We start from the raw sequence: 55,215 nt of genomic DNA, 5'->3' as shown, positions 1-55,215 counted from the left end.
GCCTGCGCACCCTCGCCCGCGGCGAGCACGCGCCCCATCTGATCCTGGACGCGTTCCTGCTGCGCTCGCTCGCGGTGAACGGGTACGCGCCGAGCTTCGAGGACTGCGCCAAGTGCGGGATGCCGGGCCCCAACCGGTTCTTCTCCGTCGCGGCGGGGGGCGTCATATGCGGTGACTGCCGGGTCCCCGGGAGCGTCGTACCCTCGGCACAGGCACTCGAACTGCTGAGCGCGCTGCTCAGCGGCGACTGGGCGACGGCGGACGCGTGCGAGGCGCGTCATGTCAGGGAAGGGAGCGGGCTGGTGTCCGCCTACCTGCACTGGCATCTGGAGCGCGGCCTGCGCTCGCTGCGGTACGTCGAGAAGTGACGCGGGCCCCAAGAGAGTGACGCGGGCCCTAGAGAGCGACGCGTTGTGTGAAGAAGTGACACAGGGAGACTGAGAACCTCATGGCAGTACGCGGGATCCTCGGCGGCCGTAACCGGCGCACGTACAAGACCCCCGAGCCGCACCCCTCGGGCGCGACGCCTCCGAAGATCCCCGGCGAGCTGGTGCCCCAGCACGTCGCCGTCGTGATGGACGGCAACGGCCGCTGGGCCAAGGAGCGGGGGCTGCCCCGCACCGAGGGCCACAAGGTCGGTGAGGGCGTCGTCATGGACGTCCTCAAGGGGTGCATCGAGATGGGCGTCAAGAACCTCTCGCTCTACGCCTTCTCCACGGAGAACTGGAAGCGCTCACCGGACGAGGTGAAGTTCCTGATGAACTTCAACCGCGACGTGATCCGCCGCCGCCGCGACGAGATGGACGAGCTCGGCATCCGGATCCGGTGGGTGGGCCGCATGCCCAAGCTGTGGAAGTCCGTCGTCCAGGAGCTCCAGGTCGCCCAGGAGCAGACGAAGGACAACGACAGGATGACGCTGTACTTCTGCGTCAACTACGGCGGCCGTGCCGAGATCGCGGACGCCGCGCAGCGCATCGCCCAGGACGTGGCGGCCGGGAAGCTCGACCCGTCGAAGGTCAACGAGAAGACGTTCCAGAAGTACATCTACTACCCGGACATGCCGGACGTGGACCTCTTCGTGCGCCCCAGCGGCGAGCAGCGCACCTCGAACTACCTGATCTGGCAGAGCGCGTACGCGGAGATGGTCTTCCAGGACGTTCTCTGGCCGGATTTCGACCGTCGGGACCTGTGGCGGGCCTGCCTGGAGTACGCGCAGCGCGACCGCCGCTTCGGCGGGGCGCAGGAGGCGGCGGAGGCCGCGAAGGCCGCGGAGGCCGCCAAGAAGTGACGTAGGACGTGAGAAGGGCCCCTGTACGCGTACAGGGGCCCTTCTCACGTTCGCGCGCCTACTTCTTGCTCGCGGCGCACTCCGCACACGTGCCGAAGATCTCGACGGTGTGCGCGACGTTCACATAGCCGTGCTGGGCGGCGATCATCTCGGCCCACTGTTCGACGGCGGGCCCTTCGACCTCGACCGCCTTGCCGCAGAGCCGGCAGACCAGGTGGTGGTGATGGTCACCGGTCGAGCACCGCCGGTAGACGGCCTCGCCCTCGGTGGTGCGCAGGACGTCGACCTCGCCCGCGTCGGCGAGGGACTGAAGGGTCCGGTAGACCGTGGTCAGGCCCACGGAGTCGCCGCGGTGCTTGAGGACGTCGTGCAGCTCCTGGGCGCTGCGGAACTCGTCGACCTCGTCGAGGGCCGCCGCCACCGCAGCCCGCTGCCGGGTGGACCGGCCGCGTACCGGCGCTGCGTTCGTGCCACTGATCGGCGCCGTGGCCACAGGTGCCTCCTCGTGTCGCCCGTACATGTGTCGGGCCATTGTGCCAGCCCGACCGGACGCCGCACTCAAACGCGCAGGTCGTCCGTCCCCCGGCGGGCCGCCGGTACCTCCAGGGTGCACTCCGCACCCTTCGCCTCGCTCGCCCGGGCCCGTCGTTTCGCGAGCGGAGCCGCGAGCGCGGTCAGCGCGACGAACACAGCGATGGCCAGCAGCACGATCGTCGCCCCCGGCGGAACGTCCTGGTAGTACGAGGTCACGGTGCCGGCCAGGGTCACCCCCGTGCCGATCACCACGGAGAGCACGAACGTCACCTTGAAGGACTTGGTGATCTGCTGCGCGGCCGCCACCGGCACCACCATCAGCGCGCTGACCAGCAGCAGCCCGACGACCCGCATCGCGACGGTCACCGTCACGGCGGCCGTCACCGCGACCAGCAGGTTCAGCACCCGCACCGGCAGCCCGGTCACCCGGGCGAACTCCTCGTCCTGGCTGACGGCGAACAGCTGCCGCCGCAGCCCGACCGTGACCAGCACCACGAAGGCCGCCAGCACGCAGATCGCGATCACGTCGGACTCGGAGACGGTGGAGAGCGAGCCGAAGAGGTACGAGGTCAGGTTGGCGTTGGAGCCCGTGTCGGAGAGATTGATCAGCATGACGCCGCCCGCCATGCCGCCGTAGAAGAGCATCGCCAGGGCGAGGTCGCCGCGTGTGTGCCCGTACCAGCGGATCAGCTCCATGACGACCGCACCGGCCACGGCGACGGCGGTGGCCATCCAGACGGGGCTGGTGGAGAGCAGGAAGCCGAGGCCGACACCGGTCATCGCGATGTGCCCGATGCCGTCGCCCATGAGGGCCTGGCGGCGCTGGACCAGGTAGATGCCGATGGCGGGCGCGGTGATGCCGACCAGGACGGCCGCGATGAGCGCCCGCTGCATGAAGGGCGGGTTGAGGAATTCGAGGAACATCAGGTCAGCAGTCCCGTCCGTACGGGCTCGTCGGCCGCGTGGGGGTGTACGTGGTCGTGGCCGGGCAGCGCGTGCTGGCCGAGCGCCTCCGGCGGCGGCCCGTCGTGCGTCACACAGCCGTCGCGCAGGACCACGGCCCGGTCGATCAGCGGCTCCAGCGGGCCCAGCTCGTGCAGCACGAGGAGCACGGAGGTGGACAGGGCCACCTGCTCACGCAGGGTCGCCGCCAGGATCTCCTGGCTCGCCAGGTCCACCCCGGCCATCGGCTCGTCCATGATCAGCAGCTCCGGCTCGGCGGCCAGGGCGCGGGCGATCAGGACCCGCTGGTGCTGGCCGCCCGACAGGGCGCTCACGGAGTCCTTGGCGCGGTCGGACAGGCCCACCAGCTCGATGGCCCGGTCCACGGCCGCCCGGTCCGCCTTCCCGGGCCACCGCAGCTTCGTACGGGCCAGCCGGCCGGAGGCGACGACCTCGCGGATGGTGGCGGGGACCCCGCCGGCGGCCGTGGTGCGCTGGGGCACGTAACCGATCCGGCCCCACTGCCGGAAGCGCCGCAGCTCGGTGCCGAACAGCTCGACGGCGCCGCCGGTCAGCGGGACCTGGCCGATGGCGGACCGTACGGCGGTGGACTTGCCGGAACCGTTGGCGCCGAGCAGGGCGACGACCTCGCCGCGGTGCACGGTGAGGTCCACCCCGCGCAGCACGGGGCGCGCGCCGAGGGTGGCCGTGGCGCCGCGCAGGCTGACGACGGCCTCGCGGGTGCCGGCCACGGGCTCGCGGGTGCTGGTCTCACGCTCCGGCATGAGCGCCTCCGATCGGGATGTGGTGGGGGTCACTTCGCGCCGAGCGCCTTCTGCAGCGCGGCGAGGTTGGACTCCATGACCTCGATGTAGTCAGCGCCCTGGGACTTCTTCGTGATTCCCTCCAGCGGGTCCAGGACGTCGGTCTTGAGCCCGGTGTCCTTCGCGAGGGTCTTCGCGGTCTTGTCGCTGGCGAGTGTCTCGAAGAAGACGGTCGTGGCCTTCTCCTTCTCCGCGACGGTGTGGAGCTCCTGGATGCGGGCCGGGGTCGGCTCGGCCTCGGGGTCGATGCCCGCGATGCCCTGCTGGGTGAGCCCGTAGCGCTCGGCGAGGTAGCCGAAGGCGGAGTGGGTGGTGATGAAGGTCTTGGTGGCGGTGTTCTTCAGCCCGGTCTCGTACGCCGTGTTCAGCTTGTTCAGCTCGCCGACCAGGGCCTCGGTGTTCTTCTTGTAGTCGGCGGCGTGGTCGGGGTCGGCCTTCTCCAGGGACTTGCCGACGCCCTTGGCGACCTCGGCGTACTTCACCGGGTCCAGCCAGATGTGCGGGTCGGCGCCGCCTTCCTCGCCGTGGTTGTGGCCGTCGCCCTCTTCGTGGGCGTCTTCTTCGTGACCGTGCTCTTCCTCGCCCTCGTGGCCGTGGTCGTGGCCGCTGACCTCGGCTCCGTGGTTCTCCAGCGTGGTGAGGGTCGCGGCGTCGACGGTGTTCTTCACACCGGACTGCTGGATCGCGTCGTCCACGGCGGGCTGGACGCCCTTGAGGTAGAGCACGTAGTCGGACTCGCTGATGGAGCCGATCTGGCGGGGGGTGAGCTCCAGGTCGTGCGGCTCGACGCCCGGCTTGGTGAGGCTCGTGACGGCGACGTGCTCGCCGCCGATCCGCTCGGCCAGGAACTGCATCGGGTAGAACGACGCGGTCACCTTCAGCTGGTCGCCGTTGCCCCCGTCCGCTGCATCGGAGGTGGAGCAGGCCGAGAGAGCGGTCAGACCGAGGACGACTGCTCCGGCGACGGCGGTGGTGGGTATGAGGCGGCGTACGTTCATGACAGTCATTTTCAACAAAAGTGGAAACGATTGTCAACAAGGCGGATGAGATGCCCGGAAGGTCACATAGGGAGGGGCCGAAGATCGTCGAAGGCCCCACCGATTTGATCCGAGGGGTGCGCCCGCCGGTAATCTGAAGCATTCGCCGTTCGTCGCCGTCGTAATGAAGAGAGCACCGTGGCCGCCGACAAGATCGACACCATCGTCAGCCTGAGCAAGCGCCGTGGCTTCGTCTACCCCTCCAGTGAGATCTACGGTGGTCAGCGCGCCGCCTGGGACTACGGGCCGCTGGGCGTCGAGATGAAGGAGAACCTGAAGCGCCAGTGGTGGCGCTACATGGTCACTTCGCGCGAGGACGTGGTCGGTCTCGACTCGTCGGTCATCCTGGCCCCGGACGTCTGGGTCGCCTCGGGTCACGTCGCCACCTTCTCGGACCCGCTGACCGAGTGCACCTCCTGTCACAAGCGCTACCGCGCCGACCACCTGGAGGAGGCGTACGAGGAGAAGCACGGCAAGCCGCCGGTCAACGGCCTCGCCGACCTCAACTGCCCCAACTGCGGCAACAAGGGCACCTTCACGGAGCCCAAGGAGTTCTCGGGCCTGCTCTCCACCCACCTCGGCCCCACCCAGGACTCCGGCTCGGTCGCCTACCTGCGCCCCGAGACCGCCCAGGGCATCTTCACCAACTTCGGCCAGGTGCAGCAGACCTCGCGCAAGAAGCCGCCGTTCGGCATCGCGCAGGTCGGCAAGTCCTTCCGGAACGAGATCACTCCGGGCAACTTCATCTTCCGGACCCGTGAGTTCGAGCAGATGGAGATGGAGTTCTTCGTCAAGCCGGGCGAGGACGAGGAGTGGCAGCAGTACTGGATGGACCAGCGCTGGAACTGGTACACGGACCTCGGCATGCGCGAGGAGAACATGCGCTGGTTCGAGCACCCGAAGGAGAAGCTCTCCCACTACTCCAAGCGCACCGCGGACATCGAGTACCGCTTCCGCTTCGGCGGCAGCGAGTGGGGCGAGCTGGAGGGCGTCGCCAACCGCACCGACTACGACCTCAAGGCCCACTCCAAGGCCTCCGGCACCGACCTCCAGTTCTACGACCAGGAGGCCGGCGAGCGCTGGACGCCGTACGTCATCGAGCCCGCGGCCGGTGTCGGCCGCGCGATGCTGGCGTTCCTGCTCGACGCCTACATCGAGGACGAGGCGCCCAACGCCAAGGGCGTCATGGAGAAGCGCACCGTGATGCGCCTCGACCCGCGCCTGGCGCCGGTCAAGGTCGCGGTCCTGCCGCTCTCCCGCAACCCGCAGCTCTCGCCGAAGGCCAAGGGCCTGGCGACGGACCTGCGCAAGAACTGGAACATCGAGTTCGACGACGCCGGCGCCATCGGCCGCCGCTACCGCCGCCAGGACGAGATCGGCACCCCGTTCTGCGTGACCGTCGACTTCGACACCCTGGACGACAACGCGGTGACCGTGCGCGAGCGCGACACGATGAAGCAGGAGCGCGTCTCCCTGGACCAGATCCAGGCGTACCTCGGCGCGCGCCTGGTCGGCTGCTGACAACTCCCGTACGTGCGCCCGTAGGCGCGTGAGGCCCCCGGTTCCGGGTACGGAACCGGGGGCTTCGCCGTATCGGTCCACTCGGTCCACCGGAGCCCCCGCCGCCGTCCCGGGAGGTACGCGATGCCGTCGATCACCAGCAGCAAGGTCAGCAGATGGGACCAGCACGGCCGTGAACACGTCGTGCAGGTACGGAAGTCGGGCATGTCACGCGAGCTGACGTGCTCCACCTGCGGCTGGCGCCGCTCGGCGCAGTTCCTGCCCTGGCTGAAGGCCCAGGAGCACCTGACCGAGGCCCACCAGGCGACGGTCGACCCGACGGCCTGAAAATCTGGTGCGGGGTGCTCCGGGAGCGGGGTACCGTTCCGGCATGTCTTCGTTCTTCCAGATCTACGAGTGAGAGCGCGGCGGGTTGAGTCCATCCCCGCCGCCACGGGGATCGGCGCGACCGGCCCCTTCGACCTTTCCTGACTCACTTCTCATCACCACGAATGGGAGAACGCCGTGGCCAAGAGCCGCAACAACCTCCTCGGTGTCGGCGGACAGCGCAAGAAGCTGTCCCGCGCCGAACAGCAGGGCGCGGGTTCCGCGCGAGGGGCCGACCGCAAGGTGGCCGAGGACAAGAAGCAGGAGCTCGTCCGCAAGATGCGCGAGCGCGCCGAGGCACAGGCGGCCACGACCGCCGCCGAGCCGGGCGAGCAGCCCGGGCAGTCCGAGCAGGACACGCCGCCCGCGCAGAGCTGACGTACCCACGCACCGGGGCCCGTTCCGTACGGCGTACGTACGGAACGGGCCCCTTCGCGTACGCCGGTGAGCGCCCCGGCACACCGCCACGCGGCTACCGGGTCCTGAAGCGCCGGAAGAGGTTGCGGGCCACGTACACTCCCGGCCCGCCGAAGCCGACGATGTCTACGCGGCCGTCGCCGGTGATGTCGGCCAGGAAGCGAGGGTGGCGGTCCACCCGCCAGGCGCCCGCCTCCTCGCCGTATCCGAAGCCCCGGCACACCAACTGCGCCTGTTCGAAACGGCCTTCGCCCACCGCGTGCGCCACCCAGACCCCCTCGTCGCCGAAGCCGACGATGTCCGGGGTGCCGTCCCCGGTCACGTCCGCGAGGAGGCGGAGATGCTTCCCGCCCGTCCATCCCTGGGCGCGCCCGAAGTCGTTCAGGACGAGCCGCGCGGGCTCGAAGGTGCCGTCGCCGCGCCCGTGGGAGACGACGACGCCCTGCGGGCCGAACCCGACCATGTACGCCGCGCGGCCCTCGGCGGCGCCGACCACGAACCGGGGGTACCCGTCGGCCGAGCGCCACCCCTGCTCGAACCCGAACTCGTCGAGCACGTACAGCGGTTCGGCGTACGTGCCGTCCTCGGCCTGGAGGGAGACCCAGACGCCGTCGTCGTGGCAGCCGACGATGTCGAGCCGGCCGTCCCCGGTGGTGTCGGCCAGGAAGCGCGGGTGGCGGGCGACGAGCCATCCGCCGGCCTCCTCGCCGTGCCCGAAGGCCCGGACAGCCGGTTCGCCGGGGAGCGGCGCGAAGGTTCCGTCCTCGGCCTGGAGGGAGATCCACACGCCGTCGTCGTGGCAGCCGACGATGTCGACCCGGCCGTCGCCCGTGGTGTCGGCCAGGAAACGGGGGTGCTTGTCGGCCAGCCACTCACCGGCCTGCTTGCCGTGCCCGAACGCCTTGACGGCCAGGTCGCCGCCCGCGGGCGCGAACGCCCCGTCCTCGCCCCGGGCGGAGATCCGGACCCCGCCGGTGCACAGGACCACCAGATCGGGCCTGCCGGTGCCCGCCAGGTCCACGAAGGACCACAGGTCCGCCGCGTTCGGGGCGGTCGCCCCCTGGTGCAGCGGCTGCTCGTCGTCGAACGTCCCGTCGCCCCGCCCGACCGACGTCACGGCGCCCTTGGTGGGCCTGACGGCCACGATGTCGGCGTGGGCCGAGCCCGTCGTGTCGGCCAGCAGCCGCGCTCCGGACCCGGCCCAGGTGCCGGGCCCTCCGCCGGGCGAGGGGGTGAGCACGTCGGTCTTCCAGCCGCCCGCCTCCGGAGCACTTCCGTACGCTTCGAGGACCAGCAGCGGGTCGCTGAAGGAGGGGGCCGCGCCGGGTACGGGCCGCAGCGCGGCCGAGCGGCCCAGCCGCCAGGACTGCCGGCTGTTCCAGTGGCTCAGGGGCGCCCAGCGCAGGACGGGGTCGCTGGTGCGCTCGGGCTCGGCCGGGACGAACCGCCACCGCTGGCTCGCCGCGCCGTCGTCGTACGGGTTCAGGGTGATCCGGATCTCGTCCGGGCCTTTCCATCCGTCCTCCGGGTCGTCCGGCTCCGCCACTTCCTCCAGGTCGAGAACGGTGCCGTCGGCCACGCCCTCGATGAAGTAGAGCCCCGCCTCGCCCTCGACGGGGACGACGTGCCACTGCTGGCCCTTCTTCCCGGCGGCCGCGTCCCACTGGCGGACCCCGCGGTCCGCGGCGGCGGGGTTGTCCAGCACCTTCCCGCCGGCCGCGTTACGGATCACGTACGCCGGGTCGTCCTGCGCCGGCGTCACGGGAGTGAGCTGCCACAGGTCCGGGCGCGGGCCGTCGGCCCCGGCTCCGGCGGGGAAGTCGCGGACGACGAGGGTCCCGTCCGCGCTCGGCGCCGCCTTGGCGCCGAGTCTCCTCCCGGTGGCGGCGTTGACGATCTCCAGCTTCAGTTCTTCCGTGGGCACGGGCATCGTGGTGCCTCTTCCAGGCGGTGCGGACGCGGACGTTGACTCGGGAGCGGGCGGCGAGGGCTGCGGTGGCGGTGGTGGCCACGAATCACGTGAAGACGTGGTGGTACGGGACGTTCCACTCGTTGGGCAGGCGCGGGTAGAACGTGTTGATGACCGTCCCGGTGAAGTCCCCTCCCCAGTTGTAGGTGAGGCGTGCCTCGCCGTTGGCCGTCACCGCGTGGTCCTTGAAGCCGAGGATCGCGTCGGGGTGGGTGATCGGCACGAAGGTGATCCCGCCCCAGGGGGTGACCGTGACGACCCAGAGCTGGGTGTCCTCGGGGGTGCCGTTCCTGCCGCGCCACTTCTCGCCGACCTTGCCGGGCAGGCCGACCTGGAGGGTGTCGGCGCCGCTCTGGGGGGCTTCCTGGTGGACGGTGATCCGCCGGCGTTGCGGCTTCGGTACGCCGTCGTCGCCGCGCCCGGCGTCGATCGGGGGCTGGGCCGTGCCCGGGGCGGGGGGCGGGGTCGAGACCTGGCCGGCGGCGCTCTCGATGAAGTACAGCGGCCGCTGCCCGAAGAAGCCGCCGGGGGTGATGTACCAGAGGTGGCCCTTCGCCTCCTTGATGGCCGGATCGAGCGCGGTGGACAGCTGGACGCCCTTGTCGTGGCTCTGCTCCTTCAGCTCGGCAGGCCGCAGATAACCGCCGTTGAAGGCGTGGACCAGCATGACCGGCCGGGTTTCGAGCAGCGCCGCCACGATCGCGTTGTCATAGCTGTTCACCGCCACCGGACCGCCGACCACCAAATTCGACATCGCCGTGCGTTCTTGGGTGTACATCGCGGAAACCTCACCTGTTCTGGAGATGGAGAACAACGTGTCGGGCACTCAGTGCAGTGGTTTATCACGCCCCCTGGTCGAGGCCGCAATGGACTCCGGTGAGAACGGCACGAAAAGCGAATGAATGACCGAGAAAAATGCGCCTAAAGCCGACAACGTTCGAGGTCGGAGTGGGTGGGGGTAAGAATGACGCAAACTGGTCGCTCGGGCGATCGAGGAGGGCTCAGAGTTTTCGTGAACCCTCTTTTCAGGACAGCGGCCGGAACGGAACTCCCTCGATCGGGTGCGATGCGCGGGGATGCATTACGGAGAAATTGGGGCGCGTGCTAGCTTCGAATTCCGGGACATGCGCAGCCGCTTGTTTCCGCTTTCGCCTAGCGCGATCCGGCCAGACAGTCGAGGACGGGGAATGCCTTCCACCGCGTACAACCTGGTACCAGCCAAGCGCCAGCCGCTGACGAAGAAGAACCTGCGCGAACTGAACATCGAACAGACCTGGCAGTCCATCCTGGGCCACCCCAATCTGGTCTACGTCGACAACTACGGCGCCCAGCACAAGCCCGTCGGGTTCTCCCTCAACAAGTCGAGCTTCGGCTCCTTCCCCGGGTCCGCGCACCAACTGGGCTGGCTGGCCTACATGACCCTCGGGGAGCCGCTCATCGAGGAGCGGAGCAACATCGTCCAGCCCCCGCCGGACACGTTCTCCTCGCGCGCCTACGTCAACCGCAGCCAGACGTCGGAGATGACGTTCACCGACTCCGTCGACTTCACCGTGTCGAACGGGGTCACCTGGTCGCTCCACGGGGACGCCAAACTCACCTTCGGCGGCAGCGTCGGGGCCTCGCTCCAACTGCAACTCCAGAACCAGCTCCGGCTGGACCTCCAGTCGCAGCTCCAGGCGCAGTGCCAGAACGAGGTGGCGAACCGCAACACCGACACCGTGACCAACAAGAACAGCAAGGACAGCGTCGGCGTCGACAAGGCCCACGCCACCGAGACGTCCAACCGGAACGCCTCGTCGAACACCTCCACCAACACCGTGACGAACTCGGTGGGGTTCACGACGACCGGCAGCGCCACCGGGAACGCCTCGCTCAACGCCCAGTTGGCGCTGGGCATCGCGGCCACCGTCGGCGGCTCCTTGACCACCAGCTGGGCGTCGAAATCGCAGATCTCCGGCAAGGTCGAGCCCGGCTCCCGGGTGAAGACCCTGGTCACCCAGCGACGCGTCCGCAGGCTGTACACGTACGAGATCCCGGTGACCTTCTCCGGGCTGATCGCGGTGCAGTACGCGGTGCCTGTGACGGTCCTCTCGCCACCGCAGTCCTCCGCCTACCCGGGCCTGGCACCGGTCGTCGCCCGCGACATCGGTGACATCGACCTGGCGGCCGGCGGCTTCCGGATGATGGGCACGGCCGAGGTCGTCTCCGCGCTGGACGTCCATCACGCGATGTTCGACGGCGAGGACCTGAGCGACAGTCAGCAGACGCTGTACAAGAACCCGTGACCGGGCGGTGACACCGCCACACGACAACCAGGGGTGACGACCATGGTGTTCGACAACATCTTCGGCTCGGCGGGCAGGAGCGCGGGCCTCTTCTCCGTGACCACGAACGGCACCAGACCGCAGCCGGGTGCGGGCGTCGACTTCGAGGACGCCGACGACGACACGTACGACGACACGACCGCCAGCCTGTTCACCAACGGGATCCACGGCTCCACCTCACGCGCCAAGGTTGTGCAGGAGCAGTCGCCCGAGGCCCGGATCATCCTGGGCTTCCTCGGCTCCTTCGTCCAGGCCACCCAGGAATCGGCCGGCGCCCAGGCCCAGTACGCCCAGGACCCCGGCTCGGTCTCCTCGGCGGCCGCGGCCGGCATGCAGGAGGCGAGCGGGACGGTGGAGCAGCACAGCGGCCTCCAGAAGGACGAGGACCTGGAAGACAGGCCGAAAAAGAGCGACTTCGCGAAGCCGCCGAAGACCCCGGAGACCCCGAAGGCCGAGAAGCCGGAGGCGGAGGGCTCGTAAGGACTCGGAGGACGAGGGAGCGGAGGGGCGGAGGCGCAAGGCCCCTCCGCCCCTCCGCTCCCGGTCTCACGCGGGAAGCAACTGCCACTGCCGCTCGCGGTGGTCGCCCTCGGCGCTGTGCTGCCTGACCGCCGCGCGGGCGTTGGTGCCGACCCGCAGGAGCAGCCCGCTGTTGCGGTTGGCGATCTCGAAGACCTGCTGCGCGTCGCCGGCGGCGCCCACCGGGATCAGCCGCCACTGCTGGTGATGCGCGTCCACGCCTTCGTACGCGCGCTGCGCCACCACGGCCCCGTCGCATTGGTGGGCCCCGCCGACCTCCAGGACCTTGCCACTGCGCACGTTCTCGAACGTGTACAGGATGTCGCCGTCCTCCTGACCCGCCGGGACCAGCCGCCACCGTTGGTGGTCGCGGGGAGCGGCGAGCGCTTGACGGATCTCGGCCCCGTCGGCGGTGGACTCGCGCAGGACGCCCATCCGCAGCTTGCTCCGGACGTTGGCCCAGGAGGCGACGGTTCCGGAGTCGGGCATGCCGACCATCCTCGGGGAGGCGATCTTCCGGATGCGGTGGTTGACGTGATCCACGATGTAAAGGGCGTCCACGCAGTCGACGGCGAGCCCGTACGGCTGGTTGAGCTGCGCGGCGGAGGCCGGGCCACCGTCACCGCCGTAGCCCGCGCCCTTCGTGCCGGCGACGGTGCTGATCTGCCCGTCCGGCGTGACCTTGCGGACCCGGTGATTCTCGAAGTCGGAGATGTACAGGTTGCCCGTGCTGTCCCGGGCGAGTCCGTAGGGCCGGTTCAGCTTGGCGGAGGTGGCCGGGCCGCCGTCACCGCCGAAGCCCGCCGAGCCGTTGCCCGCCACCGTGGTGATCTGCCCGTCCGGGGTGATCTTCCGGACCCGGTGGTTGCTGGCGTCGGCGATGTAGAGAGCGCCGGCTTCGTCCAGCACCAGCGAGTACGGGGCCCGCAGATGGGCCGAGGTCGCAGGGCCGCCGTCCCCGCCGTACGCCGCCTGCCCGGTCCCCGCAATGGTGCTGATCGTCCCGTCGGGGGTGACCTTCCGGATCCGGTCGTTGCCGTACTCCGCGATGTAGAGGACACCGGAGCCGCCCACCACCACGCCGAAGGGCCTGTTCAGCCGGGCCGAGGTGGCCGGCCCGCCGTCGCCGCTGTGGCCCGCGGCCCCGTTCCCCGCGACCGTGCTGATCTGCCCGTCCGGGGTGACCTTGCGGACCCGGTGGTTCTCGGCGTCGGCGATGTAGAGAGCGCCGGCCCGGTCCACCGCCAGCTCGCGCGGGCAGTTCAGCCGGGCCGAGGTGGCCGGGCCGTTGTCGCCGCCGTAGCCCGCGGCCCCGGTGCCCGCGACGGTCCTGACCTTCCCGTCGGTCGTGATCTTCCGGACCCGGTGGTTGCTGTAGTCGGAGAAGTAGAGGGTGCCGACGCTGTCGATCGCGATGCCGTAAGGATGTTTCAGGTGAGCCGTCACGGCGGGCTCGTTCTCCCCCTTGAACCCGGCGGCCCCGGTCCCCGCGACCGTACTGATCGGAGGGTCGGCGTCCTCGCCGTCGGTGGCTCCCGCGGCTCCCGCGCTGGCAGTGCTCATCGTCATCCCTTCGCCTCACCGCTCACCGGCCGCCTGCTACGGACGGTTGTGGCTCGACTCCAGCAAGTCACAGGGGAGTTGTCGTTGGCAAGATCACTCCCGGGTGGTCCGCGCGGCGTACGTTGACAAGCGTGGCGAGTCGGCCACGTGCGCGGCCGATACGCGTCGACCGGTGCGGACCACCGCCGTTCTGTCTCCCTGTCCCGGGCGTGGCCCGTCGCTACGCGGACACACGCGTACCGGAGGCGTGGTACCGGAAGGAGTCCTCGCGTACGGAGATCCACGTACCGGCCACCGAGGGCTGGGCTTACCGGCACATCACCCGGGGCGGCGCCTTCCGCCAGGACCTGGCCCGGTGCGCCCCGCGCCACGGCGCGTACGAAGAGGATCTGGCGGCGATCGGTGTGGGCTTCCGGCCGGCGGCTCCGGCACGGTGACCCGGGCTCGACCGCGGCCGTCACTCGTACCGGTACTTCAGCGAGTCCGCCTCCACCTGCTCGATGTCGGCGATGGTCAGCTCCGGCATCCGCAGCTGGGCCAGCGTGACCTCGGCCGAGGTCGGCTGGGCGTCCGCCGGCAGCCACTGCTCCGGCTTCCAGGCCCCGCTGCGCAGAAGGGACTTGGGGCAGTGCGGGTAGACCTCCTCGATCCCGACCACCAGTGCACTGGCCGGCGGCTTGCCCACGGCGGTCAGCTGGGACAGCAGCTCGGGGCGGGTGGAGACGCAGGCCCGGCCGTTCATCCGGAGCGTGGTGGTGCGCCCCGGGATGAGGAAGAGCAGACCGGCCCGCCCGGTGGCGATGACGTTCTGGAGGGTGTCCAGCCTCTTGTTGCCGGTCGCGTCCGGTATCGCCACAGTCCGCGCGTCCAGGACGGAGACGAACCCGGCGGGGCCGCCGCGCGGCGAGACGTCACAGTTGCCCTCGGCGTCGGCACTGGAGACCAGGACCAGCGACGAGCAGCCGATCAACCGCTGCGTCTGCTCGGTGAGTTCGGTCATCTGCTTGCGTACGGCGGCGGCGCTGGGGAGTTCGTACGCCTGGCGCAGCGCCTCCTGGTCGCGCATCGCGTCGAGACGGAGCGAGTCGAAGGCACTGCCGGCAAGGGGTGTCGTCATGGATCCGACCCTAACGAGTCCGGCCGGTGACATCCTGTCCCGCGTGAGCCCCACGTATGACGACATCGCGGAGCAGCAGGCGGACCTGGTGCGCCTGCTGCTCCCGTATCCGCGCGTACCGCTCCCCGACGGCCGGATCATCCTGGGCGTTCTGCCGCCCCCGCCGCCTTCCGAAGCGGTGCGCATCGCCGTAGGGCGGGGCCCGGGCGAGGACCACGAGAACACGACCGTGTGGGAGATCCCGTTGCGGGCCGATGCCCGAACCGAGGACCTGCTCGGCGGGGACGACGTCCTCGCGCTGGTGCGGGCCCTGCACACCGGCACCCAGATCTTCTCCAGCAGCCGTATGTCCTCGGTGATGGGTATGCCGCTGGTACGCGTCGATCCCACCCGGGTACGCCCGGCCTCTACCGACGGCGCCGACGGCATGCTGACCATCCTGCGCACGCTCACCAGCTGGTGATCCGGCCTGATCCAAACAAGAGGCCCTTAACCCCCGCCTCCTTCCCTCCGTTCGGGGAACAGGTGGGGGTGCCGCTCCGCGAGGACCCGTGTGATCGCTTCGTCGGTGGGGTCGGTGACCTCCCAGCTGTGCGGGGGCGGGTGCCCGGCGAAGAGCCCGCACGCCTCGTTGCGGGAGTCGAGGGCGGAACACCAGGGGAGCGGGACCAGTTCGGTGCGCTCCGTGTTCCACCGCGCCCAGACGGCGCCCCCGTACCGGCCTCCCTGGTCCCACAGCATCGCCGCGTGATCGCCCCCGCCCTCGTGGTCCTCGCCGAGTTCGCAGAGGACGTGGCCGGGCTCCGGGCGGTGTCCGGGGGCCGCCAGGGCGATCACGTGGTCCGGGGGCGGCAGGAACGCAACGGCCGTGCACTGCTTCATGGTTGAGGCCGCTCTCTCGGGTCTTCGGTGACGTCACCCGAGCCGACCGGTCCGGCGATCAGGTCACCGAGCGGGTCGACCACGCCCCAGGAGTGGGGTGCGGGGTGGCGGTCGAAGAAGGAGCACTGCAACAAGGATTCGGTGGCGAAGGTGCGGAGGACCGCCGGGCACCAGCGCACGGTCGCGACCCGGTGGACGCGTTCGGTGCCGCCACCGGTCCAGAAGAACCACAGAGCGGGTCTGTGGGGGACCTCGGCCGGTGAGACGAGCGCGGCGTGCTCGGTATGGGCGTCGTGCTCACCGAGCTCGCACAGGAGGTGGTGGTTCGAGGCGAGGACACTGGACGGGTCGTCGGGCCCGCCGCCCATGGTGACGAGGGCGGTCAGCACGTCGCTGACGGGTGCCTCGGTCACGGCGGTGCATTGCAGCACGTCGGTCTCTTCTGTGGAGGGCCTACGGATGGTCGGCCAGGCAACCGCGCCACCCGGCGAGGGTCAGGCTGAGCCCGACGGCCGGGTCAACTACGGTGATCAGCAAGGGAAAGCCCGCTTCGAGGGCCTGTATCGCGTCGTCCTGACGCGGCCCGTCGGTGGCCCAGAGCCGCAGCCTTTCCGGCGCGTCGGAGCCGTGGAAGCGGACAGCCCGTACGTCGGCGGGCAACGCGTCTCGTACGGCACTCCCGTGCCCGTTGGCGAGGCGGAGGGCCTGGCGGCGGAGCCACAGGAGGACCAGGCGCCGGTTGCGTACGGTGACCCCGCCGAGCGAGGCGAACCGCTGCCCGGCGGTCACGGTGACCTCGGCGGCGTAACGCGCGCGCATCACGCGGCGCGCCCGTGGTCGCCGTGGCGAATCAGGGCCCGGTAGGCCGGGTCGGATTCGATGCGTACGAGTTCGGCGAAGGGTGCGGTGGGGGCGGCCGGGCGCCGGGCGAGGGGGCGTGGCGTCACAGCACCTCACCCCGACTGCGGGCGTTGGCCCGCGCGGTACGGGCGCGGAGCTGCTCTATGGGGAGCGCGGGGCGTACGTGCCGGGGCTCGACCTGCCACTCGATGCCGCCGCCCATGGGGCGGAGGGACCAGTAGACGCCGGCGACCCCTCGGAACTCGCCCACGCGGTTGTCGCGACTGGTGTCGACCAGGGGGGTGTTCGGGGCGGGTGGGTCAGGAGGTGCTTCCTGGTGGCTCGCACGAGAGTCCACGGCGTACTCCTTCGCTCCGTTCTGTAGCCATTCGGCTACCGGGGCGATTCAGATTGACCTACCGTGAGAAGTCCTTCAACTGAGGGAATCTGAAGGAAGAGTAGGAAGTACGGGCATGGCCAATATCAAGCAACTGAACCCCGCCAGCAGCCCGCAAGCGGCCTTCGGAGCGCGTCTCCGCAGGTTCCGGGAGGAGCGGGGGTGGACGCAGGACGCGCTGGCCCCGAGGATCGGGTACTCCAGTCAGCACATCTCGGCCGTGGAAACTGTTCGCAAACCGCCGTCTCTTCCCTTTTCGCGGAAGTCCGACCAGGCATTTGGTACGACCGGCACAGCCGACTCGTTCGAGCGCGAGTACATGGAGCTGCGCAACGGCTCGCTGAAGGAGGGCTTCCCGGAGTACGTGGGGTACGAGGGCCGCGCGGTGGAGCTCCGGATCTACAACCTCGGTCTCATTCCTGGGCTGTTACAGACGCCGGACTACGCGCGGGCTGTGGCCTACGGTGCCGTGGAACGCGGGTCCATCACCTACGAGCAGGCCGACGAACGCGTCGCGTTCCTGGAACAGCGACAGGCGGCCCTGGTACGTTCGCAGCCGCCCATGATGTTCGTGGTCATGGACGAGAGCTGTCTCCATCAGGCTGTTGGCGGTCCGGAGGTCATGAACGCCCAGCTCCGACACTTGGAGGAGATGTCCGCGCGGCCCAACTGGATCATCCAGGTGGCGCCGTTCAGCATGGGGGAGCGCAGGGCGTTCGATCTGCCCGTCAACCTGCTGACCATGGTCGACCGGTCCATCGTCGCGTATGCCGAATCGCAGGCGCAGGGCTATGTCGAGCGCGAAACATCGGTGGTGGCCCCCATGTTCACGGCCTACCATCAGATGCAGGGCGAGGCGCTGTCGAAGGCGGCGTCTGCGGCCAAGATCAGCAAGCTGCGAAAGGGCACCCTGTGAAGACCGAATCCCCCCGTTGGTTCACGTCCTCGTACAGCTCGAACGGCGGTGACTGCGTCGAGGTGGCCGTCAACCTCGTCGCCTCGCAGGGCATCGTCCCGGTCCGCGACTCCAAGAACGTGGACGGCCCGGTGGTCGACGTGCGTACCGCTGCCTTCTCCGCGTTCGTGACGGGCGTGCAGGCCGGGAAGTTCGACGCCGCCTGACGGGCTGAGTTCCGAGCACCGCCCCACTGTGCCGTGCATGGTGGGGCGTTCTGCTGTCCGGAGGTGGAGGTGCGCGAGGGGTCCTCTGGCGTCGCTCTTCGGGCTCGTGCATGGTGGAACTTCCCGCTACGAAAGGGCCCTTCGCGATGACCGAGCACCCGCAGTGGTTCACGTCCTCGTACAGCGACAACGGCGGTGACTGCGTCGAGGTGGCCGCCAACCTCGTCGCCTCGCGGGGCACCGTCCCGGTCCGTGACTCCAAGTGCGTCGGCGGCCCGGTGGTCGACGTTTCGGCCGCCTCGTTCTCCGCGTTCGTGGCGGGCGTGCGGGCCGGGGGGTTCGACGCCGTCTGACGAGCGGATCCGGGACCCGCCCCACCGTGCCGCGCATGGTGGGGTGTCCTGCTGACCGCGCCCGCCCGGTTCAAGCCGGGTTCCTCCAGGCGGCCATAGCGGGGGAGATCGGGTACGTGTAGGTCAGCAGCTGTCCTATAGGGCCTCTACTCTGCGGTTCATGCAGGAACACGAGGACGGCGTCGAAATCCTTGTCCCCGCGAGCCCGGCCGAGCTTGAGGCCTGGCTCGACACGCATCACGGGGAACGGGCCGCGCTCTGGGTGAAGATCGCCAAGAAGCACACCGGCATCCCCTCGCTCACCTGGGAAGAGATGGTCGACACGGTGCTCTGCTTCGGCTGGATCGACGGTCTGCGCCGCGGCTTTGACGACACGTACTTCCTCCAGCGCACGACACCCCGCAGCCCCCGCTCCGCCTGGTCGCAGGTGAACGTCGCCAAGGCCGAGGCCCTCATCGCGGCGGGCCGGATGCGCCCCCGCGGCCTCGCCGAGATCGAGGCGGCGCGGGCGGACGGCCGCTGGGAGGCGGCGTATGCCTCGCAGAGGAATGCCACCACACCTCCGGATCTGGTCGAGGCGCTCGACGCGGACCCGGCCGCGCGGGCGTTCTACGAGACGCTCAGCAAATCCGACCAGTTCGCCCTGTGCCTCCGCCTGGTCACCGCCCGCAGCAAGAAGACCCGCCTGGCCCGCCTGGAGCGGATGATGGCGGCGATGGCGAGACCTGAGCGGTGATCTCATCACCCCGAAAAGGCAGTAAGGAAACGTCATGCTCAATCCAGCCGATTTTCCCGAGCCCACCATTGTTCCGGTCAACGGGGTGGAACTCGAAGTCTTCGAAGCAGGCCGGGAAAACGAGGGGAAGCCCATCGTGCTCTGCCACGGCTGGCCGGAGCACGCCTTCTCCTGGCGTCACCTGATGCCCACCCTCGCCGCAGCGGGCTACCACGTCATCGCACCGAACCAGCGGGGTTACGGCAACTCATCCCGCCCGGCCGAAGTGACGGACTACGACATCGAGCACCTGTCGGGTGACCTCGTCGCGCTTCTCGACCACTACGGATACGAGGACGCCACCTTCATCGGCCATGACTGGGGTGCGTTCGTCGTTTGGGCGCTGGCCCTGTTGCACCCCGACCGGGTGAACAAGGTGATCAACCTGAGCCTGCCTTACCAGGTGCGCGGAGAGAAGCCGTGGATCGAGGTCATGGAGGAATTCCTCGGCGGCGACTTCTACTTCGTCCACTTCAATCGACAGCCGGGCGTCGCGGACGCCGTGTTCGATGAGAACGCGTCCCAGTTCCTCCGCAACCTCTACCGGAAGAACGTGCCCCCCGCGCCCCCTGAGCCGGGCATGGCCATGATCAATCTCGCCAGAGCGGAGACACCATGCGGTGAGCCCGTCATGGGCGACAGCGAACTGGCCGTCTACGTCTCCGCGTTCGAGGCATCGGGATTTACGGGCGGCATCAACTGGTACCGGAACCTCGACCGCAACTGGCGCTTGCTGGCGGACGTGGACCCGATCGTCCGACAGCCCGCCCTCATGATCTACGGCGACCAGGACCGGGCGATACCGAGGTCCGAAGACCTGACAGCGTTCGTGCCCCATGTGGAAGTGGTCGGCCTGGACTGCGGTCATTGGATCCAGGAGGAAATGCCCGAAGAGACGAACCGGGCGATCTCCGGATGGCTGGAACGGCAGGATGCCGCCGTCCGACCTTGATTCTGTCGGGGATCGTGGAGTTCACCGGTGCGCCGACGTGATCGGTGGGCATGCGCGTGGCGAGCCCTCCCCAGGCCCATGTCCCCAGGGTCGGACCGGCTCCGTCGTCGCGGGTGTGCAGGCCGGGACGGTCGACGCCGTCCGACCACTGCGGTCCGGTGAAGCCCCACCGTTTCGACCGTGGCGGGGCGTATATGCCCCTTGGTGAGAGGGTGGATGATCTCGGCGCAGACTCCGTAACGCCCGGTGTGCGTACTCGACGTGACCCCAACGGCCTTCAGACGACGTCGAATTCGTTGCCCTCCGGGTCCTGCATGGCGGCGGCGTAGAGCCCCATGTCCGGCTCGTCCTTGATGCGCAGCACGGTGGCGCCGGCCTTGACCAGCCGTTCCACCGTGGCCTTCACCCGCTGGGTGCGGGTGTCCAGCGGGACGTCACGGCCCCCGCCGGCCTTCAGGTCGAAGTGCCACCGGTTCTTGGCGAGCTTCGGCTCCGGAACCTGCTGGAACCACACCCTCGGCCCTCGTCCCGAAGGATCGATGATCGACTCCGGTATGTCCCCGGCACCGGGCGGCAACTCTTCCTCGGGCACCCCCATCGACGCCCAGTAGGCACGCCACGTGGCGTGCCCGTCCGGCGGGGGCTCGGGCACGTAGTCCAGGGCCTCGGCCCAGAAGGTCACCATCTTCTGCGGATCGGAGCAGTCGATCGTCAGTTGCAGCGTCATCGCCATGCTCGGAGCATCCCAGGCAGGTCTGACAGGCGGGCGCCCGTGGCGGCCGAAGCCATGCGGATCCCTGTTGATCGATCTTGCGGATCTGCTTGCTCGCCCGGGGCCGCCCCGAGGACTCCTGCGGAACACCTCCCGCGATTGGTCCAGACCAAATAAGGTGTGGCTGAATTCCGCCCCGATCGCCCCCTGCCTCCCCCTTCCGAGGAGATACCGGTGTTCACCCGACGTGCCGCGCTCACCGCCGCCCTCGCAGCCCTCGGCTCCGGCGCACTGCCGACCGCCACCGCCACCGCCTCCGCCGCCACCGCCTCCGCCGCCGCCGCTCTCCCTCGCTCGGCCACGCGCGCCGTCCTGCCGCGTCCCACCGGCAGGCACTCCGTCGCCACCCGGTCCCTGCCGCTCACCGACTTCGGGCGCACGGACCCGTTCGCCTCGCGGCCCGGGCCCCGCAGGCTCATGGTCCAGCTCTGGTACCCGACCAGCTCCCCGGCTCCCGCGCCCCACCCCCGTACCCCCGCCGTCCCCTACACCGACCCGGGCACCGGCGCGGCGCTGGAGGCCGGCTGGGGCATGCGGCCGGGGGTGCTCAAGGGGGTCGGTACGCATGCCCGGGCGGGGGGCCGGCCCATCGCCGGGATCCGTTCGGCCGTGGTGGTGAGCCACGGGCGTGGGGCCTCCCGCATCCTCACCAGCGGTCTGGCCGAGGAGCTCGCCTCGCACGGGCACCTCGTCGCCGCCGTCGACCACACCTACGACGCCGCCGCCGTCCGCTTCCCCGACGGCCGTCTGGTGCTCGGCGCCCTCCCGGCCGAACCGGACGACTGGGACGCGCAGGACCGGCTGGAGGTCGCCGTGCGCGCCGCGGACCTGCGCTGTGTCGCCGATGCATTGTGCCGTCGTGGCCGGCCCCTCGCCGGGGTTCCCGTCCAGCGCGTCGGGCTGCTCGGCCACTCCCTGGGCGGGGCCGCCGCTGCCGAGGCCCTGCGGACCGACCGGCGCTTCGTCGCCGGGCTGGACCTGGACGGCGGCCTGTTCGGCACCACCGTGCCCGAGACCGGGCTCGACCGGCCCTTCCTGCTGCTCACCTCCTCGCCCGACCACGAGACCTGGGCCCGGTGGCGGGCCCGTCACCGCGGTTGGGGCCGCCACCTGCACCTGACCGGCGGCGGCCACCTCTCGGCCACCGACGTACCCGCCCTCGCGGCCGCCGCCGGGCTGCGGGAGCGGTGGCCCGAGCCGCTGTACGACGAGTACCTCGGCACGATCGCACCGCACCGCGCGGCGACGGTCACCCGCGCCTGCGCCACCGCGTTCTTCGACCGGTTCCTGCTGGGGCTCCACCGTCCGCTGCTCGACGCCCCCGGCCCCCGCCACCCCGAGCTCCGGTTCCTCTGGGCGCGGGGGGCGTGAACCGGCCGGGAGCCGATGCGGGGGCCCGGCGCGAGGGGTTTCTTGGCCGTATCCGGCGGGCGGGTCAGACTGTGGGCGGCCCCCGCCCCCGCTTTGCCCGCACCCCTCCCTGTCAGGAAACGCCGTGTCCCACATCTCCGCCGCCCCTCGGGCATGCAGCCCCGCCCCGCGCTCCGGCTCCCACCGGTTCTCCTCGGTGATCAGCCGTATCGCCGAGGAGATGGCCGCGCTGACCGACCACGGCACCCCGGCCGACTACATACCGATGCTCGCCGGTGCCGACCCCCGGCGGTTCGGCATGGCCGTCGCGGAGCCGGACGGGACCGTCTACGGTGTCGGCGACTGGCAGCAGCCGTTCTCGACGCAGTCCATCTCGAAGGTGTTCGCCCTGGCCCTGGCGCTCTCCCTGGACGGCGGGCAGCTCTGGCAGGGCGTGGGGCGCGAGCCGTCGGGCAACCCCTTCAACTCGCTCGTGCAGCTGGAGTACGAGAACGGGATCCCCCGTAATCCGTTCATCAACGCCGGTGCGCTGGTCGTGACCGACCGGTTGCAGGCTCTGACCGGGGATGCCGCCGGCCAGGTGCGGGACCTGCTGCGCGCCGAGAGCGGCAATCCCACCATCGACTTCGTCCCGCAGGTCGCCGCCTCCGAGGCCGCCTTCGGGGACCGTAACGCGGCGCTGGCCCACTTCATGGCCTCCTACGGCAACATCACCCTGCCGGTCCCGGCCCTGCTCGCCGCCTACTTCCGGCAGTGCTCCATCGAGGCCTCGTGCGCGGACCTGGCCCTCGCCGCCGGATTCCTGGCCCGGGGCGGTGTCCGGGCCGATGGTTCGGCGCTGCTGACCCGCAGCCAGGCGAAGCAGGTCAACGCGGTCATGCTCACCTGCGGGACGTACGACGCGGCCGGGGAGTTCGCCTACCGGGTGGGGCTGCCGGGCAAGAGCGGCGTCGGCGGCGGGATCATCGCCATCGTGCCCGGGGTCTGCACCCTGTGCGTCTGGAGCCCGGGGCTCGACAAGCGCGGCAACTCGGTGGCGGGTGTGTCGGCCCTCGACCGCTTCACCACGCTCACCGGGCTGTCCGTCTTCTGACGTGCTGCCGGGGCTGGTTGATACCTCGCCGCCTGGCTTTCCGACGGTCGCGACTTGAGGGCCACCAGTCGGTACTGCGGGTCCGGGCGGGCCACGTCCTGGTCCGGCAGGGCGGCGAGCCGTCGCCGTACGTCGGCCAGCTGGTCCGGCGACGCATGGGTGCACCAGGAGATGAGTTCCGCGCCGATCGCCTCGCACCACCTGCGGGGGCTGCGGCCCTGCCCGGTGCCGGGGAACACCGTCCGGCCGGCCACCCGCAGTCCCCGCTCCGCCGCCCAACGGAGCACCCGGGCGGAGTCGTCGGGCGCCTGGGGTGCGTACTGCTGTCGCAGGTCCGCCGTCACCCGGGCGATGTCGCTGTCCTCGGCGAAGTACCCGCCGTTCTTGTCGACGGTGGTGATCAGCACCCCGCCGGGCCGCAGCACCCTGGCCGCCTCGGCCAGCACCGGTTCGGGGTCCGGCAGCAGATGGAGCAGCCATACGATGACGACGGCGTCCACCGAGGCCGCCGCGAAGGGCAGCCTCGTGGCGTCGCCCCGTACGACACCTCCTGGCATCCGCCGCCCGGCCAGGCCCAGCATCCCGGGCGACCGGTCGACGCCCACCACCGTCCGCCCCGGACCCCGCAGCCGCTCGGTCACGATGCCCGTGCCGCACGCGATGTCCAGGACCACGCCCGGCCCCTGCGGCAGGAGCCGCTCCACCGCGTCCGCAGCCGCGCGGGCTCTCGGTTCACCGCCTCGGGACGCGTCGTAGTGCAGGGCCTCGTCGTCGTAGTCGAGCATCTGTCCATCCTGTTCCGGTGCTTGCCGTTCGGCGTACACCTGCGGAGTTTTGAAACGTCTCCCGGGGGCAACCGGCCGCCATGGAAACCAACGGATCCACCGAAGAATCGACGGTGACCCAGGGGGACGAGCACCATGTCCTCCTCAGCGCGGACACCAACGGCGACGGCAAGCCCGACGTGTGGATGACGGACACGACCGGTGACGGCGTCGCGGACGTCTACCAGTTCGACACCACCGGCGACGGCACGATCGACGTCACGGTGGTCGAAGGGGCGGAGGAGCCCGGCACCGACCGGCTGGTGATCGAGGGCGACGGCGGCCACCCGCAGCAGGTCTAGGGCCTGTCGTCGGACAAGCCGAGCGCCGGCGCGCAACCGAATTGCGGCAGCCCGGTCGTACGCTGCGCTGGTGCACAGCATCGAGCTCCTGCCGGACGAGGCGACCGAGCGGGTCGTACGGCGCGTGTGGCGGGCCATCGCCGACGAGGGCCTCCCCAGCCAGGCCGGCCACCGCCACCCGACCAACCGGCCGCACCTCACGCTCGCCACGGCGGACGTCCTGCCGGCCGCCACCCGTGGAGCGCTGGCGGAGGCGCTCGACGCGCTGCCGCTGCCGCTCCACCTGACCGGGCTGCTGCGCTTCTCCGGCCGGAACAATGTGCTGGCCTGGGCGGTCCGGCCGGACGTCGCGCTGCTCACCCTGCACGAGAGGGTGTGGCGGATCCTGCGGGAGGCCGACGGCGACGGCCGGTCCCATCCGCTGCTCGCTCCTGGCCGATGGGTCCCGCACATCACGCTCGGCCGGGGGCGCGGTGCCATCTGGCCCGGCTCCGACGGCCGTTGGCTTCCGCCGGGAGCGGCGGCGCCGGGGTGGTGGGCCAGGTCCCGGACGTACGACTCGACGAGCCGTACGACGGCGCGCATCGGCCCGGACGTGCGGTGAGCCGGGTGCCCCGGAACGGAAAGGTTCCGGGGCACCCGGCTTCCGAGGGCACAGCCCTTTTCGCCGCCGCCTTACAGGTCCGCCAGCCAGACGTGCCCCGGATGTACGCGGGTGAGCAGCCCGGTCAGGGTCGCGCGCTGGGCCGGGGAGAGGTACGGGACGGTCGCGTCGAAGTCCGCCTGGTCCTTCGGGCGGCGGTGCTTGGCCTTGAACAGCAGGACCAACTCGGGCGTCAGATAAGGGATGCCGTCCGGGGAGCGGCGGATGATGTCGCCGTACGGAAGCCGGATCTCCTCGTCCCGCCGGCAGATCCAGGTGTCGCTGTCGTGCGGCTCGCGGAACACGTCGAGCAGGTAGTCGCCGGTGGCCGGATCGCGGAGCCAGGTCTGATGCACGCCGGCCAGGACCTCCGGTGACGCGTCCCCCCAGATCCGGCCGCTGCCGGCCGCGTCGAAGACGTACCCGGGGAAGCGGTCGCGTACCTCCGGAAAGCGCGCGGCCGGAATCCCGATCTCGATGTCCCCGTGAGGCCGCGTCTGCCGCCCCCGGAACAGATCCAGCGCCCAGCCGGCGGCCACGTACCAGGGCGCACCGATCCCGGCCAGCCGCCGCGCGACCTCGGCCGGGGACCAGGAGGAGGACCACCGCGCGTCGAGGGCTTCGATCTCGTCGGGAGACAACGCATGTCCGCCGCTCGGTAGTTGCTCGTTCATCGCAGGAACCTATCAGCGGACGCGAAGGCTCCGACCGCGGTCGGTGACGTACCCCCGCAGGTCAAGGCCCCCCTCAGCCGCTCACGCCACCGTACGCGGCAGCCGCAGGCTCAGCCCGACCGTCAGCGCCACCGCCGCCAGCTGCACCAGCAGCGTCACGATCAGCGCGTCCCGCATGCCGAGGCCCGGCACCAGCGCCAGGAACAGGGTGCCGAGCGTGGCCACCCCGAGGGCGAGGGCCGCCTGCTGCGTCGTCGTCATCACGCCGCCGCCCACCCCGGCCTTCTCCGGCGGTACGTCGGAGAGCACGATCCGGAAGAGCACGGGGAGTTGGAGGCCCTGCCCGAGGCCCGCGACGGCGACACCCGGCAGCAGGCCCCACAGCCCGAGGCCCTCCCACGCGGAGTGCACGGTCAGCACCAGCACCACCACGCCCACCGCCTGGATCAGCCCGCCCGCCGTCACGACCCGGGTGCCGTAGCGGCGGATCAGTCGGGGACCGGCGAGCGAGGCCCCGAAGAACGCCAACGCCATCGGGGCCAGCGAGAGACCGGCCGCCGCCGGGCCCATCCGCAACCCCTGCTGGAGCGCCACCGCGATCACGAACATGAAGCCGCCGAAGCCGATCGAGAACGGCACCACCAGCGCCAGCCCCCGCCGCAGCGAGTCCAGCCGCAGCAGGCTCGGTGGCACCAGCGGTACGCGGCCCAGCCGGTCGGCCCGCCGCTCCACCCGGTAGAAGGCGTACGCGGCGACCGGGAACAGCCCCAGCGACAGCCAGGTCCACAGCGGCCACCCGGCGGCCCGCCCCTCCGTGAGCGGGGCCAGCAGCGTCACCAGGGACAGCGCCAGGAGCAGCGTTCCCGGTACGTCGACGGGGGCGGGGCGGTCCGAACGGGTCTCCGGCACCACCCGGGCGGCCAGGATCAGACCCACCACGGCCACCGGCACGTTGACCAGGAACACCGACCGCCAGCCCGCGCTCTCGCCGAACACCGACGACATCGGGGCGGCCGCGACCAGCACTCCGCCCAGGATCTGGCCCGCGACCATGGAGAGCCCGGCCGTCGCCCCGTACAGACTCATCGCCCGGGCCCGGCGCGGGCCCCGCGTCGCCGCCTGGGATCGTGGCCAGCACCTGCGGCAGCATCAGGGCGGCGGCGGCGCCCTGCGCGACCCGGGCGCCGACCAGCGTCCAGGCGTCCGGGGCGAGCCCGCAGGCCAGCGAGGTGATCCCGAAGGCGGCCATCCCGATCAGGAACAGCCGGCGGCGGCCCATCATGTCGCCGAGCCGGCCGCCCAGGACGAGGAGGACGGCGTACGCGAGGCCGTACCCCGCGACGACGAGTTCGAGCAGGGCGGGGCCCGCGTCGAGGTCGTGGTCGATCGTGGGCAGGGCCACGTTGACGATGAAGAAGTCGACGAGCGGGAGCGCGGCGCCCAGGAGCACGGTGAACAGGCCCAGCGGGCCGAGCACGGGGGAGGGGTGGTCGTGGTGGTGGACGGGGGGCGTCGCCCGGACCGCCGTACCGAGGGCTGTGCGTCGGGATGCGTGTACGGACGATTCACTCACGCCGTCGACTCTGCCGCCGATCCCAGCCTGGTACCAGAGTCCCTTTATCCTGGTACCAGCACTACCTGGCACCAGGCCGGGACACCCGGCACCCTGGAGGCATGACGACCATGGCAGCCGAGCCCCTGCTCGCGGCGGACAGCACGGAGAGCCCGTCCGAGAGCCCGTCCGAGATGCGGCGGCACGAGCTGGCCGCGTTTCTGCGCAGCCGCCGCGAGCGCATCACGCCCGAGCAGGTCGGCCTCGTACGCGGGCGCCGTCGGCGCACCCCGGGGCTGCGCCGCGAGGAGGTCGCCCAGCTCTCCGCGGTCGGCGTCACCTGGTACACCTGGCTGGAGCAGGCCCGGGACATCCAGGTCTCCGCCCAGGTGCTGGACGCCCTCGCCCGCGCCCTGCTCCTCGACCCCAGCGAACGCGCCCACCTCTTCGCGCTCGCCGCCGCCCCCGACCCGGCGCCCGGCACCGAGTGCCCCACGGTCACGCCCGCGCTGCGGACCATGCTGGAGCAGCTCGACCCCATCCCGGCCTGCGTCCAGAACAGCCGGTACGACGTCCTCGCGTACAACCGCACCTACTCCCGGCTGCTCTGCGACCTCGACGCGCTGCCGCCCGAGGACCGCAACTGCCTGCTGCTGGCCTTCACCCACGACGACTGGCGGGCCTCGATCGTCGACCTGCCCGAGGTCACCCGGATGATGGCCGCCAAGTTCCGCGCCTCGATGGCCGGGCACCTGGCCGAACCCGCCTGGAAGGCGCTGCTGCACCGGCTGGAGACGCGGTCGCCGGAGTTCCGGGAGGTGTGGGAGCGCCACGAGGTGGTCGACCAGAAGGGGAGGACCAAGTACATCCGCAACGCCCGCGTGGGGCTGCTGCACGTGGAGCACACCAACCTCTGGCTCGGCCCGGCGAGCGGGCCGCGCCTGGTCAGCTACCCGCCGGTGGACGAGGAGACCCGCACCCGGCTGGAGCGGCTGCACCGCATCGCTCTGGCCGCCGAGCCCAAGTAGCGGTGTCGGCAAGGAACTTCGGGGCACCCGAGCGATAGGCCGGTCCACATCGGGATCGGATCTCGGAGCGAGACGTCCCGAAGGAGTGGCAGATGACTACGCAGTACGGCAACCAGCCGACCGGGCAGCAGCACCACGGCGCGCCTCAGCGCGGGGCGAGCAGCAACGTGCTCAGCATCATCGCGATCGTCCTGGGCGTGATCGGGTTCATCATCCTGCCGATCGTCTTCGCCCTGGCCGGCCTGGTGATGGCCATCATCGCCAAGGCCGTCCGGCACGAGCGGCTCTCCACGGTCGCCATCGTGGTCAGCGCCATCGGGCTGGTGGGCGGCATGGTCCTGGGCGCGGTCCTCGCCAACATGTGAGTGGCCGGGGCGCGGAGGCTGGGGAGCCCGAGGCGGGATGCGCCTCGGGCTCCTGGTGAGCTCGGCCTTGCGGTGGGCGGGTGGCAGGGTGGTGCTCATGCCCAGTGACCGTCTCATGCGCATCCACAGCCCCGAGTTCCAGGCCATGGCCGACAGGGTGCTCCGGGCCACCGAACTCACCTCCCGGCTGAACGTCCTGCCCTTCGAGGACGAGGAGGGCAAGGCGGCCCTGTTCGCCCAGATCCTCGGCCGGCCGCTGCCGCCCGGGACGACGATCTACCCGCCCTTCTTCACCGACCACGGCCTCCGTCTCGACCTGGCCGAGCGGGTGTTCATCAACCAGAACTGCACGTTCCTGGACTACGCGGGAATCCGGCTCGACGAGCGCGTGATGGTCGGCCCGAAGGCCACGTTCATCACGAGCGGCCATCCGGTCGACCCGGAGGAGCGGCGCCACTACCTCACCGGCGGGCCCATCCACGTACAGGAGAACGTCTGGATCGGTGCCGGCGCCACGATCCTGCCGGGCGTCACCATCGGCAGGGACGCGGTGATCGCTGCCGGGGCGGTGGTGGCCGAGGACGTCCCGGCGGCCAGCCTGGTGACCGGCCCGAAAGCCACGGTGAACCGCCGGTGGTGAGGGACGCTTTCGGACTGGTATGTGGGCCCCACGTGAACGAGTAAGGCCTCAGGGCCTGTTGGTAGAGTGCGCCGATGCCGTCGACCAAGCAGTTCCAAGTCACCTTCGACTGCGCGGAACCTGAGCGCCTCGCCCGCTTCTGGTGCGAGGTGCTGGGGTACGTCGTACCGCCTCCACCGGAGCCGTTCGCGACCTGGGACGATTACCGGCGCTCGCAGCCCCCGGAGCGGCAGGACTCATGGTTCGCCTGTACGGATCCCTCAGGGGTGGGCCCACGGCTCTTCTTTCAGCGTGTTCCGGAGGGGAAGGCCGTCAAGAACCGGGTGCACCTTGATGTACGGGTAGGCACGGGCCTTGTGGGTGAAGAGCGTCTCGCCGCACTGGAGGCCGAACGTGCGCGCCTGGAGCCGCTCGGAGCCGTACACGTGCAGACGCTGTACGACGGCCACGATGCGTGCATCCCGATGCTGGACATCGAGGGCAACGAGTTCTGCATCGACTGACCCTCTCCGCCGTGCGTAGGGCCGATCAGTAGGGTCGTTGACGTGCGTGATGTACGGGTGGTTCTGATCGGCGGGACGTCGAACGTCGGAAAGTCGACCGTTGCCCACGTGGTGGCGGAGAAACTCGGGTTCGAGTGCCTGAGCACCGACGCGTTGGCCCGGCATCCTGGGCGGCCTTGGAGAACCCCGGAGTGGGAGGTGCCGGCGCACGTGGCCGAGCACTACGGATCACTTACGGTCGACGAACTGATCGCGTCCGTTCTCGGCCACTACGATCGACTGTGGCCCCGCATCGAAGAGTTGATCGCGACCCATGCGGCCGCGGGTCGCGGCAGGACGGGCGTGGTTCTGGAGGGTTCGGCACTCTGGCCCGTCCGCGCCGCGACGCTCCAGGTCCCGTGCACGGCCGCCGTGTGGCTCACCGCCGACGACTCCGTAGTACGCGCCCGCGTTCACGCGGCGGGCCGCTACGAAGCGGCAACCGACCAGGAACAGGCCCTGATGGACCGGTTCCTGGCCCGCACCGAGCGCTACCAGACACTCATGATCGAGGCCGTCGACAGGCTGGGCCTGCATCGCATCGACGCGGGTCGCGGACAGTCCGCCGGAGAACTGGCCGACATGGTGATCGCGGCAGCCGACGCGCAGACCACGGCGGGACGGCCATCCACCGGTCAGTGACCACGCGCGACGGTTGACGAGTAGCCGGCCGGGGAAATGGGCCGGGCGAATCGTATCCCCGGCCCGATGCCTCTACTTTCGCTGATGCCGCAGATATTGCATCCGCACTATTTCTTGTTTCGATGACGGATGATCAATGTGGAAATGAGGAAAAAAGTGAGGCAAATGGCCAATCCTGGAAGGGCCCATCCTTCAGGTACCCACGAGCTTTTTCCTTCAGACGCGAAAACCCACATGTGATTCCTCTCGTCCAGGCCTGAGACGCGAAGGCTCCTGCCAGTCCGCAACAAGCCGCGACGATGAGAACGATCGCAAGCCAAGCCGGCCCGGCGATCATCACTAGGACCGCTCCGATCGCCATCAGGAGAGTCCCGTCGCGAGGGTCCACCCGGAAGAACCACTACCCTTTCGGTCCGACCTGTCGAGTAGGTCGGACCGAGAGGGGGAGGGAAGAATGCGCTCTTTCCCGAAACTACTTCCGGTAACGGAACCACGCGATGAGAGGCACCACGAGGACGACGAAGAGAATCACGAAAATCATGCCGGCCTCGGGAGACTCCAGGGGCATCGGAGCGCTGATCTTCATCGCCGGGCTTTCCTTCTGCTCATGAACGCAAGGACCAATGAAAGGCATCCTGACACCAGGAGCAGCAGACCGCAGCCACTTGCGACAGAGGAATGGCTGAACATGGTGATGAGCAGAATTCCGCAGACAATCTGCAGAAGGCCAAGGGGGGCGATGGTTCTTTCGCGTCCTGGCTGGATCATCTCATTGTCTCCTGTCGTGAGGGCCGAGGCGGGCCTCGGCCCTCCTCTCGTCAGCTCAGGTCGTTCTGGTAGGTGGCACCCACGTACGTGGCTGCGGCTGCGCCGATGACCATGCAGTAGGGCGTGGCGGCTGCGGCTCCCACTGCCGTGAAGGCAGCCGCTCCCGCTATGCAGAGCCCCGTGATCCCGATCTCCGCGATCATGGCGGCTGTGGCTGCCTCGGCTGCGTCTTGGCCTTCGGTCAGTCCGGCGTAGACGATGCCGCCGATACCCAGCGCATTACCGATTCCATCGAGACTGAGGAGTCCGGTGGGGTCGATGCGGTTGACGGGGTCGCCTTCGGCGTAGAGGTAGGGGTTCTCTTCCTGGCCGGAGGGGTCGGGGGTGGTGAAGCGGCCGATGTTGGGGTCGTAGTAGCGGGCCGCGAAGTGGTAGAGGCCTGTGGGGTCCTGGTAGCCGCCGGCGAAGCGGTAGGGCTGGGGGACCTGTTCGGTGGTGGTGGCTCGTTGCACGCCGCGCGGGCTGTAGGAGTACGTGTTGACCTTCGTGCCCGCCTCGTCGGCCAGGGCGACCACCGAGCCCAGCGCGTCGGTCAGGTAGTAGTGGTTCTTGCCCCCGCGGGTCATGGAGTTCAGCGTGCCCCCGGGTTCACGGTTGAATCCCGTGTCCACACCGGCCGTTGAGGTGGCGGAGAGGCCCAGCGGGCCGTTGTGGAAGGACGTGTCGCCGAGCTTGATGCGCTCGGACTGGTCGGTGGAGCCGTACTGGCCCGCGTACGTCTTGCCGCCGGTCGTGATCGACGTCATCTGCGAGTGGTCGGACCACTTGATGCCGGTGCGGGTGGTCCCGAGGGTGGAGGCGGCGGCGGTTTCGTTGCCGATCTGGTCGTAGGACCAGTTCGCCGTGGAGCCGTCCTTCGCGGTGATCTGCTGGGCGTCGTTGATGGTGTAGGTGGTGCCGCGCGGGCAGCCCTTGTCGACGCCCTGGGAGGTGAGGTTGCCTGCGAGGTCGTAGCAGTACTGCCAGGAGGAGTTGAGCGTGGTGCCCTTGTTCTCCGCCGCGTAGGAGAAGCGGCCCGCCGTGTCGTACTCGTAGCTCGTCTTCGTCCCGGCGACCGCGTCCGTCGTGGTGCGGATCTTGCCGCCGTCCTTGCCGTCCGTGCGGGCGTAGGTGTAGGCGAGGTCGACCAGGGTGCCCTTGGGGCTGGTCGTCCTGATCTTCTCGGGGCGGCCGGACTTGTCCGGGGTGACCTCCTGGACCGTGTTGCCCGGGTAGGTGGTCGTGGTACGGACGTCGTTCTTGTTGTACGCGTACTTGGTGACCTTGCCCTTGGGGTCCTTGAGTTCGGCGAGCTTGTTGACCTTGTTCCAGGTGTAGTCGGTCAGGCCGGCCGGGTCCTTGTAGGTGTCGACGTTGCCCGCCGGGGTGTAGGCCAGGACTGTCTGCGAGCCGTTCTGCAGGGTCCGGACCGTCTCGCGGGAGAGCGGGTCGAAGTCGTACCTGATGACGCCCGTGCCGTCCGAGCGGAGGGTGAGGTTGCCGTCGCCGTCGTACTCGTAGGTGACGGCCTGGTAGTTGGAGGAGTCGACCTTCTTCACCCGGTCGCGGTGGTCGTACTCGTAGGTGATGGTGATGCCCCGGGCGTCCTTCGCCGTCGACACCCGGCCGAGGTCGTCGTATGTGTAGGTGGTGGTGCCCAGCGGGGCCGGGGCCTTGACCGTCTTGAGGTTGCCCTTGGCGTCGTAGGTGAAGGTCGTGGAGACCGACTTGGAAGCCGTCATCTTCGTGGTGACCTTGCAGATCTGGCCCTCGAAGCCCCCGCAGGTGGGGGTGGCGGGGTTGTAGTCGAAGGACTGGTTGCCGCCGCCGGTGCCCTGGACCGCCACGGACTTGGTGTTGCCCGCCGTGTCGTAGGTGTACTCGGTCTTCTCGTTGTCCGCCGACGTCGACCGGGCGGGCCGGTCCGCGCCCGCGATCGTCTGGTAGCCCTCCACGGTCGCGGACGCTCCGGTCGGAAGCGTGGAGCCGGTGGGGTTGTTACGGGAGTCCCAGCCGTACTTCGTGACGTTGCCGCCGACGCCACCGGTGCCCATGGCGTCGGCGGCCTCCTCCACGTTCCGGTTCGCGTCGTACTTCTTGGAGCGCGACTGCTCCAGTGCGTCGGTGACCTTCGTGACCTGGCCGTCCGCGTCGTGCTCGTACTTCGTCGCGTGGGTCTCGGGGTTCGTGACCGTCGTCGTACCGGCCGCCGACGGACTCGTGGCGGAGTAGGCGTAGCTCCAGGTCGGGCCGGTGTGGCCGGAGCCGTTCAGCTCGGTGGCCCGGAGCATCGAGGTGACCCGGTTCTGGTTGTCGTAGGTGAAGACCGTCACCCGGCCCTTGGGGGTGGTGATCTTCGTCAGGCGGCGCGAGGAGTCGTAGCCGAAGACCGTGGACTTGCCTTCGGTGTCCGTCGTCTTCGCCAGGTCACCGGCCGGGTTGAGGTCGAAGACGGCGGTGCGGCCGGTGTGATCCTTGGCCTGCCACTGGTTCGGGTAGGTCTTGACCAGATCCACCCACCGCCCGGAGCGGGTCTCCGTGATCTTGAAGCCCTTGTGTTCCGAGCCCTCGTCGTGCTGGGTGACGGTGATGGCGCCCTTGTTCCGGTCCGTCACCTTTGTCAGGGTGCCGTTGGTGTCGTAGGTGTCCTTGGAGCCGGACTTGCGGTCGGTCAGCGTGTACGTGCCGTCCGCGTTCTTCTTCAGGTCCTTGGAGTACCCCTTCGGCGTGGTGAAGGTGCCGTCGGCGTTCTTCGTGAAGAACGCCGCGTCCCCGGTGGCGCCGTAGACCACCACCTCGTTCGTGAAGACGTGGAGGTAGCGCTCGTACTCCTGCCACCACCGCTGCGACACCTTGCCCCACGGGGCGTCCAGCGAGTTGTAGGTGCGGGCCAGCCGCAGCTTCTGGCCGACGCCGGCGACGTCGAAGTCGGTGCCGGCGAGCATGAGATTGCCGTTCGACAGGTTGATCCTCGCCACCAGCGAGTCCGTGACCCGGACATCGGAGATCTGGTGCCAGGGCACCGCGCCCTGCCCCTCCGGTACGTACACGCGCACACCTGCCGACGAACGCGCCGGGGGCGACGAGGCGCTGTCACCCGTCTTGGCCCGCTTCTTCTGCGCCTCCTGCCAGGCCGTCTCCGCCGCCGACGGCGCGGACTGCTCCTCGCTGGCCGGCGGCCTGTTGGTGCCGACCTTGACCGGCGGTATGGACTCCGGATCGGCCTTCTTGCCCCAGACCGACCCCACTGCCGGAGCCGGGGCCGGGTCCTCACCCGGAGCTGCCAGTGCCGGGAGTGCGGAAGCGCCCAGCGCGGCCACCACCAAGGCCGCCGTCAGAGCACTTCTGCGAGATGTACGAGATGTGCGAGCACGCCGAAACGGCGTGCCGGAAGCACGCGAAACCATGCGATCCCCCCGCGGGATTCGTGGACGCGGTGACCGCTGCGATCACCGGAGCGGCACACGCTGCCACGAGCCCTTCACGCGACACGAACAAGTTCTCGACCAGAAATCCGTAAACGTGCCAGAACAAGCCGACCTGGGCGCCCGGTACACCCCGGAAAGTTCTCCGCCACGCCGACACTTTCCCTGTGGAAACTATTTGTGCCTCAAGGAAACGGGGCCGAAAATCGCCCCCTGCCGCCCCCTGCCGCCTACGTGGAAGCCCGAGCCCGCCACCCCTCCGGCGTACGCGACAATGGAGCAATGACCACGCTCGCCCCCGCCCTCCCGCAGCTCCGCATCGGCCCGCACACCGTGCAGCCCCCCGTGGTGCTCGCGCCCATGGCCGGCATCACCAACGCCCCGTTCCGGACGCTGTGCCGGGAGTTCTCCGGGGGCAAGGGGCTGTTCGTCAGCGAGATGATCACCACGCGGGCGCTGGTCGAGCGCAACGAGAAGACCATGCAGCTCATCCACTTCGACGCGACCGAGACCCCGCGCTCGATCCAGCTGTACGGAGTGGACCCGGTCACCGTCGGCAAGGCCGTCCGCATGATCGTGGACGAGAACCTCGCCGACCACATCGACCTCAACTTCGGCTGCCCCGTGCCCAAGGTCACCCGCAAGGGCGGCGGCTCCGCGCTGCCGTACAAGCGGCCGCTGCTGCGGGCCATCCTCAAGGAGGCCGTCTCGGGCGCCGGGGACCTCCCCGTCACCATCAAGATGCGCAAGGGCATCGACGACGACCACCTCACGTTCCTGGACGCCGGACGCATCGCCGTCGAGGAGGGGGTCACCGCTGTCGCTCTGCACGGGCGCACCACCGCCCAGCACTACGGCGGCACCGCCGACTGGGACGCCATCGCCCGGCTGAAGGAGCACGTCCCGGAGATTCCCGTCCTCGGCAACGGTGACATCTGGTGCGCCGACGACGCCCTGCGGATGATGCGCGAGACCGGGTGCGACGGTGTCGTGGTCGGGCGCGGGTGCCTCGGGCGGCCCTGGCTCTTCGCCGATCTGGTGAACGCCATGGAGGGCAGCGCGACCCGGCACGCGCCCACCCTGCGCGAGGTCGCGGACGTCATGGTGCGCCACGCGACGCTGCTGGGGGAGTGGATCGGCGACGAGGCCCGTGGCGTGATCGACTTCCGTAAGCACGTGGCCTGGTATCTCAAGGGCTTCGCCGTCGGCTCCGAGATGCGCAAGAAGCTGGCCATCACCTCCTCGCTGGAGGAGCTGGGCGGCCAGCTGCACGAGCTGGACCTCGACCAGCCCTGGCCCGACGGTGCCGACGGGCCGCGCGGGCGGACTTCGGGCAACAATCGGGTCGTCCTGCCGGACGGCTGGCTCAAGGACCCGTACGACTGCTCCGGTGTCAGCGCCGACGCCGAGCTGGACACCTCCGGCGGCTGAGTCCGTACGCGTACGAGGCGGGCTGAATCCCCGAAGCCGGTCAGCCCCGCACGTCCGGGCCCGCCCGGCGCTCCAGCGGGGCCGCGCCCGCCGAGTTCATCACGTTGAAGACCACGCTGCCCGCCCGGTAGCGGTCGTCCGTCCACTCGATGGCCCGGCCCGCCGCCGTGAACGTCAGGTGGCGCTGGCGCAGCAGCGGGCTGGCCCGGCGGACCTGGAGCAGGCGCGCGTCCTCGCTGCCCGCCGCGACCGCGTCGATCAGGTGTTCGCCGTGGTGCGCGACGATGTCCGCCCGCTCCGCGATGCTGTCCATGATCGAGACGCAGTCCTCCGGCAGCTCCAGGACGGCCGGCGCCACCCAGTCCGCGTACACCGTCCGCTCCAGCATCACCGGCTCCCCGTCCAGCCACCGCACCCGCAGCACGTACAGCACCTGGCTGCCCGGCTCCGCGTCCAGGCGCTCGGCCTCCTCGTCGGTCGCGGTCCGCAGCGTGCGGGTCAGGATGCGGCTGGCGACCTCGCACCCCATCGCCTGCGCCCACTGCGCGAAGCTGTTGAGCTGCTGGAAGCTCTGGCGGCGCTCCTGGCGCAGCACCACGCGGCGCGCCCCCTGCCGGGAGCCGATCAGGCCCTCGGAGGCCAGCAGCGCCACCGCCTGGCGGACCGTGCCGCGCGAGACCTCCCAGCGGGCGGAGAGGTCGCTCTCCGACGGCAGCCGGGAGCCGAGCGGATAGGTGCCGGTGCGGATGGCGTGCCGCAGCGACTCGGCGATCTCCCGGTAGCGCGTAGCGCCCACACGTCCCCCTCGGGCTCTCCCTGCGCAGGATGCGCTGTGTACAGGTCCGCTCATCGGTGGCGGTCCTGCCACTCACTCTAGCGTCGTCGCAGCGCGTTTCGATGCGAGGTCGTTATCTACCAGAACCCCTGGATAGTGGGCTTTCCTCTTCCCGCCCTCTTGCGGCAGCAGACATGGGACGTTAACTTCCCGGACACCTGGCCCGGGCGAACTGGTGCCAGCTTGTATGAACAAGTGGCCCTCACGCCTCGCTCCTGGGAGACCTACCGTGCGCAGAGCCCGACCCCGTCCCCGTATCCGCGCCAACAGCCGTGCCGTTGCCGCCCTCGCCCTCTCCACCGCCGCCCTCACCGCTCTCACCGCGTGCGGCGCCGCGCCCGAGGAGGAGGTCACGACCGGTGCGAACGGGGTGAAGTCCACCGAGGCCACCTCGGTCGCCGACTTCGGCGGGCTGGAGAAGCTGGTCGCCGCCGCCGAGAAGGAGGGCGAGCTCAACGTGATCGCCCTGCCGCCGGACTGGGCGAACTACGGCGAGATCATCAAGAGTTTCCAGGCCAAGTACAAGGTCAAGATCAAGAGCGAGAACCCCGACGGTTCCAGCTCCGACGAGATAGCCGCCGTCAAGTCCCGCAAGGGCCAGAAGCGCGCCCCCGACGTCCTCGACCTCGGCATCGCCTTCGCCCGCAGCGGCGCCGCCGAGAACCTCTTCGCCCCGTACAAGGTCGCCACCTGGGACAAGATCCCCGACAGCCAGAAGGACGCCGACGGCCGCTGGTACAACGACTACGGCGGCTACGTCTCCATCGGCTGCGACGCCGCCCGTATCAAGACCTGCCCCGAGACCTTCGCGGACCTGCTGAAGCCCGAGTACAAGGGCAAGGTCGCCCTCAACGGCAACCCGACCAAGTCCGGCTCCGCGTTCGGCGGCGTGTACGCGGCGTCCCTGGCCAACAAGGGGTCGTTCGGGGACATCCAGCCCGGCATCGATTTCTTCGGCAAGCTGAAGAAGAGCGGCAACTTCATCCCCGTCGAGTCCACCCCGGCCACCGTCGAGAAGGGCGAGACGCCGATCAGCATCGACTGGGACTACCTGAACGCCGGGTACGCCGACCAGTTCAAGGGCAAGGGCGTCGACTGGAAGGTCTCCGTACCGAAGGACGGGGTCTACGCCCAGTTCTACTCGCAGGCCATCAACAAGGACGCCCCGCACCCGGCGGCCGCCCGCCTGTGGATGGAGTACCTGTACAGCGCCGAGGGCCAGAACCTCTGGCTCAAGGGGTACGCCCGCCCGGTGCTGCTGCCCGCCATGACCGAGGACGGCACGGCCGACAAGGCCTTCGTGGCCAAGCTTCCCGCCGTCGAGGGCACGCCGACGTTCCCCTCCTCCGAGGAGCTCGACAAGGCCAACGCCACGCTCTCCGAGAACTGGGACAAGGCTGTCTCCTGATGACCCCTTCCCACCCGACCGCCGCCCCGGGACCCGGGGCGGCCCCCGCTGCCGGCCGGCAGACCGAAGGCCGGAGGACCGAAGGCCGGAAGAGCGAAGGCCGGAAGAGCGAAGGCCAGAAGACCGAAGGCCGGAAGGCCGGTGGCCGTACGCGCCGCCGCCGGCCGCCCCGCGCCTGGCTCGGGGCCCTCCCGCTCCTCGTCTTCGCCGGGCTCTGCTTCGGACTGCCCGCCGGCGCCCTGCTGTACGGGGCCGTCACCCGTACCGACCCGGTCGCCGGGACCACCGAGTTCACCGGTGAGCACCTGACGCGCTCGCTCCAGGGGCCCTATCTCACCTCGCTCACCGGCAGCGTCGAACTCTCCGCGCTCACCGCCGCCATCGCCACGATCTTCGGTGTGCTGATCGCCCAGGCCGTCGTCACCTCCCGGCGCGGCGCGCTGCGCGGGGCCGTGCTCACCGCCTCCGGGGTGCTCGCCAACTTCGGCGGCATCCCGCTGGCCTTCGCCTTCGTCGCCACCCTCGGCATCTCCGGCGTGGTCACCCAGCTCGGCCACCTCGACGCGCTCGGCTGGAACCTCTACTCCTTCACCGGCCTCACCGTCATCTACCTCTACTTCCTCATCCCGCTCATGGTGATCGTCGTCGTCCCGGCGCTGGACGGACTGCGCCCCCAGTGGCGCGAGGCCGCCCGCAACAACGGCGCCACCGCCTGGCAGTTCTGGCGGTACGTCGGACTGCCGGTGCTCGCGCCCTCGCTGCTCGGCGGGTTCGTCCTCCTCTTCGGGAGCGCCTTCGCCGCGCACGCCACGGCCGCCGCCCTCGTCGGCGGCTCCGTACCGCTGGTCACCCTGAAGATCGCCGACGCGCTCTCCGGGAACGTCCTGGTCGGCCAGGAGAACGTGGCGCTGGCCCTGAGCCTCGACATGATCGTGATCGCCGGACTGGTGATGGCGGTCTATCTGCCCCTCCAGCGACGGAGCTCCCGATGGCTGCACTGACCACCACGCTCCCTGAGGCCTCCGCCCCGGCGAAGGCGGCCCGCCGCTCCCGCCCGCGCTACTGGCGCGGTGCCGTCCTGGCGATCGCCGGGCTCTACTTCGTCACCCCGCTGCTCTCCTCGTTCGTCTTCACGGTCCACGTGCCGAACCAGGGCCTCACCTTCGAGGCGTACAGCGGCATCCTGTCCGCCGACGGCTTCACCGAAAGCCTGTTCCTCTCACTCTCGCTCGCCGCCGCCACCATCGCGCTGGCCCTGCTGCTCGTCGTCCCCGCGCTCGTCGCGGTGCGGCTCGGGCCGCCCCGGCTGCGGGCCGTCGTCGAGATCGTCTGCATGCTGCCGCTGGTGGTGCCGCCGATCGCGCTGGTCACCGGGATCGCCACCGTGCTGCGCTGGGGGCCCGACCACTTCTCGCGTACCCCCCTCTACCAGACCTTCCTGGCCGTGCAGAACGAGTCGTTCCCGGTGGTGCTGGTCCTCGCCTACACCGTGCTGGCGCTGCCGTTCGTGCACCGCTCGCTGGACGCGGGGCTGCGCGCCGTCGACGTGCCCACGCTGGTGGAGGCGGCCCGCAACTGCGGGGCGAGCCGGCTGCAGGTGATCGTGAGCGTCATCCTGCCCAACCTGCGCTCCTCGCTCGCCGGGGCCTCCTTCCTCACCCTGGCGCTGGTGCTCGGTGAGTACACCGTCGCCTCGCTGCTGGGCTTCCGGCCCTTCGCGGTGTGGATCGTCACCGTCTCCGGTGCCGAGGCCCGGATGTCGGTCGCCGTCTCCCTGCTCTCCCTGCTCATCACCTGGGCCCTGCTGCTCGTCCTCTCGCGCGCCGGAACCGGGTCCTCCGCCCCGGCCGCCGCGATCCCGGCCGCCGGAGCCACCGCCTCCGCCCCGGCCGCCACCACCGTCCCGGCCGCCGCCCCCACTCCCGTACCCGGCAAGGAGTAGCCACCCATGTCAGCCCTGCCCACCGCCGCCCCCCGTCCTGAGCCGGCCGAAGCCGGCGCACGGGAGGGGCGGGCCACCACCGGAGCCCGGGTGGAGTTCCGCTCCCTGCGCCGGGCGTTCGGCCCCACCGTCGCCCTCGACGGCCTCGACCTCACCGCCGAACCCGGCGAGCTCCTCGCCCTCCTGGGCCCCTCCGGCTGCGGCAAGACCACCGCGCTGCGGGTCCTCGCCGGGTTCGAGCAGCCCGACTCCGGCGAGGTCCTCGTCGACGGCGAGGACATCACCCCGGTCCCCGCCAACCGGCGCGACGCCGGGATGGTCTTCCAGTCCTACAGCCTCTTCCCGCACCTCAACGCCCGCGACAACGTCGCCTTCGGCCCCCGCATGAAGGGCGTCGCCACCGCCGAACGGCACGCCACCGCGGGCGAGCTCCTCGAACTCGTCGGGCTCCCCGCCCACGGCGACCGCTACCCGCACCAGATGTCCGGCGGCCAGCAGCAGCGCGTCGCCCTGGCCCGCGCGCTCGCCCTGCGCCCCCGGGTCCTGCTCCTGGACGAGCCGCTCTCGGCACTCGACGCCAAGGTCCGGCTCACCCTGCGCGAGGAGATCCGCCGCCTCCAGCTGGCGCTCGGGATCACCACGATCTTCGTCACCCACGACCAGGAGGAGGCCCTCTCCATGGCCGACCGGGTCGCCGTCCTCAACGCGGGCCGCCTGGAGCAGTGCGCACCCCCGGCCGAGCTGTACGAGCGCCCCGCGACACCGTTCGTCGCCGAGTTCGTCGGCACCATGAACCGGGTGCCCGGACAGCTGACCGGCGACGGTTCGGTGGCCGTCGCCGGTGCCACGCTCCCCGTCGACGGTGACGTTCCCGCGGGCCGGGGGCCGGTCGACGTCCTCATCCGCCCCGAGAGCATCGGTGTCACGGCCGACGCGGACGGGACGGCCACGGTCGTCTCCGCCGCCTTCCTCGGCTCGGTCACCCGGATCCTCCTCGACCTCCCGGACGGCGTCGCGGTCAAGGCCGACCTCCCCTCGCGGGACGCCACGGAGCTCGCTCCCGGGGTACGGGCCCGGGTCGTCCCGGTCCGCCGCCCGGTGCTGGTCGTGCCCGTACGGGAGACGACGGCACCCGGTGCCGCGGCCTCCGGTGGCCAGGTGAAGGCGTGAAGACGACCGCCCCTGCCGCCGTCCCCTCCGCCGTCCTCTTCGACATGGACGGCACCCTCGTCGACACCGAGGTGCTCTGGTGGGAGACGGCCCGTGAGGTCGCGGCCGGACTCGGCCACCGGCTCAGCGACGCGGACGCCCCGGAGGTCGTCGGCCGGGCCGTCGCCGACACCGCCGCTCATCTGATCGGCGTGACCGGAGCCGACCCCGCAGAACTCCCCGCCACCGCCGCCGAGCTGACCGACTCCTTCTTCCGCAAGGTCGACGCGGGCGCCCCGCTGCGCCCCGGAGCCGCCGCGCTGCTGGCCTCGTTGGAAGCCGCCGGCGTGCCGTTCGCCCTGGTCAGCGCCTCGCCCCGGAGCGTGGTCGACGCGGTGGTGGCCGGGTCGCTGGCCGGGGTGGACTTCGCCTTCACGCTGTCCGCCGACGACACCGTACGGACCAAGCCGCATCCCGACCCGTACCGCGCGGCGGCCGAGCGGTTCGCGGCCGACCCCGCCGCCTGTGTGGCGGTGGAGGACTCCCCGGACGGCACCGCGTCCGCCGACGCCGCCGGGTGCGCGGTGCTGGTGGTTCCGTCGCTGCTCCCGGTCGCCCCCGGGCAGGGGCGGACGTTCGCCCGTAGCCTGGAAGAGGTGGACCTCGGGGTACTCGCCGACTGCCTGAGGCGTCCCTGAGATACCTCCGAGCCGTCCGAATCCTGAAATCCAGGGTCCGAAACGAGCGTGATTCACGCCACCCTTGATCGGGGGTGCGCTCAGATGAGCGTTATGGCGGTGGCTGCACTTCTGGAAGGCCTGGCACTCAGTGCCACGTGGCAGCCTTCGGAAAGTGTACTCAGGTGCGGCCTATTCCGCTCACATGAGAGCTGAGGGTCAAGAAACGGCCATGCTGCCTTCAGGAGCTGAACGAAGGGCCGCAGCCCGCCCGCCGGAGAGTTTCTTTAGATCTGCTGGCGGACGGGTGGTTGCGGCCGCATGACGACCAAGTGGACGTACCCATACACCTTCGATCTGGGTATGTTCCTGGCCGTCAGGGCAGCCACCGCGTCCTCGAGGAGTCGAGACCCGTGTCGGAAAACAAAGATCCCCAGAAGTTCGTCTACGACTTCACCGAGGGCAACAAGGATCTGAAGGATCTTCTGGGCGGCAAGGGTGCCAACCTCGCCGAGATGACCAACCTCGGGTTGCCCGTCCCTCCGGGCTTCACCATCACCACCGAGGCGTGCAAGGTCTACCTGGAGAGCGGGCAGGCGCCGAAGGCGCTGCGCGACGAGGTGAGTGCGCACCTCACCGCGCTGGAAGAGCGGATGGCCAAGAAGCTCGGCCAGGCCGACGACCCGCTGCTGGTCTCCGTCCGCTCCGGCGCCAAGTTCTCCATGCCCGGCATGATGGACACGGTCCTCAACATCGGCCTCTCCGACGCCTCGGTGGCCGGCCTCGCCACCCAGTCCGGCGACGAGCGCTTCGCCTGGGACTCCTACCGGCGCCTCATCCAGATGTTCGGCAAGACCGTGCTCGGCGTCGACGGCGACCTCTTCGAGGAGGCCCTGGAGGACGCCAAGGCGGCCAAGAAGGTCACGGTCGACACGGACCTGGCCGCAACCGACCTCAAGAAGCTGGTCAAGCAGTTCAAGAAGATCGTCCAGGACCAGGCCGGACGCGAGTTCCCGCAGAACGCGCGGGAGCAGATGGACCTGGCCATAAACGCGGTCTTCGACTCGTGGAACACCGACCGCGCCAAGCTCTACCGCCGCCAGGAGCGCATCCCCGGCGACCTCGGCACGGCCGTCAACGTCTGTTCGATGGTCTTCGGCAACCTCGGCCCCGACTCCGGTACGGGCGTCGCCTTCACCCGCGACCCCGCCAGCGGCCACCAGGGCGTCTACGGCGACTACCTCCAGAACGCGCAGGGCGAGGACGTCGTCGCCGGTATCCGCAACACGGTGCCGCTCGCCGACCTGGAGTCGATCGACAAGAAGTCGTACGACCAGCTCATGCAGATCATGGAGACGCTGGAGAACCACTACAAGGATCTCTGCGACATCGAGTTCACCATCGAGCGCGGCCAGCTCTGGATGCTCCAGACCCGGGTCGGCAAGCGCACCGCCGGTGCCGCCTTCCGGATCGCCACCCAGCTCGTCGACCAGGGCCTGATCGACGAGGCCGAGGCGCTCCAGCGCGTCAACGGCGCCCAGCTCGCCCAGCTGATGTTCCCGCGCTTCGACGTCGAGGCGAAGACCGAGCTGCTCGGCCGGGGCATCGCCGCCTCGCCGGGCGCGGCCGTCGGCAAGGCGGTCTTCGACTCCTACACCGCGATCAAGTGGTCCCGCTCCGGCGAGAAGGTCATCCTGATCCGCCGCGAGACCAACCCCGACGACCTCGAAGGCATGATCGCCGCCGAGGGCATCCTGACCTCGCGCGGCGGCAAGACCTCGCACGCGGCGGTCGTGGCGCGCGGCATGGGCAAGACCTGTGTCTGCGGCGCCGAGGACCTGGAGGTCGACACCAAGCGCCGCCGGATGACGGTCGGCGGCAAGGTGATCGAGGAGGGCGACCTCGTCTCGATCGACGGCTCCACCGGCAAGGTCTACCTGGGCGAGGTACCCGTCGTACCGTCCCCGGTCGTCGAGTACTTCGAGGGCCGGATGCACGCCGGGGCCGACGACGCCGACGAGCTGGTCGCCGCCGTGCACCGGATCATGGCGTACGCGGACCGGGTCCGCCGGCTGCGGGTGCGGGCCAACGCGGACAACGCCGAGGACGCGCTGCGGGCCCGCCGCTTCGGTGCCCAGGGCATCGGCCTGTGCCGCACCGAGCACATGTTCCTCGGTGAGCGCCGCGAGATGGTCGAGAAGCTGATCCTGGCGGACACCGACGACGAGCGCGAGAGCGCGCTCGCCGCTCTCCTCCCGCTCCAGAAGGCCGACTTCATCGAGCTGTTCGAGTCCATGGACGGGCTGCCCGTCACCGTACGGCTGCTCGACCCGCCGCTGCACGAGTTCCTGCCCGACATCACCGAGCTGTCGGTGCGCGTCGCGCTCGCGGAGTCCCGCAAGGACGCCAACGAGAACGACCTGCGCCTCCTCCAGGCGGTCCACAAGCTGCACGAGCAGAACCCGATGCTGGGTCTGCGCGGGGTGCGCCTCGGGCTCGTCATCCCCGGCCTGTTCGCCATGCAGGTACGGGCGATCGCCGAGGCGGCCGCCCAGCGCAAGAACGCCAAGGGCGACCCGCGCCCCGAGATCATGATTCCGCTCGTCGGCACGGTCCAGGAGCTTGAGATCGTCCGCGAGGAGGCCGACCGGGTCATCGCGGAGGTCCAGGCGGCCACCGGCACCGACCTGAAGCTGACCATCGGCACCATGATCGAGCTGCCGCGCGCCGCGCTGACGGCGGGCCAGATCGCCGAGGCCGCCCAGTTCTTCTCGTTCGGCACCAACGACCTGACCCAGACGGTGTGGGGCTTCTCCCGCGACGACGTGGAGGCCTCGTTCTTCACCGCGTACCTGGAGAAGGGCATCTTCGGGGTCTCCCCGTTCGAGACGATCGACAAGGACGGCGTCGGCGCGCTGGTGCGCAGCGCCGTGGAGGCCGGCCGGGCCACCCGCCCGGACCTCAAGCTCGGCGTCTGCGGTGAGCACGGCGGTGACCCGGAGTCGGTGCACTTCTTCCACGAGGCGGGCCTCGACTACGTCTCCTGCTCGCCGTTCCGCATCCCGGTGGCCCGCCTGGAGGCGGGCCGGGCGGCTGCGCAGTCGCGCGGGAGCGACAGCCGCTGATGTGGTACATGTGACCAACTCCGGGGATTCATAAGGGAATTGGGCCGGGTCCCTCACCGGCCCGCCATCCCGGGACGGATCCCCGGAACACCGAGAAGCGGCGGCACCCTGTGCGGGGGTGCCGCCGCTTCGTCTTGCACGCGGAATATGTGGTGGGCGCCGCCGGAAGGCGGACCATAGCGGAATACTTGCTACCGATGTGTCGTAGCACACATTGCTTCGTTTAATGCGCAAAGAAATGGTGATGGCCGCCCGGTGGAGCGGAGGGGGACCGGGGTGCGGTCCATGGATCCCCACCCATGGACCGCACCCGGCTTTACCCCCGTCGGGTACGGAGCCGCACCGCCGCCCGCCGCCGCCGAACACACAAAGCCCCCCACGGCCTTCACGTGCTCATCCGGCGGGCACCGGATGCGTACCCGACGTCGTACAGCTTTTCGGGTGAAGCGGAACGGGGCGAGACGTTTCACTTCTGGCCGAAACCCCGTGGTGACCTCCTGTGACGGTCCGCATACCCTTCGGTGGGGGCAATTGCGGATGCAACAGGTGGGGGCGGTAGTGCTGCGGATCCATGTGTCCAGGCTGGACCTTTCGCGGGTGCGGATGGCCACGAGACCGGACGCGTTGTGGGAAACGATTCTCAGTTTTCACCGGCTGAGGGACCGGCGGGCTTCGACGGTGTTCGGAAAATGGCGGAGCGAAACGCGAGCTCGGTTGAATGGTGAAGCACAACTGCTGTCGGCGGTCGTCCCACCCCGCGGCTATTTCCCGGATTTCCTGACGCCCTCGCAGGAAGGCGCCGAGCCTTTCGGGCTCGACGTGGGAATGGAGGCCCTGCGGGACACCCCCGCCGACCGCGTCCGCCGCGAGCTGGACCTGATGGTGGCCGGACGGCGGCGCCAGCGGGGCGGACGGGGGCCCGGCTGCCCGGACGCCGGCGCGGGGCGGGTCACGGCCGCGCTGCCCGCCGCGCTCTCCGAGGGCCGCGCCGAACCCCTGGCCCGGCTCATCGGCGCCCTGCGGAGCTACCACGACGCCGCCGTCGAGCCGTACTGGCCGCACATCCGGGCCTCCATCGAGGCCGACCGGGCCGTGCGGGGCCGCGCGCTCCTGGACGGCGGAGCCGACGGGCTGCTGGCGGCCCTGCCGCCGATGATCCGGTGGCGGGCGCCCGTGCTGGAGGCGGACTACCCCGTCGACCGCGACCTGCATCTCGACGGGCGCGGGCTGCTGCTCCAGCCCTCGTTCTTCTGCCGGGGCACCCCCGTCGTCTACCGAGACCCGTCGCTCCCGCCCGTGCTCGTCTACCCGGTCACCCACCCCGGCGCCCCGGAGTTCGCCGAGCCCGGACCCTGGCTCGGCCGGCTCGTCGGCCACACCCGCTCCGCCGTCCTGCAGTCCATAGGCAACGGCTGCACGACGAGCGAACTGGCCCGCCGCGCCGGGGTGTCGCTCGCCTCGGCGAGCCAGCACGCCTCCGTCCTGCGCGAGGCGGGCCTGGTCCTCACCCTGCGCCACGGCAGCTCGGTGCTCCACACGCTGACCCCGCTGGGCGGCTCGCTGCTGCGGGGCGGGGCGCCGCTCGCGCTGTCCTGAGGGGCGCCGCCGGGGGGCGGTGGAAACCCGTCGCGCGTACGGCGATGAGTTCCGGGCGGCCTCGCCGTCTACCCCTTCGAAAGCGCCCACGGGACAGCCCGAAGGACAGAGGAAGAGGCAACGACCATGGCTCAGATGATTTTCGTGAACCTGCCGGTGAAGGACCTGGAGACCTCGAAGGGCTTCTACGAGAAGCTCGGCTACGGCATCAACCCGCAGTTCAGCGACGACAAGACCGCGTGTGTGGTCATCAGCGACACGATCTTCGTGATGCTGCTGACGGAGCCGCGCTTCAAGGACTTCACCAAGAAGGACATCGCGGACGCCTCGAAGACGACCGAGGTCATCCTCGCTCTGAGCGCCGACAGCCGCGCGAAGGTCGACGAACTCGCCGACGCGGCGCTGGCGGCCGGCGGGTCCCCGGCGGGCGAGACGCAGGACATGGGCTTCATGTACGGCCGCTCGTTCCAGGACCCCGACCACCACATCTGGGAGGTCATGTGGATGGACCAGGCCGCCGTCGAGGGCCAGGGCTGAACCACAGGAAGGCCAGGGCTGAACCGCGGGGGTGCGCGCCGGGGCCACGGGGGAGCCCCGGCGCGCACGCGGCGCGTCAGCTGCGGAACGGCCCCGTCACCTCGTACGTGATGCCACCGGACGAACTGCCGCTCGTGCCGCGCTGCGAGGAGAAGTAGAGCCGCTTGCCGTTCGGGGAGAACGCCGGGCCGGTGATCTCCGAGCCGGACTGGCCGGTGATCCGCAGGAACGGCGCCACGGTGTCGTCCGGCGTGATCAGGCAGATCTCCATGTTCCCGCCGTCCTCCGCCACGTACAGGTCGCCGGAGCCGGCCCGGGTGACGTTGTCGACACCGGTCAGCGGGGCGGTTCCGCCCGTCACCAGCGAGTCGTCGTACGCCAGCGAGATCGACGAGGTGTTCGCGTCGTACGCCCACACCCTGTTGTCGCCCTTGGTGGTGAACCAGCAGGTGCCCGCCGCGTAGAAGCAGCCCTCGCCGCCGTTGAAGACCTTGGCGCCGGAGACCTGGTGGCGGGTCTGGGTCGAGGAGGCCGCCGGGTCCGGCACGTTGGCCCAGGTCACCGGCCCCGAGGTGCCCGTACCCGCCACCAGGACCTGGAGCGTGCCGCTGGACAGGTTGCCCCAGGTGGTGGGCCGGAAGCGGTAGAAGCGGCCGTCGGCCTCGTCCTCGGTGAGGTATATGTACCCGTGGTCGGGGTCCGAGGCCGCCGCCTCGTGCTTGAACCGGCCGAGCGCGGGCCGCTGCACGGAGGCGTTCACGCCCCACGGGTCGGTCTCGTAGACGTACCCCCGGGTGACCTCCTCGCAGGAGAGCCAGGTGTTCCACGGGGTCGAGCCGCCCGCGCAGTTGTTGTTCGTCCCCGACAGGATGCGGTACGCGGACGTCACCGTGCCCGAGGAATTGAACCGTACGGCGCTCGCCCCGCCGCCGCTGCCCGAGGAGACCTCGGCGTTGGAGACGTAGATCCAGCCCGAGCCGTCGGCGTAGGTCGCCCCGCCGTCGGGGGCGCTGTGCCAGCGGTAGGAGGTGCCCGCCACGGTCTGCCCCGACCGGGCGATGATGCGGCTGGTGAAGCCGCTCGGCAGCTGGATGCCGTTGCCGTTGGCCGCCTGCAGTGCGCCGTACGGGCCGGGGGCCGGCTGGGCGGGTGCGGCGGAGGCGGCGCCGCGCCACAGGGTGCCGCCGAAGGCCGCCGCCGAGGTGCCGACCACCGCCGTGCGCAAGAAGGTCCGACGTTCCACGATCACTCCACGGATGAGTGAGGGCCCGCCGCTCCGGACGGACCGGCGGGTCGCGCGTCAGGACTGTAGGAGTGCTCAGTTGACGGAATGTCAATTCGTGGTGAACGGGGGGCGGATGGCGGCGGTCCGGGCCGTCACTCCACCCGCACCGCGTACACAGGCACCGCCACCTCCTCGTCGTCCAGGCACACCCCCGTGGCCAGGTCGAAGCGCTGCTTCAGCAGCGGCGAGGCCACGAACGGCCGCCCGCCCGCCGAACCGAGCAGCCCCCGGGAGAGGACGTACGCCCCGGTGAACGGGTCCCGGTTGGAGATCGCCCGCACCACCCCCGCCCGGTCCATGAACAGGGCCGCCTGCCCGCCGTCCGGCAGCAGCACCGCGACCCCGCGCCCCGGGCTCAGCAACTCCAGGTCGCAGACGGTGAGCCAGCCGTCGGCGTGCGCGACCCGGACGACGTTCGCGTTCAGGGTTTCGGTGGTCATCAGGACGGGGTCCCTTCGAGGGTGCGGACGGCGAGCACGGGACCTGCGAGCAGCTCCAGATCGGGCTTGATCTGGTCCCGCTCGGGGACGAACTTCACCGACGGGTCCGGGGCGTCGGGGGCGTTGACGAAGCTCACGAACCGCCGCAGCCGCTCCGGGTCGTCGATGGTCTCGGCCCACTCGTCGCGGTAGCCGGCCACATGGTCGGCCATCAGCCTCTCCAACTCGTCGCAGAGCCCCAGCGAGTCATGGACGACGACATCCCGTACGTGCTCCAGGCCGCCGTCGATCCGCTCCAGCCAGGCCGAGGTGCGCTCCAGGCGGTCCGCCGTACGGATGTAGAACATCAGGAACCGGTCGATGAGCCGCACCAGTTCGGCGTCCGAGAGGTCCTGCGCCAGCAGATCGGCGTGGCGCGGGGTGGCCCCGCCGTTGCCGCCGACGTAGAGGTTCCAGCCGCCGGCCGTGGCGATGATCCCGAAGTCCTTGCCCCGGGCCTCCGCGCACTCCCGGGCGCAGCCGGAGACCGCGGACTTGAGCTTGTGGGGGGAGCGCAAGCCCCGGTAGCGCAGCTCCAGGTCGATCGCCATCCGTACGGAGTCCTGCACGCCGTAGCGGCACCAGGTCTGCCCCACACAGGACTTGACCGTACGCAGCGACTTCCCGTACGCGTGCCCGGACTCGAAGCCCGCGTCGACCAACCGGGTCCAGATGAGCGGCAGTTGCTCGACCCGGGCGCCGAAGAGGTCGATGCGCTGGCCGCCGGTGATCTTCGTGTAGAGACCGAAGTCGCGGGCGACCTCGCCGATCACGATGAGCTTCTCCGGGGTGATCTCGCCGCCGGGGATGCGCGGCACGACCGAATAGGAGCCGTTGCGCTGGAGGTTGGCTAGGAAGTGGTCGTTGGTGTCCTGGAGGGACGCCTGCTCCCCGTCCAGGACGTAGCCGCTGGCGCCGACGGTCGGGGCGAGCGAGGCGATGACCGAGCCGACCGTCGGCTTGCAGACCTCGCACCCCTCTCCGCCGCGCGCCTCCTCGCGGCCGTGCGAGTCGAGCAGGGCGGTGAAGGAGGTGATGCCCAGGGTGCGGACGATCTCGTACAACTCGCTGCGGCTGTGGACGAAGCAGCCGCACAGGCCGGTGTCCTGGCTCGGCGGGAGCAGCTGCCCGATCACCTTGACGCAACTGCCGCAGCCCGTCCCGGCCCGGGTGCACTTCTTCACCTCGGGCAGCGTGGTGTGCTCGCAGATCGCGCCCTTGGTCACGTTGTGGCAGGAGCAGATGACGGCGTCGTCCGGCAGCGCGGAGGGGCCGAGCGTCACCGGCCCGCCCGCCCCGGTGGGCAGCACCAGTTGCTCGGGGGAGACCGGCAGGACGCTCCCCGTCATCGGCCGCAGGGTGCCGTAGTCGTCGGCGTCCCCGACCAGCACCCCGCCCAGCAGGGTGCCGTCCGCCCCGATGACCAGCTTCTTGTAGACGCCGGAGCGGGAGTCGGAGTACACCACGTCGAGCGCGCCGTCCGCGCTCCCGTGCGCGTCGCCGAACGAGGCCACGTCCACGCCGAGCAGCTTCAGCTTGGTCGACATGTCGGCCCCGGTGAACCCGGCCCGCCCGCCGCCGAGCACCTCGGCCACGGTCTCGGCCATCTCGTAGCCCGGCGCCACCAGACCGTAGACCCGCCCGTCGGAGGCGAGCGCGCACTCACCGATCGCGAACACGGCCGGGTCGGACGTACGGCACTCCTCGTCCACCACGATCCCGCCCCGCTCCCCGACCGCGAGCCCGCAGTCGCGCGCCAGCTGGTCGCGCGGCCGGACACCGGCGGAGAACACCACCAGATCCGTGGCCAGCGACGACCCGTCCGAGAGCGCCATCCCGTTCACCGCCCCGTCCGCCCCCGCGGTGACCTCCTGCGTACCGACCCCGGTGTGGACGGCCAGCCCCATCCCTTCGATCGTCCGCAGCAGGGCCGCGCCCCCGCCCTCGTCCACCTGGACCGGCATCAGCCGGGGCGCGAACTCCACCACATGGGTGCGCAGCCCGAGCCCCTTGAGCGCCCCCGCCGCCTCAAGCCCGAGCAGCCCGCCCCCGACCACCGCACCGGTCTCCGCCCCCTTCGCGTACTCCTCGATCGCGAGCAGGTCCTCGATCGTCCGGTACACGAAGCAGCCCCGGGAATCCTTCCCCGGCACCGGCGGGACGAAGGGATACGAGCCCGTCGCCAGCACCAGCGTGTCGTACGGGAACACCGCCCCGGACCGCGCGGTGACGGTCCGGGCCGTACGGTCGACGCTCTCGGCCGGGTCGCCGACGTACAGCTCGATCCCGTGCTGCGCCATGAACTCCGGCTCCACCAGGGAGAGTTCCTCGGGGGTCCGCCCGGCGAAGTACGAGGTCAGCCGGACCCGGTCGTAGGCGGGCCGGGGCTCCTCGCAGAGCACGACGATCCGGGCCCGCCCGGCGGCCGGGGTCAGCCCGCGCGCGGCCAGGGACTCCAGGAACCGCTGACCGACCATGCCGTGCCCGACGAGGACGAAGGTGGGGATGGTGTTCGGGATCGTGGTGTCCGGCATCTCAGTGGCCTCCGTCGTCGGTGAGCAGGTGGAGCAGGGACATGGCGGGCGGCAGCGGTTCGTCGTCCTGCCAGGTGCGGGCGAGACCGGCGACCGCGCCGAGGTCACCCAGGAGCACCCCGCCGGCCAGCCGGCCATCCCGGAGGACGACCGTGCGGTACGCGCCCCGGGTGGCATCGGACAGCCGGATCACGTCGTCGCCCGGGAGCGGACGGGCCTCGCCGAAGGCGGCGAGGTCGAGAGCGTGCACGGGGTCCGGGGAGCGCAGGGTGAGCCGGGTCAGCGCCCGGGTGCCCTCGTAACGGGCGGGCCGTCCCGCCAGCACCTCGGCCAGCACGTCGGCCTGTTCCAGCGCGGGTCCGGCCAGTCCGTAGAGCGTGGAGCGGTGCTCGGCGCAGTCGCCGAGGGCGTGGATGTACGGGTCCGAGGTGCGCAGTTCGTCGTCGACCACGATCCCCTTGCGGACGTCGAGACCGGCGGCCCGGGCGAGCCCGGTCCGGGGCCGTACCCCGCAGGCCAGCACGGTGAGGTCGGCGGCGAGCTCGTAACCGTCGCCGAGCTGGACGGCCCGTACGGCTGGTGGTGTGCCTGGGCAGCGCAGCCCGCGCACCCGGCACTCGGTGTGCACCTCCACCCCGAGCGCTTCGAGGTGGACCCGGAGCAGGGCGGCCGCCTCCGGGTCGAGCTGGCGCTCCATGAGGTGCTCGCCCTGCTGGGCCAGCACCACCTGCGCGCCGCACTCCGCGAGCGCCCGGGCCGCCGAGACCCCGAGGAGCCCGCCGCCGATGACGACCGCCCGCGCTCCGGGGCGTACGGCGGTGCGCAGGGCCAGGGCGTCGTCGAGCGTACGGAAGGGGTGGACCCCGTCCGGCAGGGTGGCCCCGAGCCCGCGCAGCGGCGGCAGCACCGGGTTGGAGCCGGTGGCCAGGACCAGGCGCCCGTAGTGCAGCACGCTGCCGTCGTCGCAGTGGACCAGCCGGTCGGCCCGGTCGATCCGGACCGCCCGCACCCCGCGCCGTACCTCGGTGGCGGGCAGCGCGATGACGTCCGGGGCGTACCGCCCGGCCAGCACATCGGCCAGCAGCACCCGGTTGTAGGGGGCGTGCCGCTCCTCGCCGACGACGGTGACCCCGGGGACCCGCGCGGCGAGCCGGGCCCCGGCCATACCGGCGCCGATCACCACGACGGGCGCGGCGCTCTCCGTCTTCTTCCTCATGGGCAGGAGCATGCTCGGCGGGTGTTACCCGGCCGCATCCCGCCGGTTTCCCGGGCGGAACCGTGCGCTCATCGCCGCCCGGCGGCCCCTGTGAGAACGGCGCGCGGGCCTCCCCTTAATGTCGAGGACATGCCCGACATCACCCTCACCACCCTGATCCTGCTCTGCCTGGCCGCGGCTGCCGCGGGGTGGATCGACGCGGTGGTGGGAGGCGGCGGACTGCTGCTCCTGCCCGCCCTGCTGCTCGGCCTGCCGAACGTACCGGCCGCCCACGTCCTCGGCACCAACAAGGCCGTCGCGATCGTCGGCACCTCGGGCGCCGCGATCACGTACGTCCGCAGAGCGCCGGTCCAGGTGGGGCTGGCGGTACGGGTGGGGCTGATGGCGCTCGCCGGTTCGATGGGCGGGGCGTTCTTCGCCGCGGGGATCAGCAGCGAGGTGCTACGCCCGGTGATCATGGTGGCGCTGCTCGGGGTCGCCGCCTTCGTCCTGCTGCGCCCGTCCTTCGGCACGGCGGCGGCGGGCGACACCGACGCCCGGCCGGTCACCCGGGCCCGGATCGTCACCGCGGTCGTGCTGGTGGGCGGCGGGATCGGCTTCTACGACGGCCTGTTCGGCCCGGGAACCGGCACCTTCCTGGTGCTCGCGCTCACCGCCGTACTCCACCTGGACCTGGTGACGGCCTCGGCCACCGCCAAGATCGTCAACGTGTGCACGAACGCGGGGGCGCTGGCGATGTTCGCGTACCAGGGCACGGTCCTGTGGCAGCTGGCCGCCGTGATGGCGCTCTTCAACCTGGCGGGCGGGATGGCGGGGGCCCGGATGGCGCTGAGCCGGGGGAGCGGGTTCGTCCGGGCGGTGCTGCTGACGGTGGTGTTCTCGCTGGTGGCGAAGTTGGGCTACGACCAGTGGAGTGCCTAGGAACGCATCGGGGGCTCAGCGCACATCGGTGAGATGGGCGTAGGCCACCACATTGCCCTGGTAGCCGGTCTCCTTGGAGAACCCGCCGCCGCAGGTGATCAGCCGCAGCGAGGCGTGCGGGGACTCGCCGTAGACGCGCTGGTCGGGGAAGTCCTTGTTGTCGTACACCTCGATGGCGTCGATCGAGAAGACCGCCGTGCGTCCGTCCTCGCGGACGACCTCGACGCGGGTGCCCTTGGTGAGGGCGCCGAGGGCGTAGAAGACGGAGGGCCCCTCGGCGTTGTCGACATGCCCGGCGACGATCGCGGTGCCCTTGGCGCCGGGCGGGACCCCGCCGGCGTACCAGCCCGCGAGGTTGCGGTCGGTGTCCGGCGGGACGTCCAGGCTGCCGTCGGCACCGAGCCCCAGCCGCATCATCGGCGCGTCCACCGAGATGCTCGGGATACGGATGCGGACCGGGTCGGAGGGGTGCAGCGGTTCGGCGACCGGGGAGCCGGGCTGGAGCTGGGGCCCGGCGGCGAAGGCCTGGGCGCTGGAGGGCTGCGGCGGGATCAGCTGGTCGCCGGAGCCGTTCTGGACGAGCCAGATACCGCACAGCACGGCGATGCCCACCAGCCAGCCCCTGGCTTTCTGCGCGCTCTGGGACACGTCGTCGTCCTCGTCAGCCTGGTGCGTCTCGGATCGAAGGCGGGCCGGGCGCGCTCGGGGACGCGCCCGACCCGGTCGGTGAGGCTGCCTCCGGGTGCCCGGCCTCCCGGGCCCCTGGGCCGCTGGTCTCAGCTGCCCCGGGCCCCTGGGCCCCTGGTCTCAGCTGCCCTCGGTGGACTCGGTCCGCCGGCGCAGCAGCCACAGACCGCCCACGGCCGCCATGCCGATCACGCCGACGCCGAGGGCGACCTGCGTGGAGTTCGGCTCGACGCTGCCGCCGACCCCGGTCCGCACGTGGCCGGACGGGCGGTCGTGGTCGGGCCGGTCGTGCTTGCCGCCGCCGATCACCTTGAGGTCCCCGACGGCGTCCTTGCCGTTGTCGCAGGAGACGACGATCTCGTAGACGCCGGGCCGGGTGTCGTGCGGCACGGTGAACTGGCCGACGAGCACCTCCTTGTGCGTACCCTTGCGGACCTCGAAGTCCCCGGCGTCCAGGGAGTTCGCGTCACCGATGCCGGAGCCCTTGGGGCCGCAGGCGGTGGTGTTCACGGTGACCTTGGCGCCGGGGGGCGCGGTCGCGGGGGTGATCTCCAGCCGGCCGAAGTCATCGCCTGCGTACGCGGACGGGGCGGCGGTGAGACCGAGCGCTATGACGGTGACCGCAGCAGTGGCGGTACCGGTCATCAGGCGGGCAGGACTGCGCATGGGGATCCTCCGGGCAGACGGCGCGAGCGGTTGTGTCCTGCCCCCGACCTAACGGGCGGTCGCCGCCGCACGCCTTCTGACGCCAGGTCAGCTTTCACCCGTACGGACCGGCGCGGCACCCTTGCCGCCAGGGATCGCCGCAGGTCACGGCGGTGCGGCTGGGCCGTTCAGTTCGAACCGCCGGCCCGGGTGCCGATCGAGTGAGACCCACCGGGAAGATGTGACCCACATCACACACATGAGCTCGCGGAGTGCGGGCACACGCAGGAAACCCCCCCATGGGACGGATCCCCGCCCCCCACGGC

The 55,215-nt window shown here is 70.6% G+C and carries 55 protein-coding genes and 3 pseudogenes (1 of these 58 only partly in view); 33 read left to right on the top strand and 25 right to left on the bottom strand.

Going from position 1 to position 55,215, the window contains the following annotated elements; translation table 11 throughout:
- Both recO and IF17_RS0107440 read left to right on the top strand, forming a co-directional pair.
- Positions 1 to 368: the 3' portion of a DNA repair protein RecO gene (recO, locus tag IF17_RS0107445; protein ID WP_026241394.1), read on the top strand. The gene continues 379 nt to the left of window position 1, outside the view; the window shows 368 of its 747 coding nt (coding positions 380-747); the start codon falls outside the window, past its left edge; it ends in the stop codon at positions 366 to 368.
- A gap of 80 nt (positions 369 to 448) precedes the next feature.
- The gene (locus IF17_RS0107440; RefSeq protein ID WP_030563399.1) at positions 449 to 1,288 is read left to right on the top strand and encodes an isoprenyl transferase; all 840 of its coding nucleotides are present in this window, start codon (positions 449 to 451) and stop codon (positions 1,286 to 1,288) included.
- 58 nt (positions 1,289 to 1,346) lie between these two features.
- Here the strand turns inward: IF17_RS0107440 and IF17_RS0107435 are convergent, their stop codons facing one another.
- The 4 genes from IF17_RS0107435 to IF17_RS0107420 form a co-directional block, all read right to left on the bottom strand.
- Positions 1,347 to 1,781, bottom strand: coding sequence for a Fur family transcriptional regulator (locus IF17_RS0107435; protein WP_030563397.1), 435 nt, complete (start codon positions 1,779 to 1,781; stop codon positions 1,347 to 1,349).
- Positions 1,782 to 1,846: 65 nt separating this feature from the next.
- Entirely contained in the window at positions 1,847 to 2,746 is a 900-nt protein-coding gene (locus tag IF17_RS0107430) for a metal ABC transporter permease (protein WP_030563396.1), read from the bottom strand.
- On the bottom strand, positions 2,746 to 3,549 hold the full coding sequence (locus IF17_RS0107425) for a metal ABC transporter ATP-binding protein (protein ID WP_030563393.1): 804 nt from the start codon (positions 3,547 to 3,549) through the stop codon (positions 2,746 to 2,748). The genes IF17_RS0107430 and IF17_RS0107425 overlap by 1 nt, the downstream gene beginning before the upstream one ends.
- Positions 3,550 to 3,578: 29 nt before the next feature.
- Positions 3,579 to 4,586 (bottom strand): metal ABC transporter substrate-binding protein, encoded by a 1,008-nt coding sequence (locus IF17_RS0107420; RefSeq protein ID WP_030563391.1) that lies wholly within the window; start codon positions 4,584 to 4,586, stop codon positions 3,579 to 3,581.
- A 177-nt stretch (positions 4,587 to 4,763) separates the two neighbouring features.
- Here IF17_RS0107420 and IF17_RS0107415 point away from each other — a divergent pair, with 177 nt between their 5' ends.
- From IF17_RS0107415 to IF17_RS0107405, 3 genes are all read left to right on the top strand, one after another.
- Positions 4,764 to 6,146, top strand: coding sequence for a glycine--tRNA ligase (locus IF17_RS0107415; protein ID WP_030563389.1), 1,383 nt, complete (start codon positions 4,764 to 4,766; stop codon positions 6,144 to 6,146).
- Positions 6,147 to 6,269: 123 nt separating this feature from the next.
- Positions 6,270 to 6,473 (top strand): hypothetical protein, encoded by a 204-nt coding sequence (locus IF17_RS0107410; protein ID WP_030563387.1) that lies wholly within the window; start codon positions 6,270 to 6,272, stop codon positions 6,471 to 6,473.
- A gap of 177 nt (positions 6,474 to 6,650) precedes the next feature.
- Positions 6,651 to 6,890 carry a DUF6243 family protein gene (locus IF17_RS0107405; RefSeq protein WP_030563385.1) on the top strand — a complete coding sequence of 80 codons (240 nt, stop codon included), beginning with the start codon at positions 6,651 to 6,653 and terminating at the stop codon, positions 6,888 to 6,890.
- A 94-nt stretch (positions 6,891 to 6,984) separates the two neighbouring features.
- Here IF17_RS0107405 and IF17_RS0107400 read toward each other — a convergent pair whose 3' ends face one another.
- Together IF17_RS0107400 and IF17_RS0107395 are read right to left on the bottom strand one after the other, a co-directional pair.
- Entirely contained in the window at positions 6,985 to 8,859 is a 1,875-nt protein-coding gene (locus IF17_RS0107400) for an FG-GAP-like repeat-containing protein (protein WP_030563383.1), read from the bottom strand.
- A gap of 85 nt (positions 8,860 to 8,944) precedes the next feature.
- Positions 8,945 to 9,676 carry a hypothetical protein gene (locus IF17_RS0107395; RefSeq protein WP_030563381.1) on the bottom strand — a complete coding sequence of 244 codons (732 nt, stop codon included), beginning with the start codon at positions 9,674 to 9,676 and terminating at the stop codon, positions 8,945 to 8,947.
- A 409-nt stretch (positions 9,677 to 10,085) separates the two neighbouring features.
- Between IF17_RS0107395 and IF17_RS0107390 the strand changes: the two genes are divergently transcribed.
- Complete coding sequence (locus IF17_RS0107390) at positions 10,086 to 11,183, top strand: hypothetical protein (protein WP_018511573.1); 1,098 nt, start codon at positions 10,086 to 10,088, stop codon at positions 11,181 to 11,183.
- A gap of 42 nt (positions 11,184 to 11,225) precedes the next feature.
- Positions 11,226 to 11,702, top strand: coding sequence for a hypothetical protein (locus IF17_RS0107385; RefSeq protein WP_026241396.1), 477 nt, complete (start codon positions 11,226 to 11,228; stop codon positions 11,700 to 11,702).
- Between the two features lie 66 nt (positions 11,703 to 11,768).
- Here the strand turns inward: IF17_RS0107385 and IF17_RS0107380 are convergent, their stop codons facing one another.
- Complete coding sequence (locus IF17_RS0107380) at positions 11,769 to 13,310, bottom strand: RICIN domain-containing protein (RefSeq protein WP_380890525.1); 1,542 nt, start codon at positions 13,308 to 13,310, stop codon at positions 11,769 to 11,771.
- A 278-nt stretch (positions 13,311 to 13,588) separates the two neighbouring features.
- On the opposite strand from IF17_RS0107380, the pseudogene IF17_RS0107375 reads away from it, so the two are divergent.
- Positions 13,589 to 13,741: pseudogene (locus tag IF17_RS0107375) on the top strand (formylglycine-generating enzyme family protein); the annotation flags it as partial.
- A 20-nt stretch (positions 13,742 to 13,761) separates the two neighbouring features.
- Here the strand turns inward: IF17_RS0107375 and IF17_RS0107370 are convergent.
- Positions 13,762 to 14,421, bottom strand: a complete 660-nt coding sequence (locus IF17_RS0107370; protein ID WP_030563375.1) for an MSMEG_1061 family FMN-dependent PPOX-type flavoprotein — start codon at positions 14,419 to 14,421, stop codon at positions 13,762 to 13,764.
- 43 nt (positions 14,422 to 14,464) lie between these two features.
- Between IF17_RS0107370 and IF17_RS0107365 the strand changes: the two genes are divergently transcribed.
- Entirely contained in the window at positions 14,465 to 14,884 is a 420-nt protein-coding gene (locus tag IF17_RS0107365) for a hypothetical protein (RefSeq protein ID WP_051883912.1), read from the top strand.
- A gap of 26 nt (positions 14,885 to 14,910) precedes the next feature.
- On the opposite strand, the gene IF17_RS0107360 is transcribed toward IF17_RS0107365, so the two are convergent.
- From IF17_RS0107360 to IF17_RS0107340, 5 genes are read right to left on the bottom strand one after another with little or no spacing between them, the layout of a single operon-like run.
- Positions 14,911 to 15,303: a hypothetical protein gene (locus tag IF17_RS0107360; RefSeq protein WP_030563371.1), complete on the bottom strand. Its 393-nt coding sequence runs from the start codon at positions 15,301 to 15,303 to the stop codon at positions 14,911 to 14,913.
- A complete protein-coding gene (locus IF17_RS0107355) occupies positions 15,300 to 15,716 on the bottom strand; it encodes a hypothetical protein (RefSeq protein WP_244890435.1) in 417 nt (138 codons plus the stop codon). Before IF17_RS0107355 ends, IF17_RS0107360 begins: the two co-directional genes overlap by 4 nt.
- A 40-nt stretch (positions 15,717 to 15,756) precedes the next feature.
- Positions 15,757 to 16,122: a hypothetical protein gene (locus IF17_RS0107350; RefSeq protein WP_030563366.1), complete on the bottom strand. Its 366-nt coding sequence runs from the start codon at positions 16,120 to 16,122 to the stop codon at positions 15,757 to 15,759.
- Positions 16,122 to 16,250 carry a hypothetical protein gene (locus IF17_RS1000000140105; RefSeq protein ID WP_272932849.1) on the bottom strand — a complete coding sequence of 43 codons (129 nt, stop codon included), beginning with the start codon at positions 16,248 to 16,250 and terminating at the stop codon, positions 16,122 to 16,124. The genes IF17_RS0107350 and IF17_RS1000000140105 overlap by 1 nt, the downstream gene beginning before the upstream one ends.
- Positions 16,247 to 16,501: a hypothetical protein gene (locus tag IF17_RS0107340; protein WP_030563364.1), complete on the bottom strand. Its 255-nt coding sequence runs from the start codon at positions 16,499 to 16,501 to the stop codon at positions 16,247 to 16,249. Before IF17_RS0107340 ends, IF17_RS1000000140105 begins: the two co-directional genes overlap by 4 nt.
- Before the next feature lie 115 nt (positions 16,502 to 16,616).
- Here IF17_RS0107340 and IF17_RS0107335 point away from each other — a divergent pair, with 115 nt between their 5' ends.
- The 5 genes from IF17_RS0107335 to IF17_RS0107315 all read left to right on the top strand — a co-directional run bounded on the left by IF17_RS0107335 (position 16,617) and on the right by IF17_RS0107315 (position 19,742).
- Positions 16,617 to 17,456, top strand: coding sequence for a helix-turn-helix domain-containing protein (locus IF17_RS0107335; RefSeq protein WP_030563362.1), 840 nt, complete (start codon positions 16,617 to 16,619; stop codon positions 17,454 to 17,456).
- Entirely contained in the window at positions 17,453 to 17,662 is a 210-nt protein-coding gene (locus tag IF17_RS0107330; protein WP_030563360.1) for a DUF397 domain-containing protein, read from the top strand. Before IF17_RS0107335 ends, IF17_RS0107330 begins: the two co-directional genes overlap by 4 nt.
- Positions 17,663 to 17,808: 146 nt before the next feature.
- Positions 17,809 to 18,015 (top strand): DUF397 domain-containing protein, encoded by a 207-nt coding sequence (locus IF17_RS0107325; protein ID WP_030563358.1) that lies wholly within the window; start codon positions 17,809 to 17,811, stop codon positions 18,013 to 18,015.
- 160 nt (positions 18,016 to 18,175) lie between these two features.
- The gene (locus IF17_RS0107320) at positions 18,176 to 18,751 is read left to right on the top strand and encodes a YdeI/OmpD-associated family protein (RefSeq protein ID WP_030563355.1); all 576 of its coding nucleotides are present in this window, start codon (positions 18,176 to 18,178) and stop codon (positions 18,749 to 18,751) included.
- Positions 18,752 to 18,785: 34 nt separating this feature from the next.
- Entirely contained in the window at positions 18,786 to 19,742 is a 957-nt protein-coding gene (locus IF17_RS0107315; RefSeq protein WP_030563353.1) for an alpha/beta fold hydrolase, read from the top strand.
- Positions 19,743 to 20,019: 277 nt separating this feature from the next.
- Here IF17_RS0107315 and IF17_RS0107310 read toward each other — a convergent pair whose 3' ends face one another.
- A complete protein-coding gene (locus IF17_RS0107310; RefSeq protein WP_030563351.1) occupies positions 20,020 to 20,475 on the bottom strand; it encodes a VOC family protein in 456 nt (151 codons plus the stop codon).
- A gap of 213 nt (positions 20,476 to 20,688) precedes the next feature.
- Between IF17_RS0107310 and IF17_RS0107305 the strand changes: the two genes are divergently transcribed.
- Entirely contained in the window at positions 20,689 to 21,885 is a 1,197-nt protein-coding gene (locus tag IF17_RS0107305; protein WP_030563349.1) for an alpha/beta hydrolase family protein, read from the top strand.
- Between the two features lie 124 nt (positions 21,886 to 22,009).
- Positions 22,010 to 22,978 (top strand): glutaminase, encoded by a 969-nt coding sequence (locus IF17_RS0107300; protein ID WP_030563347.1) that lies wholly within the window; start codon positions 22,010 to 22,012, stop codon positions 22,976 to 22,978.
- Between the two features lie 50 nt (positions 22,979 to 23,028).
- Here IF17_RS0107300 and IF17_RS1000000137575 read toward each other — a convergent pair.
- Positions 23,029 to 23,763 (bottom strand): annotated as a pseudogene (locus IF17_RS1000000137575) (class I SAM-dependent methyltransferase); the annotation flags it as partial.
- 80 nt (positions 23,764 to 23,843) lie between these two features.
- Between IF17_RS1000000137575 and IF17_RS0107290 the strand changes: the two are divergent.
- Together IF17_RS0107290 and IF17_RS0107285 are read left to right on the top strand one after the other, a co-directional pair.
- The gene (locus IF17_RS0107290; protein WP_030563343.1) at positions 23,844 to 24,104 is read left to right on the top strand and encodes a hypothetical protein; all 261 of its coding nucleotides are present in this window, start codon (positions 23,844 to 23,846) and stop codon (positions 24,102 to 24,104) included.
- 70 nt (positions 24,105 to 24,174) lie between these two features.
- Positions 24,175 to 24,708 carry a 2'-5' RNA ligase family protein gene (locus tag IF17_RS0107285; protein ID WP_030563341.1) on the top strand — a complete coding sequence of 178 codons (534 nt, stop codon included), beginning with the start codon at positions 24,175 to 24,177 and terminating at the stop codon, positions 24,706 to 24,708.
- 71 nt (positions 24,709 to 24,779) lie between these two features.
- Here the strand turns inward: IF17_RS0107285 and IF17_RS0107280 are convergent, their stop codons facing one another.
- On the bottom strand, positions 24,780 to 25,421 hold the full coding sequence (locus IF17_RS0107280) for a nucleotidyltransferase domain-containing protein (protein WP_030563338.1): 642 nt from the start codon (positions 25,419 to 25,421) through the stop codon (positions 24,780 to 24,782).
- Positions 25,422 to 25,502: 81 nt separating this feature from the next.
- Positions 25,503 to 26,898, bottom strand: a pseudogene (locus IF17_RS01000000136190) (MFS transporter).
- A gap of 197 nt (positions 26,899 to 27,095) precedes the next feature.
- Between IF17_RS01000000136190 and IF17_RS0107270 the strand changes: the two are divergent.
- From IF17_RS0107270 to IF17_RS0107250, 5 genes are all read left to right on the top strand, one after another.
- Positions 27,096 to 28,001 (top strand): MmyB family transcriptional regulator, encoded by a 906-nt coding sequence (locus tag IF17_RS0107270; RefSeq protein WP_030563336.1) that lies wholly within the window; start codon positions 27,096 to 27,098, stop codon positions 27,999 to 28,001.
- A 92-nt stretch (positions 28,002 to 28,093) separates the two neighbouring features.
- Positions 28,094 to 28,366, top strand: a complete 273-nt coding sequence (locus IF17_RS0107265) for a hypothetical protein (RefSeq protein WP_030563334.1) — start codon at positions 28,094 to 28,096, stop codon at positions 28,364 to 28,366.
- A 97-nt stretch (positions 28,367 to 28,463) separates the two neighbouring features.
- Positions 28,464 to 29,006 (top strand): DapH/DapD/GlmU-related protein, encoded by a 543-nt coding sequence (locus IF17_RS0107260; protein WP_030563332.1) that lies wholly within the window; start codon positions 28,464 to 28,466, stop codon positions 29,004 to 29,006.
- A gap of 74 nt (positions 29,007 to 29,080) precedes the next feature.
- Positions 29,081 to 29,509 (top strand): VOC family protein, encoded by a 429-nt coding sequence (locus IF17_RS0107255; protein WP_030563330.1) that lies wholly within the window; start codon positions 29,081 to 29,083, stop codon positions 29,507 to 29,509.
- 42 nt (positions 29,510 to 29,551) lie between these two features.
- The gene (locus IF17_RS0107250) at positions 29,552 to 30,190 is read left to right on the top strand and encodes a P-loop nucleotide/nucleoside kinase family protein (RefSeq protein ID WP_244890433.1); all 639 of its coding nucleotides are present in this window, start codon (positions 29,552 to 29,554) and stop codon (positions 30,188 to 30,190) included.
- Between the two features lie 818 nt (positions 30,191 to 31,008).
- Here the strand turns inward: IF17_RS0107250 and IF17_RS0107240 are convergent.
- Complete coding sequence (locus IF17_RS0107240; RefSeq protein ID WP_425315160.1) at positions 31,009 to 34,317, bottom strand: RHS repeat-associated core domain-containing protein; 3,309 nt, start codon at positions 34,315 to 34,317, stop codon at positions 31,009 to 31,011.
- 387 nt (positions 34,318 to 34,704) lie between these two features.
- Between IF17_RS0107240 and dusB the strand changes: the two genes are divergently transcribed.
- The gene (dusB, locus tag IF17_RS0107235) at positions 34,705 to 35,853 is read left to right on the top strand and encodes a tRNA dihydrouridine synthase DusB (RefSeq protein WP_030563324.1); all 1,149 of its coding nucleotides are present in this window, start codon (positions 34,705 to 34,707) and stop codon (positions 35,851 to 35,853) included.
- Between the two features lie 40 nt (positions 35,854 to 35,893).
- Here the strand turns inward: dusB and IF17_RS0107230 are convergent, their stop codons facing one another.
- On the bottom strand, positions 35,894 to 36,649 hold the full coding sequence (locus IF17_RS0107230) for a GntR family transcriptional regulator (protein ID WP_030563322.1): 756 nt from the start codon (positions 36,647 to 36,649) through the stop codon (positions 35,894 to 35,896).
- A gap of 268 nt (positions 36,650 to 36,917) precedes the next feature.
- On the opposite strand from IF17_RS0107230, the gene IF17_RS0107225 reads away from it, so the two are divergent.
- The 8 genes from IF17_RS0107225 (at position 36,918) to IF17_RS0107190 (ending at position 47,122) form a co-directional block, all read left to right on the top strand.
- Entirely contained in the window at positions 36,918 to 38,096 is a 1,179-nt protein-coding gene (locus IF17_RS0107225; protein ID WP_051883911.1) for an ABC transporter substrate-binding protein, read from the top strand.
- Entirely contained in the window at positions 38,096 to 39,097 is a 1,002-nt protein-coding gene (locus IF17_RS0107220) for an ABC transporter permease (protein ID WP_030563318.1), read from the top strand. Before IF17_RS0107225 ends, IF17_RS0107220 begins: the two co-directional genes overlap by 1 nt.
- Positions 39,085 to 40,038 carry an ABC transporter permease gene (locus IF17_RS0107215; RefSeq protein ID WP_030563316.1) on the top strand — a complete coding sequence of 318 codons (954 nt, stop codon included), beginning with the start codon at positions 39,085 to 39,087 and terminating at the stop codon, positions 40,036 to 40,038. Before IF17_RS0107220 ends, IF17_RS0107215 begins: the two co-directional genes overlap by 13 nt.
- Before the next feature lie 6 nt (positions 40,039 to 40,044).
- Positions 40,045 to 41,208 (top strand): ABC transporter ATP-binding protein, encoded by a 1,164-nt coding sequence (locus tag IF17_RS0107210; RefSeq protein WP_030563314.1) that lies wholly within the window; start codon positions 40,045 to 40,047, stop codon positions 41,206 to 41,208.
- Positions 41,205 to 41,885 (top strand): HAD family hydrolase, encoded by a 681-nt coding sequence (locus IF17_RS0107205; RefSeq protein ID WP_030563312.1) that lies wholly within the window; start codon positions 41,205 to 41,207, stop codon positions 41,883 to 41,885. The genes IF17_RS0107210 and IF17_RS0107205 overlap by 4 nt, the downstream gene beginning before the upstream one ends.
- Positions 41,886 to 42,277: 392 nt before the next feature.
- Complete coding sequence (ppdK, locus tag IF17_RS0107200; protein WP_030563310.1) at positions 42,278 to 44,989, top strand: pyruvate, phosphate dikinase; 2,712 nt, start codon at positions 42,278 to 42,280, stop codon at positions 44,987 to 44,989.
- Positions 44,990 to 45,547: 558 nt separating this feature from the next.
- A complete protein-coding gene (locus tag IF17_RS0107195) occupies positions 45,548 to 46,585 on the top strand; it encodes an ArsR/SmtB family transcription factor (RefSeq protein ID WP_030563308.1) in 1,038 nt (345 codons plus the stop codon).
- A 126-nt stretch (positions 46,586 to 46,711) separates the two neighbouring features.
- On the top strand, positions 46,712 to 47,122 hold the full coding sequence (locus IF17_RS0107190) for a VOC family protein (protein WP_030563306.1): 411 nt from the start codon (positions 46,712 to 46,714) through the stop codon (positions 47,120 to 47,122).
- Positions 47,123 to 47,198: 76 nt separating this feature from the next.
- Here IF17_RS0107190 and IF17_RS0107185 read toward each other — a convergent pair whose 3' ends face one another.
- From IF17_RS0107185 to IF17_RS0107170, 4 genes are all read right to left on the bottom strand, one after another.
- Positions 47,199 to 48,365, bottom strand: coding sequence for an alkaline phosphatase PhoX (locus IF17_RS0107185; protein ID WP_030563304.1), 1,167 nt, complete (start codon positions 48,363 to 48,365; stop codon positions 47,199 to 47,201).
- 134 nt (positions 48,366 to 48,499) lie between these two features.
- A complete protein-coding gene (gene nirD, locus IF17_RS0107180; RefSeq protein WP_030563302.1) occupies positions 48,500 to 48,847 on the bottom strand; it encodes a nitrite reductase small subunit NirD in 348 nt (115 codons plus the stop codon).
- The gene (gene nirB, locus IF17_RS0107175) at positions 48,847 to 51,420 is read right to left on the bottom strand and encodes a nitrite reductase large subunit NirB (RefSeq protein ID WP_030563300.1); all 2,574 of its coding nucleotides are present in this window, start codon (positions 51,418 to 51,420) and stop codon (positions 48,847 to 48,849) included. The genes nirD and nirB overlap by 1 nt, the downstream gene beginning before the upstream one ends.
- Position 51,421: 1 nt before the next feature.
- Positions 51,422 to 52,636: an NAD(P)/FAD-dependent oxidoreductase gene (locus tag IF17_RS0107170; RefSeq protein WP_030563298.1), complete on the bottom strand. Its 1,215-nt coding sequence runs from the start codon at positions 52,634 to 52,636 to the stop codon at positions 51,422 to 51,424.
- 129 nt (positions 52,637 to 52,765) lie between these two features.
- Between IF17_RS0107170 and IF17_RS0107165 the strand changes: the two genes are divergently transcribed.
- Positions 52,766 to 53,557 carry a TSUP family transporter gene (locus tag IF17_RS0107165; RefSeq protein WP_030563297.1) on the top strand — a complete coding sequence of 264 codons (792 nt, stop codon included), beginning with the start codon at positions 52,766 to 52,768 and terminating at the stop codon, positions 53,555 to 53,557.
- A gap of 15 nt (positions 53,558 to 53,572) precedes the next feature.
- Here IF17_RS0107165 and IF17_RS0107160 read toward each other — a convergent pair whose 3' ends face one another.
- Both IF17_RS0107160 and IF17_RS0107155 read right to left on the bottom strand, forming a co-directional pair.
- Positions 53,573 to 54,205, bottom strand: a complete 633-nt coding sequence (locus IF17_RS0107160) for a class F sortase (protein WP_018511630.1) — start codon at positions 54,203 to 54,205, stop codon at positions 53,573 to 53,575.
- 159 nt (positions 54,206 to 54,364) lie between these two features.
- Positions 54,365 to 54,910, bottom strand: coding sequence for a hypothetical protein (locus tag IF17_RS0107155; protein ID WP_030563293.1), 546 nt, complete (start codon positions 54,908 to 54,910; stop codon positions 54,365 to 54,367).
- Between the last annotated feature and the right edge of the window lie 305 nt (positions 54,911 to 55,215).

Source organism: Streptomyces cyaneofuscatus, from assembly GCF_000718135.1.
Classification (GTDB): Bacteria; Actinomycetota; Actinomycetes; order Streptomycetales; family Streptomycetaceae; genus Streptomyces; species Streptomyces cyaneofuscatus.
Note: the sequence above shows the minus strand (reverse complement) of the source record. Positions and strands in the feature narration are given on the sequence as shown.

Bases quoted from the DNA above. Each gene is read 5' to 3' on its own strand.
- IF17_RS0107360 (WP_030563371.1), bottom strand. From the start codon at position 15,303: ATGAAGCAGTGCACGGCCGTTGCGTTCCTGCCGCCCCCGGACCACGTG.
- nirD (WP_030563302.1), bottom strand. From the start codon at position 48,847: ATGACCACCGAAACCCTGAACGCGAACGTCGTCCGGGTCGCGCACGCC.
- IF17_RS0107440 (WP_030563399.1), top strand. From the start codon at position 449: ATGGCAGTACGCGGGATCCTCGGCGGCCGTAACCGGCGCACGTACAAG.
- IF17_RS0107400 (WP_030563383.1), bottom strand. From the start codon at position 8,859: ATGCCCGTGCCCACGGAAGAACTGAAGCTGGAGATCGTCAACGCCGCC.
- IF17_RS0107370 (WP_030563375.1), bottom strand. From the start codon at position 14,421: ATGACGACACCCCTTGCCGGCAGTGCCTTCGACTCGCTCCGTCTCGAC.
- IF17_RS0107390 (WP_018511573.1), top strand. From the start codon at position 10,086: ATGCCTTCCACCGCGTACAACCTGGTACCAGCCAAGCGCCAGCCGCTG.
- IF17_RS0107395 (WP_030563381.1), bottom strand. From the start codon at position 9,676: ATGTACACCCAAGAACGCACGGCGATGTCGAATTTGGTGGTCGGCGGT.
- IF17_RS0107265 (WP_030563334.1), top strand. From the start codon at position 28,094: ATGACTACGCAGTACGGCAACCAGCCGACCGGGCAGCAGCACCACGGC.
- IF17_RS0107190 (WP_030563306.1), top strand. From the start codon at position 46,712: ATGGCTCAGATGATTTTCGTGAACCTGCCGGTGAAGGACCTGGAGACC.
- dusB (WP_030563324.1), top strand. From the start codon at position 34,705: ATGACCACGCTCGCCCCCGCCCTCCCGCAGCTCCGCATCGGCCCGCAC.
- IF17_RS0107270 (WP_030563336.1), top strand. From the start codon at position 27,096: ATGACGACCATGGCAGCCGAGCCCCTGCTCGCGGCGGACAGCACGGAG.
- IF17_RS0107350 (WP_030563366.1), bottom strand. From the start codon at position 16,122: ATGCGCGCGCGTTACGCCGCCGAGGTCACCGTGACCGCCGGGCAGCGG.
- IF17_RS0107155 (WP_030563293.1), bottom strand. From the start codon at position 54,910: ATGCGCAGTCCTGCCCGCCTGATGACCGGTACCGCCACTGCTGCGGTC.
- IF17_RS0107410 (WP_030563387.1), top strand. From the start codon at position 6,270: ATGCCGTCGATCACCAGCAGCAAGGTCAGCAGATGGGACCAGCACGGC.
- IF17_RS0107430 (WP_030563396.1), bottom strand. From the start codon at position 2,746: ATGTTCCTCGAATTCCTCAACCCGCCCTTCATGCAGCGGGCGCTCATC.
- IF17_RS0107320 (WP_030563355.1), top strand. From the start codon at position 18,176: ATGCAGGAACACGAGGACGGCGTCGAAATCCTTGTCCCCGCGAGCCCG.
- IF17_RS0107280 (WP_030563338.1), bottom strand. From the start codon at position 25,421: ATGAACGAGCAACTACCGAGCGGCGGACATGCGTTGTCTCCCGACGAG.
- IF17_RS0107255 (WP_030563330.1), top strand. From the start codon at position 29,081: ATGCCGTCGACCAAGCAGTTCCAAGTCACCTTCGACTGCGCGGAACCT.
- IF17_RS0107210 (WP_030563314.1), top strand. From the start codon at position 40,045: ATGTCAGCCCTGCCCACCGCCGCCCCCCGTCCTGAGCCGGCCGAAGCC.
- IF17_RS0107310 (WP_030563351.1), bottom strand. From the start codon at position 20,475: ATGGCGATGACGCTGCAACTGACGATCGACTGCTCCGATCCGCAGAAG.
- IF17_RS0107380 (WP_380890525.1), bottom strand. From the start codon at position 13,310: ATGACGATGAGCACTGCCAGCGCGGGAGCCGCGGGAGCCACCGACGGC.
- IF17_RS0107165 (WP_030563297.1), top strand. From the start codon at position 52,766: ATGCCCGACATCACCCTCACCACCCTGATCCTGCTCTGCCTGGCCGCG.
- IF17_RS0107260 (WP_030563332.1), top strand. From the start codon at position 28,464: ATGCCCAGTGACCGTCTCATGCGCATCCACAGCCCCGAGTTCCAGGCC.
- IF17_RS0107385 (WP_026241396.1), top strand. From the start codon at position 11,226: ATGGTGTTCGACAACATCTTCGGCTCGGCGGGCAGGAGCGCGGGCCTC.
- IF17_RS0107425 (WP_030563393.1), bottom strand. From the start codon at position 3,549: ATGCCGGAGCGTGAGACCAGCACCCGCGAGCCCGTGGCCGGCACCCGC.
- IF17_RS0107215 (WP_030563316.1), top strand. From the start codon at position 39,085: ATGGCTGCACTGACCACCACGCTCCCTGAGGCCTCCGCCCCGGCGAAG.
- IF17_RS0107335 (WP_030563362.1), top strand. From the start codon at position 16,617: ATGGCCAATATCAAGCAACTGAACCCCGCCAGCAGCCCGCAAGCGGCC.
- IF17_RS0107220 (WP_030563318.1), top strand. From the start codon at position 38,096: ATGACCCCTTCCCACCCGACCGCCGCCCCGGGACCCGGGGCGGCCCCC.
- nirB (WP_030563300.1), bottom strand. From the start codon at position 51,420: ATGCCGGACACCACGATCCCGAACACCATCCCCACCTTCGTCCTCGTC.
- IF17_RS0107325 (WP_030563358.1), top strand. From the start codon at position 17,809: ATGACCGAGCACCCGCAGTGGTTCACGTCCTCGTACAGCGACAACGGC.
- IF17_RS0107290 (WP_030563343.1), top strand. From the start codon at position 23,844: ATGGAAACCAACGGATCCACCGAAGAATCGACGGTGACCCAGGGGGAC.
- IF17_RS0107170 (WP_030563298.1), bottom strand. From the start codon at position 52,636: ATGAGGAAGAAGACGGAGAGCGCCGCGCCCGTCGTGGTGATCGGCGCC.
- IF17_RS0107420 (WP_030563391.1), bottom strand. From the start codon at position 4,586: ATGAACGTACGCCGCCTCATACCCACCACCGCCGTCGCCGGAGCAGTC.
- IF17_RS0107315 (WP_030563353.1), top strand. From the start codon at position 18,786: ATGCTCAATCCAGCCGATTTTCCCGAGCCCACCATTGTTCCGGTCAAC.